This window comes from Phytoamicus setariae (genome assembly GCF_016722925.1).
Classification (GTDB): domain Bacteria; phylum Pseudomonadota; class Alphaproteobacteria; order Rhizobiales; family Rhizobiaceae; genus Rhizobium_E; species Rhizobium_E setariae.
Map to the genome: position 1 here is coordinate 113,693 of NZ_JAEQNC010000011.1, position 56,212 is coordinate 169,904.

Genomic DNA, 56,212 nt, shown 5'->3' on the forward strand with positions numbered 1-56,212 from the left:
CCTGCCACCAGCGTCACCGACACACTACAAATCGCGCGTCGAAAACATCCGATGGGGCCGAATTCGCTGGATGCGTTGTGCCGGCGCTACGGCATCGACAACTCCCACCGTCAGAAGCATGGCGCGCTTCTCGATTCCGAACTTCTCGCAGAAGTCTATATCGAGCTGATTGGTGGTCGCCAGACGGCACTCGGTCTCGGTGGCCCGGAAGCCGGCAATTCCCAGGTTCAGCGCTCTGATGAAGTGGTGGTCCTGCGTGCGCGCCCCACGCCGCTCGGTTCGCGGCTGAGGGTGGAGGAAGCAGAAGCGCATGCGGCGCTCGTTGCCAAGATGGGCGAAAAGGCGATCTGGGCGAAATACGGTCTACAGCAGGCGAAAGCCGAAAAGTAAAACGCCCGGCGAAGATCACCGGGCGTTCAGGTCATACAGGCAAATTGGCCCTTAGTTGTTCGCGGCCACGCGAGCCTTAGCCTGTTCTTCGGCCATGCGCTGCTGGAACATCTGGGCAAAATCGATCGGGTCGATCATCAGCGGCGGGAAGCCACCGTTGCGGGTCGCGTCGGCAACGATCTGACGGGCGAATGGGAACAGCAGACGCGGGCATTCGATGAACAGAACCGGCAGCATGTGTTCCTGGGCAAAGCCCTGAACGCGGAACAGGCCACCATAGGAAAGTTCGGCATGGAAGACGACCTTGTCGCCATCCTTGGCGGACGCATCAAGTGTCAGCACCACATCGAAATCCGTTTCGGACATCGGGTTTGCATTGACGTTGACGGAGATGTTGATCGCCGGAGCCTTGTCGCGCGACTGCAAGGTGCGCGGCGCGCCGGGATTCTCGAAGGAAAAATCCTTCACATACTGGGCGAGAATATTGATCGCGGGCTGACGATCAGCGGCTTCGTTGCCGGCACCGTTTTCATTCGACATTTGGATAATCCTCACTACCTCTTGGCGGATGTCGGTCTTGGCCGATGCGCCGCTCGGAACTTCTTCATATCAGGGCTTTCTCGATCCGGCCGGTCCGGTGTCGCCAGCGCCGGAAATCAATCGATACGGAGCAGCTGCGCCTGACCCTGGATCCGATCGGCATTGAAGGTTCGCGCATGTCGCGAAGCAGGAATGTCGATAGGCCCCAAGGGCTCAGCCATCTAGCACTTCGGAGCAGTGCTTACAACCCTTGGCGATATGGCTTCAGTCGGGCTTGTCCAATCGCGGTCCATTCGATGGCGCATCGTCCTCGCGGCGATAATCCTCGGGCGAAAGATCCACATAGTCATCCGGCCGACGACGTCCGCGACGGTGGCCACCATAGTAGGTCGTGACGCGCATGTTGCGGCTGGCATATATCCAGATCATACGCCTGAGTGGCGGCACCAACAACAGCAGGCCGATGATATCTGTGATAAATCCGGGTACGATGAGCAACAGCGCCGCAATGGCGATCATGAAGCCATCGGCAAGACCCTGTTCCGGAGGCTGGCCGCTGCGAATTTCCCGGTTGATCTTGCGAAACGCGCTGAGGCCCTGGTAGCGGAGGACCGATACGCCGACGATTGCCGACAGCACGACGAGCCCGATCGTCCTGAGAACGCCGATCGACTGGCCAACATAGATGAAGGCTGCGATCTCTGCGATGGGCAGTGCCAGAAAGCCGAGCACTGGAATTATGGATCGCATGTCGATTCCCTCTGATGCGCTATTTGAATGATTTTCAAATCACGACTATATGGGAAGCGAAGCAGAAAAGTTAAGACCTCAAGTCAAGGCAGGCAAATGGGCACTGACAGTATTATCACCTTGTTCTTCCTCATCGTGGCGGCGTTGATCTTCCTCAACCTTCGCAGCGTGCTCGGAAGAAGGACCGGTAACGAAAAGCCGCCCTATGATCCATTCTCTCAGAACGACGCTGGCCGGGCAGCCCAGCCTTCAGACGACGGCAAGGTGATTACGCTGCCGCGGCGCACGCCGGTCGATACCGAAAATCGCTATGAGGAAATCGACGGTTTCGCACCGGTGGGCTCGGAGCTCAACGGCGCGCTGCGTCGGATCTTCGATGCGGACCCGACCTTCAGCCCGCGCCAATTCGTTGAAGGTGCCGGCGCCGCCTATGAAATGGTGGTCATGGCGTTTGCCGAAGGCGACAGGAAGACACTGAAGAATCTGTTGTCCAATGAGGTTTTTGAGGGCTTCGATTCAGCCATCAGCGCACGCGAGAAGGCAGGGGAGCTGGTGAAATCGACCTTCGTCGGCATCGAGAAATCGGAAATGACGGCGGGGAGCCTCGAAGGAAGCGAAGTCAGCGTCACTATGAACATCGTCAGCCAGCTTATCTCCGCGACCTACAATGCCGCTGGCGAGATTGTCGAGGGCAATGCCGACACGGTCGCCGAAGTGAAGGATACCTGGACATTCGCGCGCGACATCCGCTCGCGAGATCCGAACTGGAAATTGGTATCCACCCAATCCGAAGGCTGAGGCCGCATGGACTACGAGCTTAAAGAAGTGTCGTTCGACGCTCTTCCGGGCTGGAGGGATGAAGATCCTTCCAGCCTTTTCAGTCCAATGGGCCGATGCCTTTGGCATATGCGCAACGTCAAGCCCTACAAGACCGGCTCGCTTGGCATCGCCTCGCAAGCGCTGGAGGCGGTATTTTCGCAATCGGTTGAGGCAACGCCCGCGTCGCCAGCCGCCGCGCGACGGTTTTTCGAACAGTATTTCCAGCCATTCCTGATCCGCAGAAAAGATGGAGCGAGTGGTTTCGTCACCGCATTTTATGAACCGGAAGTCGAAGTCTCCGATACAGCGGACGACATTTGGCGCTACCCCTTCTATCTGCGGCCCGATGATCTTGTCGATCTCGACGTCTCCAACCGGCCGGAAGCTCTGGACGCGACCTATGCATTTGGCCAACAGACCGAAAGCGGCGTCCGGCCCTACCCGGACCGGAGGGCGATCGATGAGGGCGCCCTTGCCGGCCGAGGCCTTGAAATCGCCTGGGCAAGATCGAGGGTCGATGTATTCTTCGCTCATGTCCAGGGCGCGGCGCGGCTTAGATTTCGGGATGGCGCGCTCAGGCGTATAACCTATTCGGCCAAGGCCGGTCACCCCTTTACGGGTATCGGCAGACACCTTGCTGATATTGGCGAAATTCCGCTGGCCCAAGTGTCCATGGCGTCGATCCGGCAATGGCTTGCGGATCATCCTCAGCGCCAGGATGAGATCCTCTGGCAGAACCGATCCTACATTTTCTTTCGCGAGGCGCCGGTGGAAGACATTCACCTGGGCCCCGTGGCGGCAGCCAAGGTGCCGCTCGAGGCTATGCGCTCGATCGCGGTAGACAGGCAGATTCATACATTCTCGTCGCTGTTCTATATCGACAGCCCGAGTCTGACGCATTTGACCGATGGCGTACCCTTCCAGCGGTTGATGATGGCGTTGGATACGGGAACTGCTATCGTTGGACCCGCCCGTGGCGATCTCTTTACCGGATCCGGCGATGCGGCGGGCGTGCTCGCCGGCAATGTCAAGAACGACGCGGACTTCTACATCCTGGTCCCCAAGAGCGTCGCGGCGGAGTATCGCTGATGCGTGGCGGCAAGAGGCTCACTGACGAAGATCGCATCCTCTGGGGCAAGGTGGCGCGCAGCACGCGAGCCTTGCCGGGCCGGATGGAAGATATCGAGGCCTTCGAGATCGAATTGCTCGAAGGGCGCGAGGAGGTCGCTGCAGCTATGCCCGCCGCTGCGATCCAGCCGGAACAGGTGCGAAAACCGGAAAAGAAGCCGCCGGGACAGCACCAGCCGCTTGAACGCCCCGTCAAGCGTAAACTGTCCAAAGGCAGGTTGCAGCTCGAGGCACGCATCGACCTGCATGGAATGTTTCAGTCGGAGGCCCATTCGCTGCTACTGGGCTTCATCGTCAGGGCTTATGAGCGTGGTTTGCGCCATGTTCTTGTCATCACCGGCAAGGGCTCATCATTGGGCAGTGACGGCGCCCTGAAGCGGGCGGTACCGATGTGGTTCGGCAAGCCCGAGTTCCGGCACATGATTTCGTCCTATGAGACTTCGGCGCAGAACCATGGGGGCGAAGGCGCCCTGTATGTCAGGCTCGCCAAGCGGGGAGATCGGCCATGACGCCTTTCGGCGTGACGGTGCGACGAATCCGGAAGGAACGTGGACTGACGCAGAAGGCCATGGCGAAAGCACTGGGCGTGTCGCCCGCCTATCTATCGGCGCTGGAGAATGGTAAGAAGGGCAGGCCGGGTTTCGATTTCCTGCAACGGGCTGCCGGCTATCTGAATATCATATGGGACGAGGCCGACGATTTCTTTCGCGTTGCGTCGATTTCGCACCCCCGCGTGGTGGTGGATACGTCGGGGCTTGCACCCGAATATACGGCTTTCGCCAACCGGCTTTCGCAGGACATTCGTCAGCTTCGTCCGGAGACGGTCCGCGAAATGATGCAATTGTTGAACGCCGCCGCAAATACCCGGGAAAATGGGCGTTAGAACCCCGTTTTCCGCCGCAATCGTCGGCCTATAGTTTGGCGTTTAGGGCAAAAACTCTATAGTCAAAGACACCTCACGCGAAGTGATTCGCGGGGCTCGCAAGGCCCACGGGAGCACGTTTGAAAAGAGAAAGTTTCCATGACGGGATCATCTGAAGAAGAAGTCCAGAACGGCACCGAATACGGTGCCGACAGCATCAAGGTCCTCAAGGGACTCGATGCCGTCCGCAAGCGTCCGGGTATGTATATCGGCGACACGGATGATGGTTCGGGCCTGCATCACATGGTCTACGAAGTCGTCGACAACGCCATCGACGAGGCGCTCGGCGGTCATGCCGACCTTGTCACGGTGACGCTCAACGCGGATGGTTCTGTGACGGTGACCGACAACGGCCGTGGTATTCCCACAGGCATGCATGACGAAGGCGTGTCGGCTGCCGAGGTCATCATGACCCAGCTGCATGCCGGCGGCAAGTTCGACCAGAATTCCTACAAAGTTTCGGGTGGTCTGCACGGTGTCGGTGTTTCGGTTGTCAACGCGCTTTCGGTCAAATTGAAGCTCAAGATCCGCCAGAAGGGCAAGACCCATGAGATGAGCTTCACCCATGGCAATGCGGACGGACCCTTGATTGTCACCGGCGAATGCGGTGACGAGACGGGGACCGAGGTCACGTTCCTGCCGAGCCCGGAAACCTTCACCAAAATCGAATTCGACTATTCCACGCTCGAGCACCGGCTGCGGGAACTCGCATTCCTGAACTCCGGAGTGCGGATCGTGCTGACGGACAAGCGTCATTCCGACATTCGCCAGGATGAGTTGCTTTACGATGGCGGCCTTGAAGCCTACGTCGCTTATCTCGACCGGGCCAAGAAGCCGCTGGTCGACAAGCCGATCGCAATCCGCAGCGAAAAGGACGGCATCACCGTCGAGGTCGCGATGTGGTGGAACGACAGCTACCACGAGAACATGCTCTGCTTCACCAACAATATCCCGCAGCGCGATGGGGGCACCCACCTTGCCGGCTTCCGCGCAGCCCTGACCCGCCAGATCACCGGTTACGCCGATAGTTCGGGCATCCTCAAGAAGGAGAAGGTCGGCCTGACGGGTGATGACTGCCGCGAAGGTCTGACGGCCGTCCTATCGGTAAAGGTGCCGGATCCGAAATTCTCGTCGCAAACCAAGGACAAGTTGGTATCATCAGAAGTGCGGCCAGTGGTGGAGAATCTTGTCAACGAGGCACTCAACCAGTGGCTTGAGGAGCATCCAGGCGAGTCCAAGATTCTGGTCGGCAAGGTGGTCGAAGCCGCCGCTGCCCGTGAAGCGGCTCGCAAGGCCCGCGAACTGACCCGCCGTAAGGGCGCACTGGATATCGCCTCGCTGCCGGGCAAGCTGGCCGACTGCTCGGAGCGAGACCCGTCTAAATCCGAAGTTTTCCTCGTCGAAGGGGACTCGGCTGGCGGCTCCGCCAAGCAGGGCCGTTCGCGTGAAAACCAGGCGATCCTGCCGCTGCGAGGCAAGATCCTCAACGTTGAGCGCGCCCGCTTCGACAAGATGCTGTCGAGCCAGGAAATCGGCACCCTGATCACAGCGCTCGGCGCCGGCATTGGCAAGGACGAATTCAACGCCGACAAGCTGCGTTACCACAAGATCATCATCATGACGGACGCCGACGTCGACGGCGCCCATATCCGCACTCTGCTGCTGACTTTCTTTTTCCGCCAGATGCCGGAACTGATCGAACGCGGCCACATCTACATTGCCCAGCCCCCGCTCTATAAGGTCAGCCGCGGCAAGTCCTCGACCTACCTCAAGGACGAGAAAGCATTCGAGGAGTATCTGATCGATACGGGTCTTGAGGACGTGACGCTGACGCTCGGTTCGGGCGAGATGCGCGCCGGCCGGGACCTGCGCGAGATCGTCAATGATGCGCTCCGGCTTCGGACGCTGGTTGGCGGCCTGCATTCGCGCTACAGCCGTGCCCTTATCGAACAGGCAGCCATCGCTGGCGGGCTGAATGCCGAGTTGATGAGCAACCGCGAACGTGCTGATGCTGTTATCACCGAAATCTCGCGCCGGCTCGATATGATTGCCGAAGAGACGGAACGTGGCTGGAGCGGCTCGATCAGCGATGAAGGCAATCTTCGCTTCGAGCGCATGGTGCGGGGCGTCAAGGAATCGCTGCTGATCGACATGGCCCTTATCGGTTCGTCCGATGCCCGCCACATCGACCAGATGGCCGAGCGTCTCCACGAGATCTACTCCGTGCCGCCGACGCTGATCCGCAAGGAAGGCAGAACCGAAATTTCCGGACCGAGCGCCCTGCTTGATGCGATTTTCGGCCTCGGCAAGCGTGGCCTGTCGATGCAGCGTTATAAGGGCCTTGGCGAAATGAACGCCGAGCAGCTGTGGGAAACCACGCTCGACCCCAATGTTCGGTCACTGTTGCAGGTGCGCGTCAACGATGCGACAGACGCCGATGGGTTGTTCTCGCGCCTGATGGGCGACGAGGTCGAACCGCGCCGCGAGTTTATTCAGGACAACGCCCTGAGCGTCGCCAATCTCGACATCTGACTTTTGCAGATGACAAACAGAAACGCCGGGCTTTGCCCGGCGTTTTCGTTTGGATTCACGTGAAACACTTTCTTAAGATTTGAACTCGCCCTTGAAGACGATCTCTGCAAGCGGCTTGCGCTGGCTCTGGATTTCACGCGGCTGGTATTTTTCCGGAAGCTCTTCCCTGGGTGCCAGCCGGCCGACCGCTATCATGCATTCGACCGTGTAAAGCTCGCTGGAGATGCCCAAGCCTTCCTGAATGAGGTCGATGTGGATGCCGGCCATTGGATGGGCGATGTAGCCCAGACGGGATGCCTGAAGCGTAAAAGCCTGGGTCGCAGCGCCGGTATCGAAATCGTGCGTGCGATTGTATTTCGGCTCGGAACCATCCGTCGGCATGGTGTGGTTTTTCGACACCACGACGACGATCGCCGAAGCATTCTGCGACCAGGCGCGATTGCTGTCGATCAGGAAGCCGAGATACTTGTCCCATTCAGCGCTGTCGCGCAACGCATAGCTGAAACGCCAGGGCTGATGATTGCTGGCAGACTGTGCCCAGCGGGCCGCCTCGAACATGGTCAGCAGGTCTTCCTCCGGCATCGCCTCAGGGCGAAATGATCGGGCGGACCAGCGCTCCAGATATACCGGATCGATGGGGAAGCCGGCCTTGCGGTTATTCTTCTCGAGCATTCTCTTGTCCTTGTCAGTCTTTTGGCGAGTCAGTTCTGCCGCTTCCATACAAACTCCAGCTCCTCGCGGAAAGCGAAGCGTTTCAGGTGGTCCGCAACGACCGTCTCCAGCCGCTCGAGATCCTCCGTCGTTCCGTCCTCAATGCGAATCTGCAATGCGTCCGGACTTGCGGTGAGCCATGTCTGGGCGCCGGAGGGGAAATCAATCCGGCCGTTCTGTGCGTCGAATTCGGCGGTCATTTTATGGGACCAGTGCTTGCATAGCTGCTGCAAGTACTTGCTGGCATGCTCGGTCGTCACCGTAGCGGATGTTTGGGCCAACTTCGTCTCCTTCTCTTGAACTCTGTTCAAGAGTTATTTGGTCAGAAATGGCAAATCCGCAAGCCCGTTTCTATCGACAAACTGTTCATCGTTTGCAGGCCTTGGCGGCTGTGGCCGTTAGCGCGGCAAGGCATCAATAAGCGTTTCGCGAGCGGAATTTAGATGCCGGCGGCATGCGCGCTCAATTTCCTGCGGATCGCGTGACCGCAGCGCGGCGATATAGTCGAGATGCTCGCGCAGTGCACGCTCGTTGCGGCTTCTGGCCTGGCTCTTGTTCCACTGGAAATGGTAGTGGAAGATAAACGCGATGACGTCATAGAAATCGATGACGAAGCGGTTGCCCGAGGCTTTGTGGACAAGCAGATGAAACTTTTCGTCCAGGGGCGAAAAGTCCTTGAAGCGACTATCAAGGTCGATGATCAGGTCGCGGTGTTCGTCTTCGATCAGATCGAGATCGGCCCAGGCTGGATGATTGACCGGGAGTTTGGCAAAGGCGGTTGCCGAGCGCAGTTCGAACATTTCGCGCACTTCGCATAGCTCCAGCGCGAAGTCGACAGTAAAACCCTTGAGTATCCAATGACTGTTCGGACGCTTTTCGATCAATCCGAAACGCGAAAACCGTATCAGGAATTCTCGTACGCTGGTGGCGCCGGCTCCGATTTCGCGTGCAAGCTCAGCCTCGTTGATTTGCATGCCCGGTTCGACATCGCCGGTCAGGATTCGCTGCATGAAGCTCTTTTCAATGATTTCATTGAGCGAATTGGTTTCTTCGTCCGGAAAATAGTCCTGATCGAGCGGGCGCCTCAGCACTAATTTCTGTCGCTTGTCCCAGGTAATCAGCCCTGTATCGCGCATGCGCGAGAGGATCGCTCGGACAGTCGTGCGGCTGATGCCGTATTTTTCACCGAGTTCCGGTTCGGAGGGCAGGCTGTCCTTTCCGCCGAGATCTTCCAGGCAGCGATTGTAGGCTTCCTTGAAAACCGTGTTCTGCCGCGCCATTCCAGGATCCCCTCCAGTCTGCATAGCGATCACCCAGCACTCGACCTCCTCGATAGCTGTGTGATAACTGTATATTGCAGGTAAAAAACAAAATCAAACGGCTTGCAATGGTTTGATTGGTTTTCTGACTCCCCCGCAATTCGCAAGCTGCAAACGAAGAACGCTGGAATCATCGGGGATGCAGGTGCTTGAACGCCTGCTATCGGAGTCAGAAATAGGAGCGCAGATCACGATTCCCTGATCGCTATGCTCATTTGTTACATAAAGTGAAAAATGCTAGAGTCGCATTTGCAGCAGGTTCCTTGTCCGTTAACGCGAAGCTGCTAATCTTGCACTGCATTGAACCGCTTGCAGCGCACACTATGTCGGTTACTACGACCACTGGTGCCTGAAATGGAATGGAAATTGAATGTTCTATCAGTTTTATGAATTCGGCCATGCTGCCATGGCTCCATGGCGGGCGACGGCCGAAAACATGCGTGTCGCCTATAGCAATCCATTCAATCCTCTTTCCTACACCGCTATGGGCCGATCCTTGGCGGCCGGCCTTGAGGTATTCGAGCGTGTGACCCGGCGCTACGGCAAGCCCGCTTTCGAACTTCCTCAGACGCAGATTGCCGGCGTCGATGTTTCAGTCCACGAAAAGGTGGTCTGGTCCAAATCCTTTTGCGATCTTCTGCATTTCGAACGTTGCCTTCCACCGCATCACGGCAACGATCCGAAGGTTCTGGTGGTCGCGCCCATGTCGGGCCATTACGCGACGCTCCTTCGCGGCACTGTGGAGGCGCTTCTCCCGGCAGCAGACGTCTATATCACCGACTGGAAGGATGCGCGCATGGTGCCGCTTTCCGAAGGCCGGTTCGATCTCGACGATTACATCGACTATGTCACAGAAATGATCCGTTTCCTCGGGCCCGATACCCATGTCGTGGCGGTCTGCCAGCCTTCGGTACCGGTTCTTGCCGCCGTCGCACTGATGGAGGAGGCGGAAGATCCCCTTGCGCCGGCCTCGATGACGCTGATGGGTGGACCGATCGATACCCGTATCAATCCGACCGCGGTCAACAGGTTGGCTGAAGAAAAGCCGCTGAAGTGGTTCGAAGACAACGTCGTCATGAATGTGCCCTGGCCTCAGCCGGGGGTGATGCGACCGGTTTACCCCGGCTTCCTGCAGCTCTCCGGGTTTATGTCGATGAACCTCGACCGGCATCTGGTCGCCCACAAGGAGTTCTTCATGCATCTTGTGAAGAACAATGGCGATTCCGCCGACAAGCATCGGGAATTCTATGACGAGTATCTCGCGGTGATGGATCTGACGGCGGAGTTCTATCTTCAGACCGTCGATACTGTATTCATCCACCATGCCCTTCCCAAGGGCGAGATGACCCATCGCGGCCACCTGGTCGACCCTTCGAAAATTCGCCGGACCGCACTTCTTACTGTCGAGGGTGAAAACGACGACATTTCCGGTGTCGGGCAGACCCAAGCCGCGCAGAGGCTGTGCGTCAACATTCCAGACAGCAACCGCATGCACTATGTGCAGCCGGATGTCGGCCACTATGGCGTATTCAACGGTTCGCGTTTCCGTAAGGAAATCGCTCCGCGCATCCTGGGCTTCATCAATGCCCATCGCAGCGGGAGCCGGGCGGAACAGACATCGGTCGTCCTGCCGCTCAGGAGGCCGGCTGCAAAGCGTCAAAAGCAAGTGGTGTAGTGGACGCTGGCAAATTTGTGGCGGGAGCTTTTCGCCCGCTTATTGCACTTTCGAAATATAAGATATGTTTCAGCGCCTTGTCCGATTTCAAGGCAGGATATCTTGAAGGCGGCCAATTCCTTCCCACATCGATTGTACTGGTTTGCAATGGGCAGACCGGGCTATCGCGAGGATAAGGAAACATGTACCGCACTGCTCTCATACGGCCTGACTGGACGCCGGCAACCATTGCCCTGATGGTGCTGGGTTTTGTCGTCTTCTGGCCGCTTGGACTGGCAATGCTTGCTTACATATTGTTCGGCGAGCGTCTGCAGGCGTTCAAGCGTGATGCCAATGAAAAGGTGGATGGATTTGCGAGATCGTGCCGTGGCGGGCGCTGGCGCAACCAGGGTTTTCATCATCAGTCTACCGGCAATTCGGCTTTCGATGACTGGCGCCGGGCGGAACTCGACCGGATCGAGGAAGAACGCCGCAAGCTCGATGAAATGCGCGCCGACTTCGACAGCTACATGCGCGAGCTTCGCAGGGCGCGCGACAAGGAGGAATTCGATCGCTTCATGCGTGAGCGCAACGCCCGCAAGACCGATCTTGATCCCCAGAACGGTTTTTCAGGATAATTTCCGCGAAATCGTGGACCGGCCGGCGTCAGCAAAACGCCGGCTTTTCTATTTCAGCACGAATCTGCTAGCTGTTGTTGATGCTTTCCCGTTTGACATTTCTCCAGAAGCCCCAGCGCCCGAGCGACCCCTCGACGCGCACCATCGATGTCGCGGGGCGTCCCATCTCGCTGACCATCAAGCCGGATAGCCGGGCGCGCCGTATGACCTTGCGGATCGAGCCGGGCGGCAAGGCGCTGAAGATGACGGTGCCGTTGGGGCTGCGCCAGCGTGAGATCGATGATTTCCTCGCCCGCCATGAAGGATGGCTCATGACGCGGCTAGCGCGCTTTCCGCGCAATGCCGGATTGGAGGAAGGCCGTTACGTGCAGCTGCGCGGCGTCGCGCACCGCATCGAACGGACCGGCAAGGCGAGGGGATTGACCGAAGCAATCGTGATCGACGGTGAGTCTGTGCTTCGCGTCGGGGGCAGTGAAGAGCATCTCGGCCGACGCCTGCGGGATTATTTGAAAGCTGAGGCGCGCAAGGATCTCGAATATTCGGCACGAACACATGCTGCTACAATAGGCCGGCGCATCAATGCCATCACGCTCAAGGATACAAAGAGCCGTTGGGGATCGTGTTCGCATGATGGGAATCTCAGCTTTTCATGGCGGATCATCATGGCGCCGCCCTATGTCATCGACTATCTCGCGGCGCACGAAGTCTCCCATCTCGAGCAGATGAACCATTCGGATGCCTTCTGGACGCTCTGCGAGCGGCTGTGCCCAAAGACGCTGGAAGCCAAGCACTGGCTGAAGCGCAACGGCGCCATGCTGCATGTCCATGATTTCGGCTGATCGGATCGGTTCGGTGGACGTTTAATCGTCGCAATCTTGGCGCAAAGAGGGCTCGACTCTGACGGCTTTTCATGCGACTTGGGCGAGATGCAACTCGATGTCAAAATCTGCGGACTGAAGACCGAGCAGGCGGTTGATCACGCCCTGTCGCTTGGTGCGACGCATGTCGGCTTTATCTTTTTTGCCAAGAGCCCTCGCCATATCGAGCCTGTTGATGCCGGCCGGCTGGCGGACCGGGTGCGCGGCAAGGCCAAGATCGTATCGGTCTCTGTTGACGCCGACAACGACGAACTCGATGAGATCATCGACCTCATCCGCCCTGACATGCTTCAATTGCACGGCAAGGAGAGCCCGGACCGCGTTTTGAACGTCAAGGCCGTCACCGGACTGCCTGTCATCAAAGCGTTTTCGATCTCGGAGGCAAACGACCTCAAGCGCATCGAGGCTTACGACGGTATCGCCGACAGGCTGCTTTTCGACGCCAAGGCGCCCAAGAATTCGGAGCTTCCTGGTGGCAATGGCGTCAGCTTCGACTGGCGGCTGCTAGGCGCGCTTGACGCGCATGTCGATTACATGCTTTCCGGTGGTCTCAACAAGGACAATGTCGGTGAGGCGATTGCGATAGCGCATCCCGGCGGGATCGATGTGTCCTCCGGCGTCGAGTCGAGCCCTGGCGTCAAGGATCTGAAGTTAATGGACGAATTTTTCGCCGCCGTGCGTCGCGCAATGCAGGCGGCCTGAGGGAGAGCCAAGTGAACGAAGCCGCAAAACCCAATTCCTTCCGCGCCGGACCGGACGAAGACGGCCGTTTCGGCATATTTGGGGGGCGCTTCGTTGCCGAGACCCTGATGCCGCTTATCCTCGAGCTGCAGGCGGAGTGGGACAAGGCCAAGACCGATCCGGAATTCCAGGCTGAGCTCAAGAGCCTTGGCGCGCATTATATCGGCCGGCCGAGCCCGCTCTATTTCGCCGAGCGCCTGACCGAGCATCTGGGCGGCGCAAAGATCTATTTCAAGCGCGAAGAGCTCAATCACACCGGTTCGCACAAGATCAACAATTGCATCGGCCAGATCCTGCTGGCCAAGCGCATGGGCAAGACCCGCATCATCGCTGAAACCGGCGCTGGCCAGCATGGCGTTGCTTCGGCAACTGTCGCTGCCCGCTTCGGTTTTCCATGCGTCGTCTATATGGGCGCGACCGATGTCGAGCGTCAGGCTCCGAATGTCTTCCGCATGAAGCTGCTGGGAGCCGAGGTCAAGCCGGTAACTGCCGGTCATGGCACGCTCAAGGACGCCATGAACGAGGCGTTGCGCGACTGGGTGACCAATGTCGATGACACCTACTACCTGATCGGTACCGCAGCAGGCCCGCATCCCTATCCCGAACTGGTCCGCGACTTCCAGTCCGTTATCGGCACCGAAGCCAAGGAGCAGTTGATGGAGGCGGAAGGCAGGTTGCCGGATATGGTGATCGCCGCCGTCGGCGGTGGCTCCAACGCCATCGGCATTTTCCATCCTTTCCTTGACGATGCGAGTGTCAGGATTGTCGGCGTGGAAGCCGGCGGACGAGGTCTGCAGGGCGTCGAGCATTGCGCGTCGATCACGGCCGGCTCACCGGGCGTGCTGCATGGCAACCGAACCTATCTTCTCCAGGATGGAGACGGCCAGATCCTCGAAGGACATTCGATATCGGCTGGTCTGGACTATCCTGGCATCGGTCCGGAACACGCTTGGCTCCACGATATCGGCCGTGCCGAATACGTGCCGATCATGGACGATGAAGCGCTCGAGGCCTTCCAGCTTCTGACCAGGCTCGAAGGGATCATCCCGGCGCTGGAGCCCAGCCATGCGATTGCCGAAGTCATCAAGCGTGCGCCGAAGATGGGCAAGGACGAGATCATCCTGATGAACCTCTCCGGGCGAGGTGACAAGGATATCTTCACGGTCGGCAAGATTCTGGGAATGGGGCTCTGATATGACCAAGCGTATGGACCAAAAGTTTGCCGATCTCAAAGCGGAAGGCCGCCCGGCGCTGGTGACATATTTCATGGCCGGCGACCCGGACTATGATACGTCGCTGGAAATCATGAAGGCACTGCCGCTTGCCGGTGCTGACGTCATTGAACTCGGCGCACCGTTTTCGGATCCGATGGCCGATGGTCCGGCAATCCAGTTGGCGGGACAGCGGGCCTTGAAGGCGGGGCAGACGCTCGCCAAGACGCTGCAGATGGCCCGCGATTTCCGCAAGACCGATAACACGACGCCGCTCGTGCTGATGGGCTATTACAATCCGATCTATGTCTATGGTGTCGAGCGGTTCCTGGACGAAGCGCTGGAAGCCGGCCTCGATGGCCTGATCGTCGTCGATCTGCCGGCCGAGATGGATGATGAACTGTGCATCCCGGCGCTGAAGCGTGACATCAATTTCATTCGTCTGGCCACGCCGACGACGGATGAACGCCGCCTGCCGAAGGTTCTCACCAACACCTCCGGTTTCGTCTACTACGTCTCGATGACCGGTATTACGGGCTCTGCTTTGCCCGATCCGTCGAAAATCTCGGCTGCGGTCGAGCGCATCAAGAGCCATACGGCACTGCCGGTCTGCGTCGGTTTTGGTGTCAAGACTGCCGAACATGCGCGACGGATCGGCGCTTCCGCCGATGGCGTGGTGGTCGGTACGGCGATCGTCAACCAGGTCGCAACTTCGCTTGACAGCGAAGGCAAGGCATCGCCAGACACCGTCCAGGCTGTCGCGACCTTCGTGCGTGGTCTTTCCTCCGGCGTCCATGCTGCTCGTCTTGCGGCTGCCGAATAACAACGCCATATGAGAGCAATGGATCTGATCCCGTCAGGGCGTCCGTTGCTTTAGTCCTGAAAAGGAGTTCAATGATATGAACTGGATTACCAATTTCGTCCGCCCGAAGATCAATTCGATGCTCGGACGCCCACAGGTCGATACGCCCGACAATCTCTGGATCAAGTGCCCCGAAACCGGCGAGATGGTGTTCCACAAGGAGCTGGAAGCCAATCAGTGGGTCATTCCGGGCTCCGGCTATCACATGAAGATGCCGGCCAGGGAACGTCTGAACCATCTGTTCGACGGCAGCCAGTTCGAACTCCTGCCGCAGCCAAAGGTCGCGCAGGATCCCCTGCGTTTCCGCGATTCCAAGAAATATGCCGATCGTCTCAAGGACGGCCGTGCCAAGACCGGCCTTGAGGACACGATTCTCGCCGGTGTGGGCAAGGTGCGCGGCGTCAAGATGGTGGGCATCGTCCACGAATTCGCCTTCATGGGCGGCTCACTTGGCCTTGCCGCAGGCGAAGCCATCATCAAGGCGTTCGAGCGCGCGATCGCTGAGAAATGCCCGCTGGTGATCTTCCCGGCATCGGGTGGCGCGCGCATGCAGGAAGGCATCCTGTCGCTGATGCAGCTACCGCGCACCACGGTGGCGGTGGAAATGCTCAAGGAAGCCGGTCTTCCCTATTTCGTCGTGCTCACCAACCCTACTACCGGCGGCGTCACTGCATCCTATGCTATGCTGGGCGATATCCACATGGCTGAACCGGGTGCGGAAATCTGCTTTGCCGGCAAGCGCGTCATCGAACAGACGATCCGCGAAAAGCTGCCGGATGGCTTCCAGACATCGGAATACTTGCTGGAGCATGGCATGGTGGACATGGTGATCAACCGTCATGACATTCCCGACACGCTTGCACGGCTGTGCCGGATGATGATGGGCTTGCCCGAACCTCTGGCTGTCGCAGCCTGATCCCAAGGGACCGAGCGATCATGAGCGATCTTCCTGAAAGCCGCGCCGAGCGCGAAATCGACCGGCTTCTCGGTCTCTATCCCCGCGGCTTCGACCTGTCGCTCGACCGCATTGCGCGTCTGCTTGAGGATCTCGGCAGGCCGCAGGATCGCCTGCCGCCGGTCATTCATGTCGCGGGCACCAACGGCAAAGGGTCTGCGACTGCGTTTTCGCGGGCCCTGCTGGAATCCGCAGGGCTGTCGGCGCATGTCCACACGTCGCCGCATCTTGTGCGCTGGCACGAGCGCTATCGCATCGGTGTTGCCGGCGGAACCGGCCGCCTGGTGTCCGACGAGGCGCTGCTAGACGCAGTGCTGCGCGTCGAAAAGGCCAACGCGGAACAGAACATCACGGTGTTCGAACTCCTGACGGCGGTCATCTTCCTGTTGTTTTCCGAAAACCCGGCCGACGCGGCAATCATCGAGGTGGGGCTTGGCGGCATGTATGACGCCACCAATGTCTTCGCCAATCCGGCGGCTTCACTGATCATGCCGGTGGCGCTCGATCACCAATCCTGGCTCGGCAACACGATCGAGGAAATCGCCGCTGCCAAGGCCGGCATCATCAAGCCGGGCCGGCCGGTTGTCATCGGGCGGCAGGACGAGCCGGCGGCACTTGAAGTGCTGGTCGATACCGCTGAGCGGCTGAAAAGCCCGCTCTCCATCTATGGACAAGACTATATGGCCTACGAAGAGGGCGGCCGCCTTGTCTATCAGGATGAGGACGGACTCATGGATCTGCCGCTGCCGGCGCTTCCCGGTCGTCACCAGTTTGCCAACGCGGCGGCTGCGATCCGGGCGGTTAAGTCAGCCGGCTTTTCAATGACCGAGGAAATCGTTGCCCGGGCAATGAAATCGGTATCCTGGCCGGCGCGGCTCCAGCGTCTGAGGACGGGAAAGCTCGTGCCATTGGCGCCGGAGGGATCAGAAATCTGGCTCGATGGCGGTCACAACCCGCATGGAGGCCGTGCGGTTGCCGAATCCATGGTCGCCTTCGAGGAGCGTGACCCGCGTCCGCTTTATCTCGTGACCGGCATGATCAACACCAAGGATCCGAAGGGCTATTTCGAGGCATTTGAAGGCATCGCCCGCGAAGTGCTGACGGTTGGTATACGCAATTCCGATGCGGGACTCGATCCTGTGGCGCTTGCCAGCGATGCCGCAGATGCGGGATTGGTGGCCGAGCCGGTAACCTCGACCGAGGAAGCGCTGCGGCGGATCGCCAGCTTCCATCGTCCGGGCGACAGACCGCCGCGTATTCTGATCGGCGGCTCGCTGTATTTCGCCGGCACCGTGCTGGAAGACAACGGAACGCTGCCGGAATAATCAAAGCCCAACAAAAAGCCTGGCTCTAGACCGGGCTTTTTTATACTTATAACGTTCCACGTGAATCAGGCGGCGCCGGAAATCCAGGCGTTCAGTGCCGTCTTCGGGGCAGCGCCCACCTTGATGTCGGCGACCTGGCCGTTCTTGAAGATCGCCAGTGTCGGGATCGAGCGGACGCCGAACTGCGCGGCGAGTTCCGGGTTTTCATCGATGTTGAGCTTGGCAACCTTGACTTTTCCGGCCAGTTCCGCGGAAATTTCCTCGAGTGCAGGCGCAATCATCTTGCACGGGCCGCACCATTCCGCCCAGAAATCGACTACGACCGGTTCGGCGGAATTGAGGACTTCGTTCTGGAAGTTGCTGGCGTCAACTTTCACGGTTGCCATCGATACTCTCCTTGTCAGTGGCGCGGCGCGCCGAAAATCTCACTTGCAGGCTATGTGTGGCTTTCCCTGCCGGTTTTCAATGGGGTAAATCATTTGCCGGAAAGTGCAAGCAGGGCTTTTTCAAGTTCCACATCCGTAAGAGAATAAAGATCCGGCCCTTCGGTGTAGAGCAGCAGGCAATGGATATCTTTGCCCGGATAAATAGGTTTTAAAACTTCGCGGTAGAGCGCGAGCTGCGCCCGATGGGCAAAGGGGATGGCCTCGCGGGCGGCAGGCGCTACGAGATTTGTCTTGTAGTCGAGGATGAAAACCTCATTGCCGCTGACACCCATGCGGTCGATGCGCCCGGAAACCGCATGACTCCGTTCGCCGAGCCGGATGGTGCCCATGATCGACACTTCAGCCTCCGAACCCTGCGCATGAAGGCCGGCAAATTCGGGATCGGCGAGGATGCCCAGCACCGATTCGGCGAGCGCGCGCCTGTCTTGTTCCGGCCAGCGCGGCACGGATCGCAGGAGATAGCGGTCTGCAGCGGCGCGCCTTTCGGCAGCGGGGAAGACGGTCAGCGATTGCAGCAGGCGGTGGATGATCTTGCCGCGGATTTGCGCCATCGCCGCTTTCGGATGTTCTGCGAAAAGGACGGAGCCGACGATCCGGTCACCGTCTTCTTCGTCGATCACCACGTGCACGCCGGAAGGCGCGAGCGGACGTGGTAGCGGAACTGGCGGCGGAAGCGGCGAGAAAAGCGCACCCGGCAGCGTAGCCTTGGGTTCCTGTTCCTCTCCGATGGCATCGACAGGTTCGGCGGCGCTCTCGGCGTTGTGGCGCCATTTCATCCCCTGCCACTCCAGACCGCCGGCGCGGAACGTCGCCGGCTGACAGCGCTCACCGTCTGCGGCCAGGGATCCGGCGGTGATCTTGGCCCAGGTGCCGTCGATCTCGCGCTTCTTGCGATAACTGCAGAGAATGAGCCGATCCGACGCACGCGTCATGCCGACATAAAGCAGCCGGCGATATTCCTCTTCGGCGGCGGCCTCCAGCCGGAGATCGTCGGTATGTATGGCGGGGTTCTGGAATTCCTTCGACGGGCACCAGACCGGCAGCGCCAATGGCAGCCTGTCGTTCTCGATTAGCCGCAGTTTCGGCAACAGGTTCTTGTCGAAGGGCTTGCCGCCGCCGTCGACGAGAAAGACCACCGGGGCTTCAAGCCCCTTGGAGGCATGCACCGTCATGATGCGGACCTCCTCGCGCCCCTTGTCCTGCTCGCGCTTGATTTCGGGCGAATCCCGCTCCAGCGTGGCGATGAACGAGGCAAGGCCGGGCAATCCCGCCTGCTCGTGATCCAGCGCGAAATTGAGGAATTCGTCAAGCACATCGCTGACTTCGGATCCAAAACGGGCGAGGAACTTTCGCCGTCCGCCGTCTCGGCCGAGCAGCAGCGCATAGAAATCATGCACCCGATGCTGGCGCGCAAGCATCCGCCAACGCTGGAGCGTGGCGTGCACGTCACGCCACTTCTGGTGCTCGATTGCCAGTCCGCTCAGCCGTTGCCAGACGCTTTCGCCGTTCTCCCGCGGCCGGCAGATCTCGAACAGTGCATCTTCGTCGAGATCAAGCAGCGGTGACTTGATCAGGGCCGCTAGCGACAAATCGTCCTCGGCGAGCAAAGCAAGCTTGCCGAGCGCCATCAGGTCCTGGATCGCGATATGGCTCGCCAGCACCAGCCTGTCGGTGCCGGCGACCGGAACCCGCCCGGCCTTCTTGAGTTCGCGGGACAGCGCAGCGGCGAATGCATCGCGTTTGCGCACCAGAACGAGGATGTCTCCCGGCCTTATCGACCGGACCCCTTTGCGGGTCACGATCGCATGTTTGCCGACCAGTTCGTGGATCGCCGCAGCCATGCGTTTGGCCAACTCACTGGCTGCGGATCGCTCCGGAAGCCTGTCGAACGGCGCGAGCCAGTCCTCGTCGTCCTCGTCGGTGCTTTCCTCGGCAATGGTTTCCCAGATATCGACCGATCCCGGATGACCCAGCCGATGCGAGACATGGGCGACTGGCTCGTTATCTGCCGATAGCCCCCGTGCATTGTCGGGATTGTCGAACACCTGGTCGACCGCCGACAGAACATCCTCGGTCGACCGGAATGAAAGTCTCAGATTGACGGGCAGGAATTCACGTCCGCCCGCTTCGGCACGCGCCGCATTCACCCGCCGTTCGTTGGCAAAGCGCTCCGGTCGTGCGCCTTGAAACGAATAGATCGACTGTTTCTCGTCGCCGACGGCAAATATTGTGCGATTGATGATGCGTGCGCTTTCCCCGGAGAAAAACTCGTCGGTCAACGAGCGGATGATCTCCCATTGTGCGGGGCTGGTATCCTGTGCCTCGTCTACGAGGATGTGGTCAATTCCCTGATCGAGCTTGTAATGGACCCAGGGACCGATGCCTTCCTTCTTCAGCAGGGCCTCGGTGCGCGAGATGAAGTCCTCGAAATCGAGAAAGCCCCGTTCCTTCTTCAGCGTTTCGTAGCCGGCAATCAAATGCTCGGCCAGCGTCAGCGCCGACACAGTGAGTTCGAACATCCGGAAGGTCTTGTATTCCATCCAGAGGTCATGAATGAACGTTCGGCAGTTTCCGATCGCTTCGCACAGATTGGCGTCCGCCTTGCGCATCGCAGCCGAGAAAATGCTGACATCCGCATATGGCGTCTCGCTGAGGGTGAGGAAAGCCAGCCTGAGCAGTTCGAGGCGTTTGAGCGGATCTTCCTCGCGATTGGCCAGGCCGAGCCGATAGGCGGTTTCCTGCGTCTTGACCCCACCCTTGGAATTGGCCAGAGCGACATAGTCCAGGATCGCCCCAGAATTGACCTCAGGAAGCGGCCAGGCCTTGCTGGCGATGTCTTCAAGGTCGGCACCGGGTGGGATACCGAGCAAGCTGGCCAGCGTTTCGCGATATCCGCCCTTGCGTGCCGCATAGTCGAAGAACCTGCCGATTGCGCTTCGCTGGCGAATGATATCGCCGAGCAGCCGGTCAAGCCCGCTTTCGTCGGCCGTGCCGAGTACCTCGTGGAATGCCTTGGCAAGGCTGTCGTTCTGCTCGGCTTGCGTCGCGCTCAGGAGATTGCGGCGTGCTTCGGACAGCAGGCTCGCGGCGGCCTTGTCGTCGAGCACGCTGAAATGGCCAGCGACATTGGCTTCTAGCGGAAACTGGTGCAGCAGTGCCTCGCAGAACGCGTGAATGGTCTGGATTTTCAATCCGCCCGGCGTTTCGAGCGCGCGGGCAAACAGTTTGCGTGCTTCCGACAGCTTCAGCCGGCTCGGGACCTCGCCCTCCATTGCGGCAATCTCGGTCGACAGTGCGTCGTCATCGAGCGACGTCCAGTGCGAAAGCCGTTCAAACACGCGGTTCGACATTTCCGAGGCGGCGGCCTTGGTGTAGGTGAGACAGAGAATCGCCGATGGGCGCGTACCGGCAAGCATCAGCCGGATGACACGCTGCGTGAGCACATGCGTCTTGCCGGATCCGGCATTGGCAGACACCCAGACTGAGCGGTTCGGACCGGATGCGAGATTCTGCAGCCGTGTTGTTTCGCTGATCACCGCATCGGCGACCGCAAGCAGGGCCTCATTCATCGTCCGTCTCCCCGCCTGCATCGGCGTTGGACCATTCCACCACCCGGGCGAGATGATCGTAGTCTCCGCCATAATCGCGATCTCGGAACGGCGCGACCCGCGACTTGTAACCGGCGCGACCGGAACCCAGCGCCGTTGTCAACTTAATAAGCTGGCTAAGGGAATCCAGTGCCAGCGCGTCGGCGGTCTTCATGTCTTCCGGCTTGGTTCGTGTCGATTTGTCGTTGTTGACGGTCTCGACCTTGAAATTGCGGCCGGGGCGCAGCCTGATATACATCAGATTGTCGGTGTCGTAGGCTTTCAGGTCCTTGAAGCCGCCTGCCTTGAGCACTGCAGCTTCGAGAGAAAGCTGAGGGTCGAGCAGGGACCTTGCTTCCTTGGTTGAGGGCGACAACCCGGTCTTGTAGTCGATGATGTCGGCGCGCCCGTCCTTGCGGATGTCGATCCGGTCGGCCCGGCCCGTGAGCGTCAGCCCACCATCGAGCGCAAGGCTGGCGCCGATTTCGACATGCGTGTCCCGAATTTCGGGTCGCCTTGCTGCTTCGTGCGCGAGAAATTCGCGTGCGGTATCGAGAAAGCGTGGCCGCCAGACGGCATCGATATGCGCTGGAAGTGCTGCCTCGTCGAACACCTGGTTGGTGATGTTGCTGATTGTGTCAAAAGCACCTTGAGCACGTGGATCGTTGCCGGTCCGAACGAATGCCTCGACGATCGCATGATAGATATTGCCGCGTTCCAGCGCACCCGGATCCTCGTTATATGCCGCTACGGTATCGAGCTTCAGGACCTTTTGTGCATAGATGGAATAGGGGTCGCGCCGCAGTTTTCCAGCTTCGGAGAAGGAAAACCGCTTCGGTTGGCTATCGGCGGGTGGTCGCGGTTCAGGGCGGGGAGAGAATTCCTGACTTGCGCCCTCGTCCACCAGTCCCGCAAGGTTGCGGTAGTAGTCACCGTTGGCCTTGATGGTTTTTGTGACGGTGTCGCCGGCGGCCGACAGCAGGCGCTGGAGAAAGCGCGATGCGACGGACGGTGCGCCGCCTTGCCTGACCGCGCGGGTCAGGACCAACTTGAGGGTCCCCAGCCCCATGACAAAATCGTGAGCGGCCTGGCCAATCCGTCGCTCCGGTGGCTCGAGCCCGATTTCCGTCTTCATTACCCGGGAAAGGAATGGGTTGTTGGCGGTCTGTGCTGGCCACACCGACTCGTTCATGCCACCGAGAATCAGGGTGTCGACCTGTTGCAGGCGTGCCTCCAGCGTCCCCCAGATGAAAACCCGGGGATGGCCCAACGCCTTGGGCTTGACGCCGATCCCGGAAATAAGTGCTGCCACCACGTCGATCCATTGGGGGCCGGAGGCTTCCAGCGCCTCGCCGGCCTCGATCATCTCGCGCAGCAACCCGGCCAATGCGGTGCCGGCTTCATCTGACCAGAGCGCCTCCAGGCTGCCGCGGTCATCGCGCGTAAACGCTTCGAGTGCACGACCGGTGGCGTCTGCCCAGTCGCTGACGGGGTGGCTAGCACGAAGCGCGGCGCTCTCGTCGCGTACAAGCATGGCAGCGAGCGGTTCGACGGCAGCCTCGATGCGTCGGCCGAGTTCGAGCAGCGCCGGCTCCACACTGTCGGCCAGCAGTGACAGCTGCCACTGCCGGGGATAGCGGTTTTTGCGAAGTTCGCCGAAGGCGAGGGTGACAAGCGGGGTCAGCGCGGCCGGATTGGCTAGCGCGGTGCCGCCGCGCAGAACCAGCAGCTCCAGCTTGCTGACCAGATCCTCAGCCGTTTCCTGGGAATAGCCGAGCCGGACGAACGGATGCTTGAGAAGGCTCGCCAGCGCCACGGGATCGCCCGGCCGCAAGGTTGCCTCCAGCAGCAGCTGGACCAGCCCGCCATGCAGCGACGACGCCAATGGGGTGCCGGATGAATCGTCGGCTTCGATGCCGAATCTGGCTAACTCGGCGGCAACGCGTCGGGCGAGATTTCGGTCGGGAGTGACGAGTGCGGCCTGGGTCGAAACGTCGTCGTCGCGTCCGCCGAGTGCCAGCTTGATGGCAACCGCAATCGCAAGTGCTTCCTCGCGCTCGTTTGCCGCTTCGACAAGCGCCATCGACGCGAAGGCGGCATCGATGCCTGTTTGACCCGCGTTTTCCCGCCATTGCTGATGGTTGACATCGGCGTCCGCGGGGGTGAAGGCGACAGAAACGGCGCGTGCGCGCATGTGCAAATCTGCTGGCTCGTCCGCAAGCGAGACGACATCGTCGCGCAGGACCTGCAGACGCTGCAGCAGGTGAAAGAGGCCGTATTGAGGGTGGCTTCGGCTGGCCGGGTCGGTGCTTTTGCGGCCGGTGTCCATTACCGCCCCCGCCAATTGCCAGTGAGCCTCGCTCATGTCGAAATCGAGCCCGGGCAACACCACCGCACCACACGGCCGGCTGCGGATCGCTGCGATCAGGTCGGCGGTGGCTGGAATAGAGCCGGTCGAACCGGCAACGATGATCGGCTGATCAGTGGAGATCGTAGCAATACGACGTGCTTCTGCCCGTATTGCTTCATTTCGGTGCAGTCCCGGCGAGGACCGATGCAGCTCTGCCAGACGCTCCGGCCAATAGGCGCTGGCGATCTTGAGAAATTCGCCGGTCAGCTGCCACCAGAGCGCCCGGTCGCCAAGGTCGATTTTCCTGAGGCCCTCCCAGCCGGCATCCTCTGTTTCCACCGCATCGATCAGTTCGGCGAGGCTGCGTGCCAGCCAGATCGCATCGGCGGGGCTCGCGGGGGCGACGAGCGGCGAATCGTTATGAATATTGCGCAGCATGGCCGGCAACTGGTTGCGCCAGACGAGGATCAGCCGCGCCAGCTCGCAAAGCTGGGCAATCGGCGTAATTGGTGGCAGCCTGTCGAGATCGGCATCGTCAAGGGCGTCGAAATAGCCGGCATCGTCGTCGGTTTCGCCAAGCGGGCGGATGACCGGCAGGATCGCCGAGCGGCCGCCCATCAGATCGACGAATTCGGACCGCAGAACGCGTGCGGCGCGGCGGGTCGGTACATAGATGGTGGCGCGCGCGAGACTGAGCGGATCGGCGCGATCGAGCCGGAAACCGTCCACCAGGCGACCTTCCGCCAGCGCCTGCGCCAGAACCTTGAGGAACGGCGCGCCCGGTGGAATCGAGAAGACGCGCGAGCCGGCCATGTCAGGCATCCACCTGGTGCGTGCGAACGGCTTCTTCGGCTGCGCTAATCGCTTCCGGCGTGCCTGCAGTGACCCAGTGGCCCTCGAGCATCATGCCATACAGCCTGCCGGCAGTGATCGCGCGGTCGAAATAGAGATTGAGATTGAAGGGCCCGTCCGGGGCATCGTCAAGAAGCGCGCTGTGCATGATGAACGCGCCGGCATAGACGACGCCAGGATCAGTGCCCGGCTTGTAGCGCGTGAGCCTGCCGTCTTTAGCCATGGAGAAATCGATCTTGCCGTCGTGGCCGGTCGTTTGACCGATGTCGACGCACAGCATCGCCATGTCCATTTTCTGTGCGTCGAAGAATCCGGCTAATTTGGTGAGGTTTGAAGCTTCATGCGCCGGCTCACCGACCCAAAACAGATCGGCGTTCATCACGAAAACCGGCCCCGTCGGCAGCAACCGTACGCCCTTGGCAAGACCACCGCCGGAATTGAGCAGGCCGGCGCGTTCGTCGGATATGACGATTTCCATGCCCGTGTAGTGGGCGAGGTGGTCGATCATCTGCTGGGCGAGATAGTGTATGTTGACCACGGCTCGCTTGCAGCCTGCCTCTTTCAGCGTATCAAGCGCGTAGTCGATCAGCGGCTTGCCAGCGATCTGCACCAGTGGCTTCGGGATCGTGTCGGTGATCGGCCGCATGCGGGTGCCAAGCCCCGCCGCCAGCACCATCGCATTTTCAATGTTCATTGGCTCACACTTCAGGTGATTCGGCGACTGCGATTCCAGCCTTCTTACACCATTCGCGCAAGGGGGCAGTGGCGGAATGCTCGAAAGCCATGCCGAGATGCCACAGCGTTCGCGGCATATGCTTCATGTAGCTCTGCATATGGTCGCGCTGCCAGAGGCGAACCCAGAGGCCGTTCAGCCGGCAGGACCGCTGCGCCGTCATGATAGCATAGGACTTGAAGAAGCCTTCGCGGTCGAATTCGCCGGCCGCCTCGCGTGCGGCGACGTAGATATCGACCAGCCTCTCCATCAGGGGACGCTCGACCGTCACCCGCGCATCGCGGGTGATGGAGACCACGTCGTAGGCAGACGGGCCTATGATCGCATCCTGGAAATCGATGATCCCGACACGGTTGAAACCCTGACGTTCGGCCATCCACATGATGTTCGGCGAATGGTAATCGCGCAGCACCAGGTTTTTTTCGGCGCTCTGCAATTCGTCGATGAGATGATCCCAGATTTCCAGATAGTCGCGCTTTTCCGCCTCGCTGGCCTGCTCGCCGTTGCGCCGCCAGGGCAGGTGCCAGTCGAGCAGAACTTCCGCTTCGAATTTCAGCGTATCACGGTCGAAATGCGGAATCGTATGGAAAGTATCCGCCGTGATCGGCAGCCTTGCCGGCGCGTCATGTCGGTGGAAGTCGGCAAGGCAGCGTATCGATTCCTCGTAGCGTTCGGCAATCGGTTTTCCATTGGCATCGAGCACGCCCTCGGATCCGAGATCTTCGATCAGCAGGATTCCCTGATCGATGTCGGTCTCGTAGATCGCCGGAGCCGAAAGCTGCATGTCCCGGAGATATTTGCCGACCGCGATGAAGGGCTGGACATTTTCAGCCAGGTGAACGAGCTGGGAATATGGCTTGCCGTCGCGAATCGGTGGTCCGTTGGAGCGTGCCGGCGAATCCATCAGGACAAAGGGCTTGCCGTCCGCAGTGCGGATCCGCTCGTAGGCCCGGAATGAGGAGTCACCAATCAGAAACCGGCGTTGGGCTCCGGCATAGCCGCGACTGTCGAGAAAATCCCGCATCGACCGCACGCGGGTCAAGCGATCGGAAAAGCGGGGAATCGATGATTCGATCTCCACACGCCGCCCGCTGCCCTCATGGGCGATGGCAATGCGGATCGCGTCCTTCGGCAACAGGCAACCCGCGCGGTCCGGCCACTCTATCAGCGCCACGCCATGCTGAAGGACTTCCTCAAGGCCGAGTTCCGCAAGTTCGCTTTCGTCACCGAGCCTGTAGAGGTCGAAATGGCTCACGGGAATGCGCAACTCGTAGCTCTGCACCAGCGTAAAGGTCGGGCTGGGAACTTCCAGCACATCGTCATTGGCAATCGCCCGGATCATTGCCCGCGATAGCGCCGATTTGCCCGCGCCGAGATCGCCCGACAATGCCAGGCAATCGCCAGGCCGGACGGTGAGTGCAAGATCTTCGCCTAGGGCACGCGTGGCGTCGTCATCGGGCAGAAAGAAGGAAAAGTGCTTCATCCGGCAGAACGCTCCGACAAGTCAGAAATAGCAGCGTCGGCGCAGGGAATGCGGCAGGTTATCCGTGTCCCGAGCCCTGGCGCCGTATCGACCGAGATCGTGCCACGGTGAAGGTTGACGAAGCTCTTGACGATGGCAAGCCCGAGGCCGGGGCCTGACTTGCGTCCGCCCTTGCCGTCAGATTCAAAGCGATCGAAGATCTTGTCAAGGGTTTCCAGGGTCATACCCGGGCCTTCGTCGGAGACGGTGAAGACAAACTCCGCGTCTTCACGCCAGCATTTGAGCCCGATGGCCGAACCTTCCGGCGCGAAGTTGGCCGCGTTGGTGAGCAGCTTGATGAAAATCTGTTTGAGGCGCTGGTGGTCGGCCTGTACAGAACCCAGATCGTGATCGGCAATTATTTTCAGCGTGACGTGATTTTCCTGCAGCCGATGGGCGATTTGCAGAGCTACCTCGTCGAGAAGGTCGTTGATCGGCACTGCAGCGTACTGCAGTTCCATGATGCCGGCATCGACAGTCGCGAGATCGAGGATATCATTGACCAGCGTCAGCAACAGTGATGACGAATTGGAAATGTGATCGAGATACTCCGCCTGACGATCGGTCAGCCGGTCCATGCCTGGCGTTCGCAGCAAGTCGGTAAAGCCGATGATGTTGGTCAACGGCGAACGAAGTTCATAAGAGACGTGCTGGACAAAATCGTTCTTCAACTCGTCGGCCTTGTGCAAGGCATCGTTCTTGTCCTTCAGCGCCCGTTCGGCGCGTGCGCTGTCGGTCACGTTGACGAAGGTTAGCATTGTCTGGGCATTGGGCAGCGGGATTACCGCATAGTCGAGCACGAGACCGGTCTTGAGTTCCAATTTGCCCGATGTCTGGGTTCGTTCGTCGTTGAAGCTGGTGATGATCCGGGTAAAGGTCTTCCAGCCGTCAGCCTGTTCGTATGACGGCATGCAGGCAGTCTCTATGGCCCGGATATGGGTTCCCGGTGCGGCTTCGTCCGCGGTGACGCCCCAGAGCGCCCGGAACGCAGGATTGGAAAGAGTGATTTTGCCGTCCGGCGTGAACACAGCCACCCCTTCGGCGAGATGATCAATCGTTTCGCCCTGTACCTTCAGCAGTGTGTTGTAGCGGGTCTCGAGATCGACCTGCTCGGTCAGGTTTTCGAAAAACCAAGTCGCGCCGCCCTGCGGACGAGCGGTGGCAAAGACGCGTAGCGTCTGGCCGTTCGGCAGATGCCAGAGATTGGTATGTGGCTCGATCGAGCGATAGACCGAGAGGATGTTTTCCTTCCAGGTCTTCCAGTTGAGCTGTTCGGGAAGCCGGCTCGCGGCGCGCAGCCGGTCGAGCAGTTCGCCGTGGCCCGGCAGCGTTTCGAGGAAGGGTATGTCGAGGTCCCAAAGCTGCCGGAAGGCTTGATTGTAGTACTGCAGCTTCTGGCGTTCGTCGAAGATGGCAACCGGTGTTGCGAGCAGATCGAGGGTTTCCGCGTGGCTTTTGATCGTCCGGCGTAGCTCGTCGCGTGCGGCTTCGGAACGCGAAACATCAATCGCGATGCCCGCCGAGCCGTTCAAAGTCTTGACGTCGACCACGTCATAGAATGTGCGGTTGCCGTTGATGACGGTGGAGATCTTGTCACGGAACGGATTGTCGGGCGTGGCGATCGCCTTGATTTTTTCGCGCGTAACCATTTCGAGCAGTTCACGCTTTTCCATCAGCGCCACATCCGGATTGCTTGCTCCGACAGCCTCTCCATAGGCTTCGTTGATCCAAGTCAGCTCGCCATCACCTGCGCGCTGCCAGCTGGGCATGTCGACAGCGTCAAGCAGGGTCTGGAACGTGCGAATGGAGGTTTGCAGCCGGTCACGCTCGATCTGCAGCTCGGCGAGTTCGGCGCGCAGGTTATTGAGCGCCACGAAGCGGACGAAGGCGCGACCGCCGGAAACCCGGCCCTGTGCCTCCAGAACTTCCTCGCGATGCGTCTCGACGACCATGTCGAAGAACGATGCATTACCGCGCAGCTTTTCGATTGCTCTTTCGAGCTCTGTCGCCGAACGGGGTTTGAGCCAACGGCCGAAGGCCAGGAACTCGCGGTCGCTGACTGGGGCGCCCGTTTCCAGCGGCAGTTGTCCGAGGAACTCCGGCTGTCCGGAAAGCCCGTCCCAGATGACGATGCGACGATTCTTGTCGGCAATCAGAGCCTCATAACGGGATATCTGGTTGCGGGCGTCCGAAAGCGCCGTTTGGATAGTGCGGTTCTCGGTTTCGATGGCGCTGCGCTTGCGAGCAAGGGCAAAGGCTGCGACGAGTGACACACAGATCAGTCCGGCTGCAGCCGAGAGACTCATGACATTAGCGCTCGAAAGCACGCGCGCTGCGCCGGCTTCGGCGGCCTGTGCGGCGACGGGTATCAGTGCGGTGGCGGAAAACAGCAGACGGCTGAGCACGGGAGCAAGACGTTTCCGTCTTGCGTCGGTATGGTGCTCCACATTTCCGCGTTCGGAATGTCGGTCCGCCGACCTTATCTCGTCCGTCTTCATCAAAGACCAGTCCCCGCAGTCTGTTCCGTCTCGCAATGTGCATGGTGCCCGTTAGGACACCGGGTTCTGCAAGAGAACCATCCATGCTTGCCGCCAATTTTCACGCAATGCGACAAGAGGGCCTCAAATCATTGAGGAAACCCATGATCCGCCGCCGGCGCGCAAGTGCTGCCCGCCTGTTGTCACCGTATCACAGATCGCCCCTTTGCCCTGGGCCCCGCTCAACGGCGTTCGAATCATGTTAAAAAACAATACAATGTAGAACTTTCTTCGCAAAGAGATTTGGGCAAAAAAGAAGCCACGCCCCTGTTTGAGGCGTGGCATACCAGATCTTGTATGTTGGTTACCTAAATATTAATAGCGGTAGTGCTCGGCCTTGAAAGGCCCCGATTTTTCGACCGAAATATAGTCGGCTTGCTCGTCGGAAAGTTCCGTGAGGCTTACGCCAAGCTTTTCAAGGTGTAGGCGAGCGACCTTCTCGTCGAGGTGTTTCGGCAGAACGTAGACCTCGTTGGTGTATTCGCCCTTGTTGTTGAACAGTTCGATCTGACCCAGAACCTGGTTGGTGAACGAGGCGCTCATCACGAACGAAGGGTGGCCAGTGGCGTTGCCAAGGTTGAGCAGGCGGCCTTCCGAGAGCAGGATCATCCGGTTGCCTTTCGGGAACTCGATCATGTCGACCTGCGGCTTGATGTTGTTCCACTTCAGGTTCCGAAGTGCAGACACCTGGATTTCGTTGTCGAAGTGGCCGATGTTGCCGACGATTGCCATGTCCTTCATCTCGCGCATATGGTCGATGCGGATGACGTCCTTGTTGCCGGTCGCTGTGATGAAGATGTCGGCGGTCTTGACGACGTCTTCGAGCTTGACGACTTCATAGCCATCCATGGCAGCCTGCAATGCGCAGATCGGGTCGATTTCCGTGACCTTGACGCGGGCACCGGCACCCTGCAGCGAGGCTGCGGAGCCCTTGCCGACATCGCCGTAACCGCAGACGACGGCGACCTTGCCGGCCATCATCACGTCGGTGCCGCGGCGGATACCGTCAACCAGCGATTCCTTGCAGCCATACTTGTTGTCGAACTTCGACTTGGTGACGGAGTCGTTGACGTTGATGGCGGGGAAGGGCAGAAGGCCCTTTTCCTGCAGCTGGTAGAGGCGGTGCACGCCGGTGGTGGTTTCCTCGGTGACGCCCTTGATGGCGTCGCGCTGCTTGGTGAACCAGCCGGGGGACGCCTTCATGCGCTTCTTGATCTGGGCAAAGAGCACTTCCTCTTCTTCCGATCCGGGGTTCGAAAGTACGTTCTCGCCGGCTTCGGCGCGGGCGCCAAGCAGGATGTACATGGTGGCATCGCCGCCATCGTCGAGGATCATGTTGGAGAAGCCGCCATCGGTCCACTGGAAGATCTGGTCGGTGTAGGTCCAGTATTCCTCCAGCGTTTCACCCTTGACGGCAAACACGGGGATACCGGCGGCCGCAATGGCAGCAGCGGCATGATCCTGTGTCGAGAAGATGTTGCAGGAAGCCCAGCGGACTTCGGCGCCGAGCGCAACCAGCGTTTCGATCAGCACGCCGGTTTGAATGGTCATGTGCAGGGAGCCGGTGATGCGAGCGCCCTTGAGCGGCTTCTTTTCGCCGAATTCCGCGCGCGCAGCCATCAGGCCGGGCATTTCCGTTTCCGCGATCGTCAGTTCCTTGCGGCCGAAATCGGCAAGCGAGATGTCGGCGACGACATAGTCCTTGGCAGCGGTCATACTTTGGTCTCCAGATTGGATGTGCTCGGCAACAAATAATTGCCGGAATTCATTTCGCGGATTTTCCGCACGGTAATCGGTGTGCGAGAGCCTTTATCAGGCTTCGTCATCGAAGGCAACAATGATATAAAGAAATGCTTATGTGTTTATGGGCGTTGCGTGTCGCGCTACATTTCCTCGCCGAACCGATCGGCGATCAGCGCCTCGATGGTGTCAAGCGCTGCCTGGGCCTCGTTGCCCGCGGCGGTCACCATGATGGAGGAGCCCGGTCCTGCGGCCAGCATCATTAGGCCCATGATCGAGGTGCCGCCGACTGTCATGCCATCCTTGGAAACGCGGATATCGGCATCGAACGTTTCGACCGTCTGGACGAACTTTGCCGATGCACGCGCGTGCAGGCCGCGCTTGTTGATGATCAGGATTTCCCGTTCCAGTCCCGCGCCGTTCAAGAATCAGCCCCTTACTTGCCGCTCAGTACACGGCTTGCGACATAGATATACTTGCGGCCGGCTTCCGATGCCTCGACAAGCGCCTTCTGCATGTCGTTTTCGGCACGCACACCTGCAAGCTTGATCAGCATCGGCAGGTTCATGCCGGCGATGACCTCCGTGTTGCCGCGTGACATCACGGAAATCGACAGGTTCGACGGTGTGCCGCCAAACATGTCGGTGAGGATGATGACCCCGCTGCCGTCGTCGGTGCTTGCCACGGCATTCATGATATCCTGCCGTCGCAGATCCATGTCATCGTCAGGCCCGATGGATACTGTCTCGATCGCCTTTTGCGGACCCACAACGTGTTCCAGCGCGGAGCGGAATTCCTCCGCCAGCCGCCCATGTGTCACAAGCACCAGTCCGATCATTCTCGGTACAGCTCCTTACTCACTCGGATTCTCGTCCGGGCGCCGCTGTTAACGGAATTGAGGGGCCACGTCCACCGTCCGGGCGGCCATCATGGCAATGAAAGCCGGAAGTTCAAGTGCAAAATGGAAAATCGGAAGTGAATTGGCGTATTCTGGCATCCTAACGCCAAACCGGGAATCCGGGTATGAGCGCCTGGAGCAGAAGAAAGGGTTCGGGCGCCGCCCGATCGAGTTGATACAGCGGACAATCAACTCCGGCAAAAGGGCTCCAGCGCTGATTCTCCTGAGGAATTCGGGTGGAAGCGTCGGGGATTACGAGCTCCAGCGCCAAGCGCAATACAGCATTTTCTATCATGTCCAGCTGCCCGATGCCGCTACCGCGCAACTCGATCAGGCCACGGATCGTTGCCGGCGCACTGGCGATAATGCGGTCATTTGATGACTCTAGAATAACCTGATCATCGCTCACGAGTGTGGCAAAATGTCCCGCCCGCCGAGCAGCAGCAATCAGCCGCAGTGCCATCGATGATTTGCCGATCCCGGATGGCCCCAGCAGGATCAGGCCGGTTGTCCCGGCCACAAGCGCCGTCGCGTGGACGTTGAACGGCATCAGGATTGGCCTTTTTCAGGCAATGTCAGGATGAACCGGGCTCCGATTCGCTTGCCGCGAGCGTCGGTAATGTTTTCTGCTTGCAGCGTTCCGCCATGGGCTTCGGCGATCTGGCGGCTGATCGACAGGCCAAGACCGGAGTTCTGGCCGAACTCTTCGGTATCGGGGCGATCGGTATAGAAGCGTTCGAAAATGCGGTCGATGTTTTCGGCTTCGATCCCCGGACCGTTGTCCTCGATCTCAATAATACAGTTCCCCTGGTCTTTGCGCAGCCGAACGGCAACGATGCCGGTCTCGGCTGCCACGAAGGAACGGGCATTTTCGATTAGGTTTGTGATGATCTGCCCAAGCCGCGATTCGTGACCGACCACAGAGAAATCGCCTTTGCCTGCGCTTTTTCTGTCGACCTGGAATGTAACGGCGACGGTCTTGCCCCTGGACCGTACCTGGCTCGAAATTTCGACCAGGCTCTCCAGCAGCTTTTGCAGGTCGACCTTCTTGGCGTCGGATCGCGCCAGTTCGGCATCCAGACGCGAGGCGTCGGAAATGTCCGAGATCAGCCGGTCAAGCCGGCGAACATCGTGCTGGATGATATCGAGAAGCTTCTTCTTCGATTCTTCCGATCGCGCCAGCGGCAAGGTTTCCACCGCACTGCGAAGCGACGTCAGCGGGTTCTTGAGCTCATGGGAGACATCGGCGGCAAAGCTCTCGATGGCGGCAATTCGATCATAGAGTGCGTTGGTCATGCCCCGAATTGCGGTGGACAGGTTGCCGATTTCGTCCTGGCGGAACGAGAAGTCGGGGATTTCCTCGCGCGACTTGACACCACGCCGCACCCGGACGGCCGCCGCCGCCAGCCGCCGCAGTGGATTGGCGATGGTCGAGGACAGCAAAAGCGAGAGGATGACGTTGACCAGGGTGGCGACGCCGAACACGCGCATGATCGCAAGCCGCTCGCCATGCACGATCTGGTCGATATCACCTGCCTGGGTGGATAGAAGCAGCACGCCGACCACGGCGCGGAAGCGCTGCACGGGCACGGCGACAGACACGATCAACTCACCATTTTCGGTGACGCGGACAACGGCGCCGCGCACACCGGTCAGTGCGTTCTTGACTTCAGGGTATATGAGGCCATCGCCCCCTGGGCTTTCCTTATACAGAGGCAGGTTCGAGGGCTGCAGGATCCGGTTGAACCATGCGGCGAACCGTTCACTGAGCGACTTGGTTTCGGTGTTCACCGGCGGCAGGTCAAAGCGAAGCACTTGCCCGCGCGAATAGAGGAATCGGGAATCGAGAATGAGGTTGGCATCAGGATCGAAAATGCGCGCCCGCGTGTGCGTCGGCGAGATGAGCCGCCGCATCACCGGCGCGATCCTTTCGGGATCGATCGGGAATTCCAGGTCTTCGTCATTCGGTACCGGCGTAATCGATTGGCCGGCCTGCAGCTCCAGAAGTTTCTGCGGGTCGATGGTAATGGAGTTGGTATCGACCTGGGCGGAGGCCGAGACTGCCGCGGCGATGATTTCGCCCTGCGTCAGCAGGCTTTCGACCTTGGCATCGATCAGTCCTTCGCGGAACTGGTTCAGATACATGATGCCGCCGACCAGAACGACGAGCGCGACGAGATTGAAGAACAGGATCTGCCGCGTCAGGCTGGAAAACACCGCCTGGCCGAAGAAACGCCTGATATAGAGAAAAGGCCGCGAGACACGAGTCTTGCGTCGTCCGCGGGCTTTTGTTGCCGCAGGCCTGTCCTTGATGCTCTCCATGTCCGCAACGGTCATTCCGTGCTTGCCTTTGTCGTCACACGCCGCTGCGCTTCATCCTATCACAGAAGTCAGCTGCCCGGGCCTTCGCGGAAGCGGTAGCCGACACCATAGAGCGTTTCGATCATGTCGAAATCGTCGTCCGCCATCTTGAACTTCTTCCTGAGGCGCTTGATGTGGCTATCAATGGTGCGGTCGTCAACATAAACCTGTTCGTCATAGGCAGCATCCATGAGGGCGTCGCGGCTCTTGACGACGCCGGGGCGCAACGCCAGCGCATGAAGAATAAGGAATTCCGTGACCGTCAGTGTTACCGGCAGGCCTTTCCATGTGCAGGTATGGCGCTCCTGATCCATGACGAGCAGGCCCCGTTCGAGCGATTTGGTCTGCACAGTGCCGGGCTTGGCTGGTGCCGCCGTACCGCTGGCTGCCGCCTCGCGGTTTGCAACACGCCGCAGCACGGCCTTGACGCGCTCGACAAGCAGCCGTTGGGAAAACGGTTTGGTGATGAAGTCGTCGGCCCCCATCTTGAGGCCGAAGAGTTCGTCGATTTCTTCGTCCTTGGACGTCAGGAAGATAACTGGCAGGTCGGATTTTTGGCGCAGCCGGCGCAGCAACTCCATGCCATCCATGCGCGGCATCTTGATGTCGAAGATTGCAAGCTGCGGCGGCCGTTGCAGCAGACCATCCAGCGCCGATGCGCCGTCGGTATAGGTTTCCACCTTGTAGCCTTCGGCTTCCAATGCGATCGATACCGAAGTCAGAATGTTGCGGTCGTCATCGACCAGCGCGATTGTCTGCATAAGATTCTCCAGCCTGTTTACGGTCTGCCCGCATCGCGGCGCGCGATGGTCATGAGTATAAACGTGGAACAAATTGTGGCAAACCCCAAATCGGGCCGATTTTTATACTATGTCTGGCCGTTCCATTTTTCACAATAAAGTCAACGAAACCCGGCCCAGTTCAAACGATTTAAAAAATGTGACAAATATTTAAATCGATTAAATCATTGATACTATTAACTTAATTACGTTTCCTCCACTTGTGTTTTAGAAAAACCTATGTCTATTAACGACTATTCACGCTGTTCTCACTGGGAAAGGATTACGCCATGGAGGAGCTCGGAATGACGAACCCGGAAAACCGTCTGGAAGCTGCAGGTTTTGCTGGACTGGCTTCGGTTCGGTATAACTATTCCGAGGCAGAACTCTATGAAGACGCGATCCGCAACGGCGAAGCGACGCTGACGGCCCAAGGCGCGCTTCGTGCGCTGACCGGCCAGCACACCGGCCGTTCGCCGAAGGACAAGCACATCGTTCGGGACGAAAATACCGATGGCACGATCTGGTGGGACAACAACCGTCCGATGTCGCCGGAGCATTTCGCCGTGCTCAAAGCCGACATGCTGGCGCATGCCAAGGGCAAGTCGCTTTACGTGCAGGACCTGATTGGTGGTGCCGACAAGGACAATGCGCTTCCGACCCGTGTGGTCACCGAATTCGCCTGGCATTCGCTGTTTATTCGCAACCTGCTGATCCGGCCGGAGCGTTCGGAACTCGAAAGCTTCCAGCCGAAGCTTACGATCATCGATCTGCCTGATTTCAAGGCGGACCCCGAGCGTCACGGTACCCGTTCGGAGACCGTGATCGCCTGCGACTTCACCAACGGCATCGTGCTTATCGGTGGGACATCCTATGCCGGCGAGATGAAGAAGTCGGTGTTTACGGCGCTCAACTACCTGCTGCCGGCAAAGGGCGTCATGCCGATGCACTGCTCCGCCAATATGGGCAAGGAAGGCGACACCGCTGTGTTCTTCGGGCTTTCTGGCACCGGCAAGACCACGCTTTCGGCCGATCCAAACCGCACGCTGATCGGCGACGACGAGCACGGTTGGGGTGAGCACGGCGTCTTCAATTTCGAAGGCGGCTGCTATGCCAAGACCATCAAGCTGTCGCGCGAATCCGAACCGGAAATCTTCGACACCACTCAGCGGTTCGGTACTGTTCTGGAAAACGTGGTGCTGGACGGCAACCGCACGCCCGACTTCAACGACGGTTCGCTGACGGAAAACACCCGTGCCGCCTATCCGCTGCATTTCATTCCGAATGCCTCGGAAACCGGTCGCGGCAATCATCCCAAGACGATCATCATGCTGACCGCAGATGCCTTCGGCGTGATGCCGCCGATCGCGCGGCTGACGCCCGATCAGGCGATGTACCACTTCCTCAGCGGCTACACCGCCAAGGTCGCGGGTACCGAAAAGGGCGTGACCGAGCCGGAAGCGACGTTCTCGACCTGCTTCGGTGCGCCATTCATGCCCCGTCACCCGGCCGAGTACGGCAACTTGCTCAAGGCTCTGATTGCTGAGCACGGCGTGACCTGCTGGTTGGTGAATACCGGCTGGACCGGTGGCGCCTATGGTACTGGTTCGCGCATGCCGATCAAGGCGACCCGTGCGCTTCTCACCGCCGCGCTCAACGGATCGCTGAACAGCGCCGTGTTCCGCCGTGACGCCAACTTCGGCTTCGAAGTGCCGGTCGCCGTCGAAGGGGTTTCCACCAAGATCCTCGATCCACGTTCGACCTGGCTTGATGGCGCGGCCTACGATGGCCAGGCCCGCAAGCTGGTGGACATGTTCATCGCCAACTTCACCAAGTTCGAGCGGCATGTCGATGGTTCGGTACGCGATGCAGCACCGGGCGTCCGGCTGGCTGCCGAATAAGTCTGAGACCCTGATTCACGTGAAACCCGGCGGAACGTTTCGCCGGGTTTTCTGTTTTCTAGCGGCATTCATTTTCAAAACATTTCGGTATAAGCGTTGGTCAGGAGACTGACCCATGGCTGCGGATACGCTTTACATCGATGACAGGATTGCCATAGCGGGCTGGGAACTGACGGAGAATTTCGTTCTCGCGTCCGGTCCGGGCGGGCAGAATGTCAACAAGGTGGCTACCGCCGTCGAACTGCGGTTTGATCTCTTGAATTCGCCCTCGCTGCCCGAGAGGGTAAAGGCAAACGCCCGCGGCATCTTTGGACGCAAACTGTCCAAGGACGGCGTTGCCGTTATCTTTTCGGATCGCTTCCGCTCGCAGGACCGCAATCGGGAAGATGCGCGCGAAAAGCTGAAGGATCTGATCCTCGAAGCCAACAAGCCACCACCGCCGCCGCGCCGCAAGACCAAGCCGACAAAAGGCTCGATAGAGCGCCGGCTGAAGGCCAAGGCAGGGCGCGGCGACGTCAAGAAAATGCGTGGCAAGGTCGGAGACGAGTAAATGCTGGTCCTGCCCAAGGGTATTCGCCACATTCCAGGCTTTCTCGACCGTGACCGGCAGGAGGCTCTGGTCGATGAAATTCGCAAGGTCGTGGCTATTTCGCCTCTTTTTATCCCGGCCATGCCCCGCACCGGCAAGGAAATGTCGGTGCGCATGACCAATTGCGGGTCACTTGGCTGGGTGACCGATCAGGCGCGGGGCTACCGCTATCAGCCGACTCATCCGGTAACGGGCGAGCCGTGGCAGCCGATTCCGCCGATGCTCATCGATATCTGGAACGAAGTCTCCGGCTCGTCGCTGCAACCGGAAGCCTGCATGATCAACTACTATGACGCCGATGCACGGATGAGCCTGCACCAGGATCGCGACGAGCGCGAGTTTTCCGCGCCGGTCGTGTCCATCTCGCTCGGCGATGCGTGCCTTTTTCGTGTTGGTGGGCTCAAGCGGGAAGACAGGACGGTGTCGTTCCGCTTGGAAAGCGGCGATGCCGTGGTTATCGGCGGCGATAGCCGGCTTGCGTTTCACGGGGTGGACAAGATCTATCCAGGGACTTCGGCCTTGCTAAAGAGAGAAGGGCGTATAAATCTGACGCTACGGCGGGTGAATCCGGCGAACTAGCGATCAAAGCCGCCTGAGCGAAACCTTTTCGATCAGGTGGTTTTCGCCCTTTTGCAGGATGAGATCGGCGCGTGGGCGCGTCGGCAGGATGTTCTTGTGCAGGTTCTTCAGGTTGATGTTTGCCCACAGGCCCTCGGCAATCGCCAGCGCCGCCTGCTCGGAAATTGTCGCATAGCGGTGAAAGAACGATTCGGGGCTGCGGAAAGCTGTGTCGCGCAGGCGCATGAAGCGATCCACATACCAGCGGTGGATCAGCTTTTCGTCAGCGTCGATATAGATCGAGAAATCGAAGAAATCCGATACCATCGGCACGATGCGTCCATCGGCAGGCAGGTCGCGCGATTGCAGCACGTTGATGCCTTCGAAGATCAGGATGTCCGGTCGGTCGATGGTGCGGAACTGATCGGGCAGCACGTCATAGGTCAGATGCGAATACAGAGGCGCCGGCACGCGTGCCTGCCCGGCCTTTATGGCTGACAGGAATTTGAGCAGTGCCGACATATTGTAGCTTTCCGGAAAACCCTTCCGGTCCATCATGTTCTCTTTCTGCAGCCAGGCATTCGGCTGCAGGAATCCGTCGGTGGTGACAAGATCGACCTTCGGGCTCGAAGGCCAGCGCGACAGCAGCTCCTGCAGGATGCGTGCAGTGGTCGACTTGCCGACTGCGACAGAGCCGGCGATGCCGATGATGAACGGCGTCTTCTGGTCGTCCGATAGGCTGAGGAACTGCTTGCGCTGCTTGAAGAGGATTTGCGACGCTTCCACGTGCGCCGATAGCAGGCGCGACAGAGACAGGTAGATGCGCCTGACTTCGTCGAGGTCGATCGGGTCGTTCAGCGAGCGCAGGCGATGCACTTCATCGGCAGTCAGGGTCAGCGGTGTGTCGGCGCGGAATTTAGCCCATTCGTCGACCGTAAAGAAGCGAAACGGGGAATAGATGTCATCGACCAGATGGTCGAGGGGGGCAGTGGCCTCGGCAACACGCAGTTCACGGTTCATGATGGCACCCGTGCGGCTTTCTCGGCAACGCCCGACTGCGCGGTACGCCCTTCCAGCACCGCCATCACGTCAGCCAGCGGGATATCGGCAATCTTCAGCACCACTAGCAGGTGATAGAGGAGGTCTGCGGCCTCATCCGTCAGGTTCTTGCGATCGTTGGCGATTGCGGCGATCACTGTCTCGACGGCTTCCTCGCCGAGCTTCTTGGCGGCCTTGGCTTGTCCTGCAGCAAACAGCTTGGCGGTCCAGGATTCGTCTGGGGACGCCTGCGCGCGGCGGGCAACGATGATCTCGAGATCGGCAAGCGAAAATCCGCTCATCGGCCTACTCCTCTGTCTGTCTCGGCCTCAGATCTGATCGAGACGCATGGCAATCCCATGATCCGCCATGTAGCGCTTTGCCTGGCCGATCGTATAGGTTCCGAAGTGAAAAATCGAGGCCGCAAGCACCGCATTTGCATGGCCTTGGCGGATGCCGTCGACCAGATGATCAAGTGTGCCCACGCCGCCCGACGCGATGACCGGGACCGCAACGGCGTCGGCGATAGTGCGCGTCAGGGCGAGGTCGTAGCCGGTCTTCTGGCCGTCCTGGTCCATCGAGGTCAAAAGCAGCTCGCCCGCGCCGCGCTTGACCATCGCTTCGGCAAATTCGACCGCGTCGATGCCGGTCGGATTGCGGCCGCCATGGGTAAAGATCTCCCAGCGATCGGCTTCATCGGCTTTCGAGACTTTCTTGCAGTCGAGCGACACGACGATGCACTGGTCGCCGAACTTGTCGGCGGCCTCGGCTACGAAATCTGGATTTTTCACTGCTGCTGAATTGATCGACACCTTGTCGGCGCCGCAGAGCAGCAGCTTTCTGATGTCGGCGAGCGTGCGTACGCCGCCGCCCACGGTGACAGGCATGAAGCATTGTTCGGCCGTCCGTGCGACGACGTCGAAGATCGTCTCGCGATTGTCGGACGATGCGGTGATATCGAGAAAGCAGAGCTCGTCGGCGCCGGCGGCGTCATAAGCGATCGCCGCCTCGACCGGATCTCCGGCATCGACCAGGTTGACGAAGGACACGCCTTTGACGACGCGGCCGTCCTTGACGTCGAGGCAGGGGATTACGCGGGCTTTCAGGGTCATGGCTCGCCTCCGCTCTATGCGGCCTTCAAAATCTTCAGGGCCTCGGCAGGATCAATGCGCCCATCGTAGAGCGCCCGGCCGGAAATTGCACCTTCGAGGATCGCCGCATCCGGCTCCGCCAATCGGCGGATATCGTCGAGCGAGGCAAGTCCACCGGAGGCGATGACGGGAATCGAGACGGAGCGTGCCAGCTCCAGCGTCGAAGCCCAGTTGATGCCGGCCAGAATGCCGTCGCGGTCGATGTCGGTATAGATGATGGCGGCAACGCCCGCGCCCTCGAACCGCTTGGCGAGCTCGATCACGCCGAGTTCGGAGGCTTCCGCCCAACCTTCCACCGCAACCTTGCCGCCCTTGGCATCGATGCCCACCGCAACCTTGCCCGGAAAGAGTCTGCAAGCCTCGATCACCAGCGCCGGGTCGCGCACGGCGACCGTGCCCAGGATGACGCGGGACAGGCCCTTCGCCAGCCAGGACTCGATATGCGCAAGGGTGCGGATACCGCCACCGAGCTGCACCGGGTTCCTGGTCGCCTTCAGGATCGCCTCGACGGCTGTACCATTGACGCTCTCGCCGGCAAAGGCGCCATTCAGGTCAACCACGTGCAACCACTCGAAGCCCTGGTCCTCGAAGGCTTTCGCTTGCGCGGCAGGGTCGGGATTATAGACCGTGGCCTGCTCCATGTCGCCGAGCTTCAGCCGTACGCACTGGCCGTCCTTCAGGTCGATGGCGGGAAAGAGGATCATATCATGGTGTCCACTTCAGGAAATTTGCAATCAGTTTCAATCCGAGCGCCTGGCTCTTTTCCGGGTGGAACTGGGCGCCGGCCATGTTGTCGCGCGCCACGAAAGCGGTCAACGCCGCGCCATAGTCCGTGGTCGCCACGATATCGGATGGGTTTTGCGCAGCGAGATGATAGGAATGCACAAAATAGGCATGCAGGCCGTCGTCGCCGGTTGGAATTCCGTCGAAAAGCGCATGCGGGCGGTTGAGTGTCAGCGTATTCCAGCCGATCTGCGGGATCTTGAGCTCCGGATCGGCTGGCGTCATCAGCACCACGTCTCCGGCGATCCAGTCCAATCCCTCGGTCACGGTCTTTTCCAGGCCGCGGGATGACATCAGCTGCATGCCGACGCAGATACCGAGGAAAGGGCGGGCTTTGGTTTCCACTGTTTCGCGCAGGGCCGCCACCATGCCTGGCACGGCGTCGAGCCCCCGGCGGCAATCGGCATAGGCGCCAACACCCGGGAGCACGACGCGGTCGGCCGTGGCCACCCGCTCGGCCTTGTCGGTCAATTCGATCTCCGCATCGAGGCCGGTTTCACGTGCGGCACGCTCGAACGCCTTGATGGCGGACCGCAGGTTGCCCGAACCGTAGTCGATGATTGCCACGCGCATCAGCGGTCTCCGTTGGATCCAATGAGGCCGAGAGCGAGCGTCACCGGGGCTTTTCCGGCGCCATAGCCCTCCAGGCGCGGAATGTAGGGGCGGCTGAGTCGCGCCGCCTGCTCTGCGGTAAAATAGATTTCCTCGGCTTCGTCTAGATCGCTTGCCGCGATGTCGGCCTTGATATCCCAGCCCTTGCGTTCGAGCATCCTGGCGCGGACATAGTTGCCTTCAAGCGCGGTCCACAGGCTCAGAATGAAGCTGAAGGCGATGGGAAGACCCTCCAGATTCCATTGCTCGGCGGCGATTGCTACAACGAGATAGAAAATGGCTGCAAGGCCTGCGATCAACCACATTCTCATGAACAGTAGCCAAGGCAGGGGAAACAGGAATGCGAGCCACGAAAAGCCGTCCCGAATGAACAGGGTGTCCTTTTCGAGGTCTTTCGGCACGGGGGGCGTCAAAACATAGAAATTTGCCATGGAACGTCAGAGACTGCCCTTCGTTGACGGGATGCGGCCAGCCTGGCGCGGATCGATTTCGGTTGCCGTGCGCAGCACGCGGGCCACCGCCTTGAAGCATGTCTCTGAAATGTGGTGATTGTTGGCGCCATAAATATTCTGGATGTGCAGGGTGATGCCTGCATTCATGGCGAGTGCCTGGAAGAATTCGCGCACCAGTTCGGTGTCGAAGGTACCGATCTTCGGGGCGCTGAAGGCCACATTCCAGACGAGGAACGGCCGGCCCGACACGTCGATTGCGGCCCGCGTCATGGTTTCATCCATGGCAAGATCCAGGGAGGCATAACGGGTAATGCCGCGTCTGTCGCCAAGTGCCTTGGAGAGGGCCAGTCCGATCGCGATGCCGGTGTCTTCAACGGCGTGGTGGTCGTCCACATGCAGGTCGCCCTTGGTGTCGATTTCCATATCGATCAGCGAATGACGCGAAAGCTGCTCCAGCATATGGTCGAAGAAGCCGACGCCGGTCGAGATCTTCGAGGTGCCGGTACCGTCGATATTGACCGTCACCGAGACTGAGGTCTCGTTCGTCTTGCGCGACACGCTGCCGGTGCGTTTCAAGCCGTCATCTGCCATCCAAGTACCTGTCTTTTCTAGGGTCTGGACCTCAAGTCCGATTTCTCCGGCTCCTTATCAGGGTGAGCTTAAAGAATCCAGCTTTACCCCGGCAAAAATGCCCCGGGATTGTATTTCACTCGCTCTTCATTACATAAATCCGCAACGGCCGCTTCACGCGCGGCGACAAGGCAAGAGTTGAGACAGTTATGAGTGACGAAAATCCTTATGGAACCATGCATGCCACGACCATCATCACCGTTCGCAAGGATGGTCAGGTGGTGATGGCGGGCGACGGTCAGGTGTCGCTTGGCCAGACCGTCATGAAGGGCAATGCCCGCAAGGTGCGCCGGCTGGCGAAAGGCGAGGTGATCGCTGGTTTCGCAGGCGCGACCGCCGACGCTTTCACCTTGCTTGAGCGGCTTGAGGCCAAGCTCGAGCAGTATCCGGGCCAGTTGCAGCGCGCCTGCGTCGAACTTGCAAAGGACTGGCGAACCGACAAGTATCTGCGTCGCCTCGAGGCAATGATGCTGGTGGCCGACAAGTCGATCACGCTGGCCGTCACCGGCAACGGCGATGTGCTTGAGCCGGAACACGGCACGATAGCGATCGGCTCGGGTGGCAATTATGCCTATGCTGCGGCCAGGGCGCTGATGGACAGCGACAAGACGGCCGAGGATATCGCCCGCCGGGCAATGAAGATCGCCGGCGACATCTGTGTCTATACCAATCACAACGTCGTGGTCGAAACGCTGGATGCGGAGTAACGGTGTCTATGGCTTCAGGCCGCTGGAGCAGGCCGACCTGCCGCTGCTGAAGAGCTGGCTGTCGGCTCCGCACGTTCGCCAGTGGTGGGGTGATCCGGAGGGCGAGATTGCTGAAATGTCGGAATTCCTCGATGGATCCTCGGTCAGGCCATACATCGTGTCGCTGCTGGATAGGCCGATTGGCTATATCCAGTCCTATGATCCGCATCAGGAGTATGAGCATCCCTACCGGGATCAGCCCGCCGGCACGCTTGGTATCGACCAGTTCATCGGCGTGGCCGATCTGACCGGTCTCGGCCACGGGCCGGCAATGATCCGGGCCTTTTGCCGGATGCTAGTCGAGGCGGGTGCAAGCCGCGTCGTAACCGACCCGGACCCCGATAACCGCAATGCGATCCGTGCCTATCAAAAGGCCGGATTTGTCAAAGATGATATTCGCAACACTGAGTATGGCACCGTATTGATGATGCATGTCGATGCCAGATATGAAATGGAAAGAAGATGAGCACATTTACCCCGAGAGAAATCGTCTCCGAGCTCGACCGCTTCATTATCGGCCAGCGGGACGCCAAGCGCGCCGTCGCGATCGCGCTCCGCAACCGCTGGCGCCGCCAGCAGCTGACTGGCGATCTGCGCGACGAGGTGATGCCGAAGAACATCCTGATGATCGGGCCGACCGGCGTTGGCAAGACCGAGATATCGCGGCGCTTGGCGCGACTGGCCGGCGCGCCTTTCATCAAGGTCGAGGCGACCAAGTTCACCGAAGTCGGCTATGTCGGCCGCGACGTCGAGCAGATCATCCGTGATCTGGTCGAGGTCGGTATTACGCTGGTGCGTGAAAAGAAGCGCGCTGACGTCAACGCCAAGGCGCATCTGAATGCCGAGGAACGTGTGCTGGACGCCCTGGTCGGCGCGACAGCATCGCCGGCGACCCGTGATTCCTTCCGCAAGAAGCTCAGGGACAACGAACTGGACGACAAGGAAATCGACATCGAGGTCGCCGATACATCAAACCCTGCGGGCTTCGACATTCCGGGCATGGCCGGAGCCAATGTCGGTGTCTTCAACCTGTCCGATATCCTCGGCAAGGCGATGGGCGGACGTTCAAAGAAGGTCAAGACGACCGTCAAGGATTCCTACAAGCTGCTGATCGCCGATGAATCCGACAAGCTGATCGACAGCGAGCAGATCTCGCGCGAAGCGGTGTTGTCGGTGGAAAATGACGGCATCGTTTTCCTCGACGAGATCGACAAGATCGCCGCTCGTGACGGTGGCGTCGGCGCCGGCGTCTCCCGCGAAGGCGTCCAGCGCGACCTGTTGCCGCTCGTCGAAGGCACCACCGTTTCCACCAAATATGGCCCGGTAAAGACCGATCACATCCTGTTCATCGCTTCGGGAGCGTTCCATGTTTCCAAGCCATCGGACCTGCTGCCCGAACTGCAGGGTCGTCTGCCGATCCGTGTCGAGCTGCAGGCGCTGACCAAGGAGGATTTCCGCCGCATCCTGACGGAAACCGAGGCCAGCCTGATACGGCAGTACATTGCGCTGATGGCGACCGAGAATGTCACGCTGTCCTTTACCGAGGATGCGATCGATGCATTGGCCGATGTTGCCGTCAAGCTCAACTCGACGGTCGAGAATATCGGTGCGCGGCGCCTGCAGACGGTCATGGAGCGGGTGCTTGACGAAATGTCCTTTGAAGCGCCGGATCAGCCGAACCGGCAGGTGAACGTGGATGCCGCCTATGTGCAGACCCATGTCGGCGAGCTGGCCGCCAATACAGATCTGTCGCGTTACATTCTGTAAGGCCCCGTAAAGACTTATGGCGAAATCAGGGCCGGAAGCGATTCCGGCTCTTGATTTTGACACGATTGCAGGTCATTCGCTTGGGCTGGGCCCATTCCAGAACCAAGCGGATACCACCACCTTGCGCCGATTGCTGCTGCCACTGATCGCTCTTTTCAGTCTTACATTGATCTGGGCGACCGACGCCTCGGCTGTAACCCTAGTTCCGGAAGGCAATCGCCATGCCGAGCAGCCGAAAGTGCCGGGTGCCTCGCAACGCCGCACCAAGGCGGGCCGCACCACATTCGATGCGAAGTACGAAAAGGTCCGTGATCTGCTGGCCACGGACAGCCAGCTGATCTCCAAGATCAAGATGACGGCACGCGCCTATGGCATCGCACCAATCCATATGATCGGCGCCATCGTCGGTGAACATACCTATAATGTGGATGCCTACGACCGGCTGCAGAACTACTACATCAAGGCGGCATCCTATGCCGGCAACAGCTTCCGGTTCGCCTATGACGGCGAGAAGATCGATGATTTCATTGCCCGGCCCGAATTCGACAAGTGTGATGGCAAGAAGGGCTCATATGCGGCCTGGACCTGCCGCGAACGCGTCTGGGGCGAGAGTTTTCGCGGCAAGTCGGTCGATGGCCGGGATTACCCCGACAACCGCTTCTCGGCTGTGTTCTTCCAGCCGTTCTACGCCGGCCAGACGTTTGGGCTTGGCCAGATCAATCCTCTGACGGCACTTGAACTCTCCGATCTCGTCAACAAGGTATCGGGTTATCCGAAGATCAGTGAGAAAGACGCCAATGCGGTCTATGAGGCGATCATGGATCCTGACAAGTCGCTGGCCTATATGGCTGCGGCGATCAAGATGTCGATCGACGACTACGAACGTATTGCCGGCATGGACATTTCCAACAATCCCGGCCTCACCTCGACGCTTTACAATGTCGGCAATCCTTCGCAGCGCGCCTATGCATTGGCTGCCAGGAACAAGGCGCGTGCCGCCAATGGCGAGCCGCCACTGCTGCCGGAAGAAAACTATTACGGCTGGCTGATCAACGACAAGCTTGCCGAGCTGAAGGGCCTCTTATAGTCTTTGTTTTCGGGGGCAGAGGAAGATCAGCAATGGATATCCGCCCCGAACCTTTCGAACCACCAGCACCGATCCCGCGAACCGTTCCGCCGTCGCGGCTCGAAATAATCCGCGTGATGTTTCGCAATCCGCTGGAGCTTTGGGGCCAGCCGAGCTACACGCTTCCCTACCTTCAGGTGAAGTTCTTCGGCCAGTTGACGACCATTGCCAATCATCCCGGCCTTATCAAGCACGTGCTTGTCGACAATGCCTCCAACTACGCAATGCAGCCGATCCGCCAACTGGTGCTGAGACCCATTTTGCGCGATGGCCTGCTGACAGCCGAGGGCGACGTCTGGAAGCGTTCTCGCAAGGCCATGGCGCCGGTCTTCACGCCCCGGCATTCGCGCGGCTTCGCGAGCCAGATGTTTAGAAAGTCTGAGGAGTTTGCAGAGAGATATATTGAGCCGGCTAAGCGAGGCGACGAGGTCAACATCGCCACAGGCATGACGGAGCTGACTTATGAAATCCTGGCGGAGACATTGTTCTCCGGCGAGATTGCCACGGGCACCGATGGATTTGCCGACCGGGTCGATTCCTTGCTGCACAATATGGGTCGCATCGATCCGTTCGACCTGCTGCGTGCGCCCGCCTGGGTGCCGCGCATGACCCGCATTCCCGGCAGGAAGGCGCTGAGGGCGTTTCGCGGCATCGTCGCCGAGACCATGGATGCGCGCAAGGCCGCTATTCAGCGCAATGCGGCCGTGCCGGATGACTTCCTGACATTGCTGCTTCGTCTTGAGGGGCCTGATGGTCTGACACGCGATGAAATCGAGGACAATATCCTGACCTTCATCGGCGCCGGCCATGAAACCACCGCCCGCGCGCTGGCCTGGACGCTTTACTGCGTGGCGGAAAGCCCGCATTTCCGCAGCCTGATGGAAGACGAAATCGATCGCGTCATTGCCGACGGTGCCGATCCGGTCGACTGGCTGGATGCCATGCCGCATGTCCGGGCGGCTTTCGAGGAAGCGTTGCGTCTCTATCCTCCAGCGCCTTCGATCAACAGGGCGCCGCTGGAAGACGACGAATGGACCGACGAAAACGGCAGGACGATCCAGTTGCCGAAGGGCGAATCGGTGCTTGTCATGCCATGGACCCTGCATCGCCACACGCTGCTTTGGGACCGGCCGCGCCATTTCATTCCCGAACGCTTTCTACCGGGCAATCGCGAGACCATCGGGCGATTCCAGTACCTGCCGTTCGGTGCGGGCCCGCGCATCTGCATCGGCGCGACTTTTGCGTTGCAGGAGGCGGTCATCGCGCTTGCCGTGCTGATGAAACGCTTTCGCTTCGATGTGACCGAGAACACAAGGCCGTGGCCGGTGCAAAGGCTGACGACCCAGCCGCTCAACGGGATTGCGATGTCGGTGTCGGCGCGCTGAGCTTCGATTTCGGCTTGTCGATCTTCTTGATCCGCGCGCAAGTCGATTCGCCGACATTGTCGCATGGCCGGTAGGTGACGATCTCGCTGCCTGATCCGTCCGCCCAGACGACCTGGATCGTCAGCGTCTTTGCCTGATGCGGCTTCAGGTCGAGATAGATGTATTTGTTGGTGGGATCATCAGCCGGGATGTTGAACGGCTGTTGCGGATCGCAGGGACCAAGCGGAAAATGAAGGTCCAACGCATCAGAGTTTATTGAATAACGGACCTCGGAGAGCCGGCAGCGCATCGTCTGCAGGGCAGTGAAATAGATGAGCTGGCGGTTGCCGTAGTCGCGAAACTGCACCCAGCCGGGCTGGCGGTTGGCATCGAGCATTGCCTTGTAGATCGACATGTCGGGCAGCTCGGGCTTGTATTCGTCCTCATCGCCTTCCTGCGCCAGCGCAACGGTCGTGCCGGCCACAAGCAGGCTGGCGATCAGCCATCGGCTGGCGGCGTTCCCAATGCTCATCATTTCTTCCATTCCTGTTGCGTGTCGGTTTTTGCATGGATCTGGCGCATCCTCGTCTGGAAATCGGCCGTGAAATCCCATAAGTCGCCTGATAAACCCTATCGTCAAGCCGTGCCCCGGCTGGCAATGGGTCGTCAAAAGCTTTTCAATTGATGGTGTAACGGCGTGGCATCGCGATTTCTTCTCGGCATTGATACTGGTGGCACCTATACGGATGCGGTTCTCTTCAGCCCGGAGGAGGGCGTGAAGGCAAGAGCGAAATCGCTCACCACCCGCCACGATCTTTCCGAGGGCATCCGCAAGGCGGTCGAGAACGTGCTGGAAGAGACCGGTACCGATCCTTCATCGATTCGCCTCGCATCGCTGTCGACGACGCTTGCCACCAACGCGCTGGTCGAAGGCCAGGGCGGCCGCGTCGGCCTGGTCATGATCGGTTTTGGTCCTGAGGATCTCGAGCGGGACGGATTGAAGGCGGCGCTGGGAAGCGATCCCGTCGTCTTCGTTCCCGGCGGCCACAACGTCTATGGCCACGAAACGCCGCTCGATCTTGCACCCCTCGAGATCGAAATCGAGCACCTTGCCAATACCGTGACGGCATTTGCCGTGGCTGGCTATTTCGCCACCCGGAATCCCGATCACGAGTTGCGGGTGAAAAATTTCATTCGCGAAAAGACTCAGCTGCCTGTCACCTGCAGTCATGAATTGTCGTCAAAGCTCGGCGGCCCGCGCCGAGCTTTGACGACGCTGCTCAATGCACGTCTGGTATCGATGATCGACCGGCTGATCGGCTCGTCGGAGGATTTCCTCACCGCACATGGAATCAATGCGCCGTTGATGGTGGTGCGCGGGGATGGTGCGCTGATTTCGGCAGCGGAGGCACGGCTCAGGCCGATCGAGACCATTCTTTCCGGGCCTGCCGCGAGCCTTGTTGGTGCGCGCTTCCTCACCGGACTCGACAATGCAGTCGTCTCCGACATCGGCGGCACCACGACCGATGTCGCCATTCTTGATAATGGCCGGCCGCGGCTCGATGAGGAGGGCGCTGTGGTCGGCAGCTATCGCACCATGGTGCAGGCTGTTGCTATGCGCACCTACGGTCTGGGTGGCGATTCGGAAGTTCATGTGAATGCGCGGGGACTGGAGGCGTCGCTCATCCTCGGGCCCCGACGCATCCTGCCACTCAGCCTTGTTGCGCACCTGCATGGCACGGAAATCATCGAGGCGCTCGACCGACAACTAAAGGCCACGCATGCCGGCCGGCATGACGGGCGTTTTGCGATTCGCTCGGGTCTACCGGATCGGTTCGCCAGCGGTCTGTCGCCGCAGGACGAGGCGCTCTATCAGCGGATCGGGGAAAAACCGGTCGCACTCAACGATCTCCTGGTCACGTCGATGCAGAAGGCCTCGGTCGACCGGCTGGTTTCGCGCGGTCTGGTTCACATCGCCGGCGTCACTCCGTCGGATGCGATGCATGTGCTCGGCCGACAGAGCCAGTGGAATGTCGATGCGGCGCAGCTGGCGCTCGAGCTTGGCGCTCGCACCAAGGATGGCACTGGCAAGCCGATCGCCGCCACGGCTGAAGAATTCGCCGAGAAGATCGAAAGGCGCATGACTCGCCAGTCGTCCGAGGTGATTCTCGCCGCGGCGCTGAGCGAAGACGGCGTCGACGGCGTCAATCCGGGGCAATCCATTCCCGTCGAGAGGGCGCTGGCGAGGAAGCCGGGTGTCGTGCGGTTTGCGATCTCGCTGGATCGGCCGCTGATTGGGCTTGGTGCTTCGGCGCATGTCTACTATCCCGCCATCGCCTCTATGCTGAACGCCGAATCGGTGATTCCTCCCGACGCAGGAGTTGCCAATGCGATTGGCGCGGTTGCCGGCGAGATCAGCCAGACAGTCGTCGTTACCGTGACCTCTCCCGAGGACGGGGTGTTCGTCATTTCGGGTGGCGGCGGTACGGCGCGTATGGTCGGTGAGGCCCAGACGCTCGAAGTGGCGCGCAGGCGGGCGGTCGAAACCGCAATCCAGCATGCAATCGACAACGGAGCGGATGAGCCTGTGGTGCATGTGTCCGAAGTGATCGAGGCGCCGGAGATCGAAGGCAACCGCAAGCTGGTCGAAGCGCGTTTCACCGCGACGGCGACCGGAAGGCCGAAAATTACCTGAGATTGTTTCCAATTTGGAACAAATCCTGCCCCGGCAGACCGCATTGACTGGTTTGCGCCGATATCGCACTGTTCTTTCAGAATTTTAAGTTTGAAAGAAGGGTATCGCCATGACCATGGTGGAACAGTACGGGCTTCGGATCGACCAGCAGCTTCATGATTTCCTGCTCAATGAGGCGCTTCCCGGCACCGGTGTAAAGCCCGATCACTTCTTCCAGGAACTCTCCGAGATCATTCATGATCTCGCTCCAAAGAATCGCGCGCTGCTGCAGAAGCGCACGGCGATCCAGATGCAGCTCGATGACTGGTACAGGCAGAACGGCGCCCCCATCGACATGGCGCGTTATGAGGCGTTCCTGCGCGAGATCGGATATATTGTGCCGGAAGGCAGCCCTTTCTCCATCGGCACGGACAAGGTCGACCCGGAAATCGCCACCATCGCCGGCCCTCAGCTCGTCGTGCCGATCATGAACGCCCGCTATGCGCTCAACGCAGCCAACGCCCGCTGGGGTTCGCTCTATGATGCGCTTTATGGAACGGATGCGATCGCCGAGACAGATGGCGCCGAAAAAACCAGGGGTTATAATCCGGTGCGTGGCGCCAAGGTTGTCGCCTGGGCCAAGGCATTTCTCGATGAGGCTGCGCCGCTTGCCGGCGGCAGCTGGAGAGACGTCACCTCACTCGCTGTTTCCGATGGCATGCTGGCCATCACCAGTGGTATCGGCCTGACCGGCCTCAAGGATCCGGCCCAATTCGCTGGCTATCTCCGCAACGATCGCGGCGATCTTCAGATTCTTCTGCGCAACAATGGTCTGCTGATCGAAATTCTCATCGACCCGACTGGCGAGATCGGCAAATCCGATCCGGCCGGCATTTCGGACGTGTGGATCGAGGCGGCGATCACTGCGATCATGGATTGCGAGGATTCGATTGCCGCCGTTGATGCCGAAGACAAGGTTGTCGTCTACCGCAACTGGCTCGGCCTGATGAAGGGCGATCTGCAGGAGGATGTCACCAAGGGCGGCAAGACATTTGTCCGCAAGCTCAACCCCGACGTCGATTATCTCGGCCCTGACGGCAAGCCGTTTTCGGTCAAGTGCCGCTCGTTGATGCTGGTGCGCAATGTCGGCCACCTCATGACCAATCCGGCGATTATCGACAAGCACGGCAATGAGGTGCCGGAAGGCATAATGGACGCCTGCATCACGGCGCTGATTGCCTTGCATGACATCGGCCTAAACGGCCGGCGCAAGAATTCTGCAACCGGATCGATGTATGTCGTCAAGCCTAAGATGCATGGCCCCGAGGAAGTCGCGTTCGCCGCCGAGATCTTCAGGCGCGTCGAGCAGGCGCTGAAGATGCAGCCCAACACCATCAAGATGGGCATCATGGACGAGGAGCGCCGGACAACGGTCAATCTGAAGGAATGCATCCGCGCCGCGTCCGACCGGGTGGCGTTCATCAATACCGGTTTCCTCGATCGCACCGGCGACGAGATGCACACTTCGATGGAAGCAGGGCCGATGATCCGCAAGGGCGACATGAAGCAGTCCGCCTGGATCGCGGCCTACGAGAACTGGAATGTCGATACCGGCTTGGAATGCGGTCTTTCCGGGCGCGCACAGATCGGCAAAGGCATGTGGGCGATGCCGGACCTGATGGCCGCCATGCTTGAGCAGAAGATCGCCCATCCGAAGGCCGGCGCCAATACCGCCTGGGTTCCCTCGCCGACAGCCGCGACATTGCATGCGACCCATTATCACAAGGTCAATGTTGCTGCCGTCCAGCAAAGCCTGAAGAGCCGGCCGAAAGCGAAGCTCGCCGATATATTGAGTGTGCCGGTCGCCTCGCGGCCAAACTGGACGTCGGAAGAAATCCAGCACGAGATCGACAACAACTCACAGGGCATTCTCGGCTATGTGGTGCGCTGGATCGATCAGGGGGTCGGTTGCTCCAAGGTTCCCGATATCAACGATGTCGGCCTGATGGAGGATCGTGCCACGCTGCGCATTTCCGCCCAGCATATGGCCAATTGGCTGCACCACGGCGTGATCAGCGAGGATCAGGTGATCTCCACGATGAAGCGGATGGCTGAAATCGTCGATGGACAGAATGCCGATGATCCGCTTTACCGGCCGATGGCGCCGCACTTCGGCAATTCCATCGCCTTCCAGGCGGCGGTCGAACTGGTGATGAAAGGCCGCGTCCAGCCGAATGGCTACACCGAACCGGTTCTGCACCGCCGTAGGCAGGAACTGAAGGCGTCCATCAGCCGATAGAATCGATGCCGGGCTAGGCCGATCCGCGTGCGAAATCGGCCGCGACCTGTTCGATTGCTCGTCTCGACAGCGAGACGAGCGCCGGATTCGTGTTGATGTAGTAAGGAAGAGCAACAAGCGCGACCGACAACGCCCAGGCTCGCCCGCGAAGCCACGTCGCATCGTCGACCTGCAGCAGGGCGCGAAACAGGGGGCGGGTTTGCACCGTCAGCAAGGTCCAGGCGACCATCAGGTCGGTAGCAGGATCACCGACTGCCAGCCCGCCGAAATCGATCACGGCGCACAACTGGCCCTTGTTCGCGATCAGATTGCCCGGATGTATATCGCCATGAATCCACACCGGATTGCCCTGCCAGGCGGGTAGGGTCAAAGACTGAGTCCAGATAGCTTCGGGAATGCTGGTGTCGATGATGCCCTCGAGGTCTGCGATCGCGGTACGCGTCTGGTTATCGCGGGCGGTGAGTGCTACGCCCCGCCCGAAATTGTGGTTGCCGGGCAGCGGGCCATGACTGGAGTCTACGCTCTGCAGCGCCTTGATAAATTGGGCGAGGTCCCCGGCCGCCTGTGGCAGGTCAGAGAGCGGAGCTGCCGCGACATCCTGTCCCTCGATCCAGTTGCAGATGGTGAACACAAACGGGTAAGCCTCGGTCGCAGCCCCTCTTGCCAGCGGCATCGGCACGGCCAGTGGCAGATGTGGGGCCAGAACCGGCAGCCACCTGAGCTCCTTTGCTGCCTGATCAGCCGCGGCAGCAAAGCGCGGAAACCGCCCGACCAGCGTGTCCCCGAGTCTGAAGAGGGCGTTGTCGGTGCCCGCCGATGGCACGCGCCGAACAACCAATCCTGCCCATTGGGGAAATTGCGCTGACATCAGTTGCCCCGCAAGTAACTCGTCGATCAGAAGTTCGTCAGCATGCATGCGGCTCATGAAACGACCTCCGCTAAAGAACAAAAGCCGCTGGATCGCTCCAGCGGCTTTTTCACGTGAAACAAGAAACGTTCAGATTACGACGACGCGCGAGCTCTTGCCCGGACGGACGCGCGAATAGAGATCGATGATATCCTGGTTGATCAGACGGATGCAGCCGGACGATGCCGCGGTGCCGATCGAGCTCCAGTCCGGGGTGCCGTGCAGGCGGAACAGGGTGTCGCGGCCCTGGTCGTCGAAGAGATACATGGCGCGCGCGCCAAGCGGGTTCTTCAGGCCAGGTTCCTGGCCCTTTTCGACATATTTGGCGACTTCCGGCTTGCGCTCGGCCATTTCTGCCGGCGGATGCCAGGTCGGCCACTCCTGCTTCCAGGCTATGTAGGCTTCACCCTTCCAGGCAAATCCCTGCTTGCCGACGCCGATACCGTAACGCACAGCCTTGCCGCCGCCCAAAACGTAGTAGAGAAAACGATCCTTCGTGTCGACGATGATCGTTCCGCGCTTCTCATCAGTGTCGTAGGAGATAATCTGGCGATGGTACTTCTTGTCTACTTTGTTGATCGGAATTGCCGGCAGAGCAAAACCGGCATCCGTCACCTGACCATAGGAGTCGGTAAAGATCTCCGACGTTTCGATTGCGGCGGAATCCGATGACGGCGCGGACGTGGTGGAGCAGGAGGCAAGGCCCAGGCTGATAAGGAGGCCGAATGCCGTGATCGCGGAGCGGAGGCGCATCTGTTTCTCTTGACTTGGATTGTGGAAGTAGGATGGTTGTGCCCACCATCTCTCTTCTTGGTTTATTGCCACTATTCCCGTATTTGCAAGTACATGAGACGCCGTGGAATGAGGGCGCAACGGCAATTAGATTTTCCATTGCTTTTTTGCAACAATCGGCCCCGCATCAGCACGAGAATCACATGGGCATAGTATCTGTTCACGGCGACAACCCACTCAAGGACGGGCGCCAGTCCCAGCGGGCGCTGGCTATCCGCAGGGGGGTGCAGCGGCTGTTTCACGACATGCGTCATGCGACATTGCCGGAGTTGACGCTTTCAAATGGTCGTCGCGCCGATATCGTGACCCTGTCCGAGAGGGGCGAGATCTGGATTGTCGAGATCAAGTCTTCGATCGAGGATTTTCGCGTTGACAGGAAATGGCATGAATACCGCGCCTATTGTGACCGGCTGTTCTTTGCCACGCTCAACGATGTGCCGCAGGAAATCTTCCCGGAGGATTGCGGTTTCATCCTGTCGGATTCCTATGGCGCCGAGATCATCCGGGAGGCGCCGGAGCATAAACTCGCTCCGGCGACACGCAAGGCGTTGACGTTAGGGATTTCCCGCATTGCCGCGGCACGGCTCATGCATGCCGAATGGGCGTCCGAACGCCTCGGCCTCGCCAACCCTAATCAAGGCGACGACGACGTCCTGTGATTACTTCGGAGCCCGTTTTGCGAGAATCCGCTGCAGCGTCCGACGGTGCATGTTCAGCCGGCGGGCGGTCTCGGAGACGTTACGGTCGCACATTTCGTAGACGCGCTGGATATGCTCCCAGCGCACCCGGTCGGCCGACATCGGATTTTCCGGAGGTTCCACCTTCTCGCCGCTTCTGCGCGTTAGCGCCGCATACACTTCATCGGCATCGGCTGGCTTGGCGAGATAGTCGATGGCGCCGAGCTTGACCGCAGTCACAGCGGTGGCGATGTTGCCGTAGCCGGTCAGCACGATCACCTGGCTGTCGTCTCTTCTACTGCGGATCGTCTCGATAACGTCGAGGCCGCTGCCATCGGCAAGACGCAGGTCGACGACGGCGTATTTCGGCGGGCGTGCCTTTGCCTTGGCGACACCCTCCGCGACGGACTCTGCGGTTTCGACCTTGAAGCCGCGGCTTTCCATGGCGCGTGCCAGTCTCTTGAGAAACGGTGCATCATCCTCGACGATCAGCAGCGAACCGTCTGCACCGATAGCTTCAGATGAGTCGGATTTCTCTGCGGTCTCGTTCATGGTGCTGTCCTTGCCCTCATTCCTGATGCTTCAGGTCAATATAGGATGAATCTGTTCAACACCAATATGGAATCAGGTCGCAACCTCCATATCTGACCGTTTCCAGGTTATCGTTACGCAGGCACCCGACTTGTTTTCGAAAGCCAACTCGGCGCCGGAGCGTTCGAGCAGGGTTTTGGCGATGAAAAGGCCCAATCCCAGGCCACCGGCTTTCGGATGCCCGGTGCGCCGGGTGACATAGGGTTCGCCGATTCGCTGCAGAATGTCTGGGGCAAAACCTTCGCCATCATCCTCGATGACGATCTGCACGATGTCCTTGTTGTGGCGGACGCGAATCGCAACTTCGGACCTGGCATAGTCGACGGCGTTCTCGATAAGATTGCCGAGCCCGTAGACGATCCCCGCATTGCGACG

54 protein-coding genes (2 of these 54 cut by a window edge) are annotated in these 56,212 nt (G+C 59.7%); 25 read left to right on the forward strand and 29 right to left on the reverse strand.

Features of this window, described 5'->3' with window-relative positions; translation table 11 throughout:
• Nucleotides 1–390, forward strand: the 3' portion of a protein-coding gene (dnaQ, locus tag JJB09_RS19215; protein WP_201661938.1) for a DNA polymerase III subunit epsilon. 330 nt of this gene lie to the left of the window's left edge; the window shows 390 of its 720 coding nt (coding positions 331–720); its start codon lies off the left edge, out of view; the stop codon is at nt 388–390.
• A gap of 51 nt (nt 391–441) precedes the next feature.
• Here the strand turns inward: dnaQ and secB are convergent, their stop codons facing one another.
• Nucleotides 442–930 (reverse strand): protein-export chaperone SecB, encoded by a 489-nt coding sequence (gene secB / locus JJB09_RS19220; protein WP_201661941.1) that lies wholly within the window; start codon nt 928–930, stop codon nt 442–444.
• Nucleotides 931–1,194: 264 nt separating this feature from the next.
• On the reverse strand, nt 1,195–1,680 hold the full coding sequence (locus tag JJB09_RS19225; RefSeq protein ID WP_201661944.1) for an FxsA family protein: 486 nt from the start codon (nt 1,678–1,680) through the stop codon (nt 1,195–1,197).
• Between the two features lie 96 nt (nt 1,681–1,776).
• On the opposite strand from JJB09_RS19225, the gene JJB09_RS19230 reads away from it, so the two are divergent.
• The 5 genes from JJB09_RS19230 to gyrB all read left to right on the forward strand — a co-directional run bounded on the left by JJB09_RS19230 (nt 1,777) and on the right by gyrB (nt 7,081).
• Entirely contained in the window at nt 1,777–2,478 is a 702-nt protein-coding gene (locus JJB09_RS19230) for a Tim44/TimA family putative adaptor protein (protein ID WP_201661947.1), read from the forward strand.
• 6 nt (nt 2,479–2,484) lie between these two features.
• Nucleotides 2,485–3,588, forward strand: a complete 1,104-nt coding sequence (mltA, locus tag JJB09_RS19235) for a murein transglycosylase A (RefSeq protein ID WP_201661950.1) — start codon at nt 2,485–2,487, stop codon at nt 3,586–3,588.
• On the forward strand, nt 3,588–4,136 hold the full coding sequence (locus JJB09_RS19240) for a Smr/MutS family protein (RefSeq protein ID WP_201661953.1): 549 nt from the start codon (nt 3,588–3,590) through the stop codon (nt 4,134–4,136). The genes mltA and JJB09_RS19240 overlap by 1 nt, the downstream gene beginning before the upstream one ends.
• Nucleotides 4,133–4,510: a helix-turn-helix domain-containing protein gene (locus tag JJB09_RS19245; RefSeq protein WP_201661956.1), complete on the forward strand. Its 378-nt coding sequence runs from the start codon at nt 4,133–4,135 to the stop codon at nt 4,508–4,510. The genes JJB09_RS19240 and JJB09_RS19245 overlap by 4 nt, the downstream gene beginning before the upstream one ends.
• Before the next feature lie 138 nt (nt 4,511–4,648).
• Nucleotides 4,649–7,081, forward strand: coding sequence for a DNA topoisomerase (ATP-hydrolyzing) subunit B (gene gyrB / locus JJB09_RS19250; protein ID WP_201661958.1), 2,433 nt, complete (start codon nt 4,649–4,651; stop codon nt 7,079–7,081).
• 72 nt (nt 7,082–7,153) lie between these two features.
• On the opposite strand, the gene JJB09_RS19255 is transcribed toward gyrB, so the two are convergent.
• The 3 genes from JJB09_RS19255 to JJB09_RS19265 all read right to left on the reverse strand — a co-directional run bounded on the left by JJB09_RS19255 (nt 7,154) and on the right by JJB09_RS19265 (nt 9,072).
• Nucleotides 7,154–7,753: a nitroreductase family protein gene (locus JJB09_RS19255; RefSeq protein ID WP_201661960.1), complete on the reverse strand. Its 600-nt coding sequence runs from the start codon at nt 7,751–7,753 to the stop codon at nt 7,154–7,156.
• A 29-nt stretch (nt 7,754–7,782) separates the two neighbouring features.
• Entirely contained in the window at nt 7,783–8,073 is a 291-nt protein-coding gene (locus JJB09_RS19260) for a DUF2218 domain-containing protein (protein ID WP_201661962.1), read from the reverse strand.
• Nucleotides 8,074–8,190: 117 nt separating this feature from the next.
• Nucleotides 8,191–9,072 (reverse strand): GntR family transcriptional regulator, encoded by an 882-nt coding sequence (locus JJB09_RS19265; RefSeq protein ID WP_201661964.1) that lies wholly within the window; start codon nt 9,070–9,072, stop codon nt 8,191–8,193.
• Between the two features lie 409 nt (nt 9,073–9,481).
• On the opposite strand from JJB09_RS19265, the gene JJB09_RS19270 reads away from it, so the two are divergent.
• The 8 genes from JJB09_RS19270 (at nt 9,482) to JJB09_RS19305 (ending at nt 17,375) form a co-directional block, all read left to right on the forward strand.
• Nucleotides 9,482–10,786: a polyhydroxyalkanoate depolymerase gene (locus JJB09_RS19270; protein WP_201661966.1), complete on the forward strand. Its 1,305-nt coding sequence runs from the start codon at nt 9,482–9,484 to the stop codon at nt 10,784–10,786.
• A 182-nt stretch (nt 10,787–10,968) separates the two neighbouring features.
• On the forward strand, nt 10,969–11,403 hold the full coding sequence (locus JJB09_RS19275; RefSeq protein WP_201661968.1) for a DUF2852 domain-containing protein: 435 nt from the start codon (nt 10,969–10,971) through the stop codon (nt 11,401–11,403).
• Nucleotides 11,404–11,483: 80 nt separating this feature from the next.
• Nucleotides 11,484–12,242 carry a M48 family metallopeptidase gene (locus tag JJB09_RS19280; protein ID WP_201661971.1) on the forward strand — a complete coding sequence of 253 codons (759 nt, stop codon included), beginning with the start codon at nt 11,484–11,486 and terminating at the stop codon, nt 12,240–12,242.
• 87 nt (nt 12,243–12,329) lie between these two features.
• Entirely contained in the window at nt 12,330–12,983 is a 654-nt protein-coding gene (locus tag JJB09_RS19285) for a phosphoribosylanthranilate isomerase (RefSeq protein ID WP_201661973.1), read from the forward strand.
• 11 nt (nt 12,984–12,994) lie between these two features.
• Entirely contained in the window at nt 12,995–14,215 is a 1,221-nt protein-coding gene (gene trpB, locus JJB09_RS19290) for a tryptophan synthase subunit beta (RefSeq protein WP_201661976.1), read from the forward strand.
• A 1-nt stretch (nt 14,216) separates the two neighbouring features.
• Nucleotides 14,217–15,056: a tryptophan synthase subunit alpha gene (trpA, locus tag JJB09_RS19295; protein ID WP_201661988.1), complete on the forward strand. Its 840-nt coding sequence runs from the start codon at nt 14,217–14,219 to the stop codon at nt 15,054–15,056.
• A 76-nt stretch (nt 15,057–15,132) separates the two neighbouring features.
• A complete protein-coding gene (gene accD, locus JJB09_RS19300) occupies nt 15,133–16,011 on the forward strand; it encodes an acetyl-CoA carboxylase, carboxyltransferase subunit beta (protein ID WP_201661990.1) in 879 nt (292 codons plus the stop codon).
• Complete coding sequence (locus JJB09_RS19305; protein WP_425523742.1) at nt 16,008–17,375, forward strand: bifunctional folylpolyglutamate synthase/dihydrofolate synthase; 1,368 nt, start codon at nt 16,008–16,010, stop codon at nt 17,373–17,375. Before accD ends, JJB09_RS19305 begins: the two co-directional genes overlap by 4 nt.
• Before the next feature lie 65 nt (nt 17,376–17,440).
• Here JJB09_RS19305 and trxA read toward each other — a convergent pair whose 3' ends face one another.
• The 12 genes from trxA to JJB09_RS19365 form a co-directional block, all read right to left on the reverse strand.
• Entirely contained in the window at nt 17,441–17,761 is a 321-nt protein-coding gene (gene trxA / locus JJB09_RS19310; RefSeq protein WP_201661995.1) for a thioredoxin, read from the reverse strand.
• A gap of 89 nt (nt 17,762–17,850) precedes the next feature.
• Nucleotides 17,851–21,390 (reverse strand): double-strand break repair helicase AddA, encoded by a 3,540-nt coding sequence (addA, locus tag JJB09_RS19315; RefSeq protein ID WP_201661998.1) that lies wholly within the window; start codon nt 21,388–21,390, stop codon nt 17,851–17,853.
• Complete coding sequence (addB, locus tag JJB09_RS19320) at nt 21,383–24,571, reverse strand: double-strand break repair protein AddB (RefSeq protein ID WP_201662001.1); 3,189 nt, start codon at nt 24,569–24,571, stop codon at nt 21,383–21,385. Before addB ends, addA begins: the two co-directional genes overlap by 8 nt.
• A gap of 1 nt (nt 24,572) precedes the next feature.
• On the reverse strand, nt 24,573–25,304 hold the full coding sequence (locus JJB09_RS19325; protein ID WP_201662004.1) for a nucleotidyltransferase family protein: 732 nt from the start codon (nt 25,302–25,304) through the stop codon (nt 24,573–24,575).
• Nucleotides 25,305–25,308: 4 nt separating this feature from the next.
• Entirely contained in the window at nt 25,309–26,826 is a 1,518-nt protein-coding gene (gene tsaE / locus JJB09_RS19330; protein WP_201662020.1) for a tRNA (adenosine(37)-N6)-threonylcarbamoyltransferase complex ATPase subunit type 1 TsaE, read from the reverse strand.
• Nucleotides 26,823–29,363 carry a sensor histidine kinase gene (locus JJB09_RS19335; RefSeq protein WP_201662036.1) on the reverse strand — a complete coding sequence of 847 codons (2,541 nt, stop codon included), beginning with the start codon at nt 29,361–29,363 and terminating at the stop codon, nt 26,823–26,825. The genes tsaE and JJB09_RS19335 overlap by 4 nt, the downstream gene beginning before the upstream one ends.
• A 354-nt stretch (nt 29,364–29,717) precedes the next feature.
• On the reverse strand, nt 29,718–31,118 hold the full coding sequence (gene ahcY, locus JJB09_RS19340) for an adenosylhomocysteinase (protein ID WP_201662039.1): 1,401 nt from the start codon (nt 31,116–31,118) through the stop codon (nt 29,718–29,720).
• Between the two features lie 167 nt (nt 31,119–31,285).
• The gene (locus JJB09_RS19345) at nt 31,286–31,567 is read right to left on the reverse strand and encodes an HPr family phosphocarrier protein (protein ID WP_246748793.1); all 282 of its coding nucleotides are present in this window, start codon (nt 31,565–31,567) and stop codon (nt 31,286–31,288) included.
• 11 nt (nt 31,568–31,578) lie between these two features.
• A complete protein-coding gene (locus JJB09_RS19350) occupies nt 31,579–31,980 on the reverse strand; it encodes a PTS sugar transporter subunit IIA (RefSeq protein ID WP_201662042.1) in 402 nt (133 codons plus the stop codon).
• Nucleotides 31,981–32,140: 160 nt separating this feature from the next.
• Nucleotides 32,141–32,590, reverse strand: a complete 450-nt coding sequence (locus JJB09_RS19355; protein ID WP_201662045.1) for an HPr kinase/phosphorylase — start codon at nt 32,588–32,590, stop codon at nt 32,141–32,143.
• Complete coding sequence (locus tag JJB09_RS19360; RefSeq protein ID WP_281431845.1) at nt 32,590–34,377, reverse strand: sensor histidine kinase; 1,788 nt, start codon at nt 34,375–34,377, stop codon at nt 32,590–32,592. The genes JJB09_RS19355 and JJB09_RS19360 overlap by 1 nt, the downstream gene beginning before the upstream one ends.
• 53 nt (nt 34,378–34,430) lie before the next feature.
• Nucleotides 34,431–35,162: a response regulator transcription factor gene (locus JJB09_RS19365; RefSeq protein WP_201662048.1), complete on the reverse strand. Its 732-nt coding sequence runs from the start codon at nt 35,160–35,162 to the stop codon at nt 34,431–34,433.
• Between the two features lie 308 nt (nt 35,163–35,470).
• Between JJB09_RS19365 and JJB09_RS19370 the strand changes: the two genes are divergently transcribed.
• The 3 genes from JJB09_RS19370 (at nt 35,471) to JJB09_RS19380 (ending at nt 38,249) form a co-directional block, all read left to right on the forward strand.
• Nucleotides 35,471–37,081 (forward strand): phosphoenolpyruvate carboxykinase, encoded by a 1,611-nt coding sequence (locus JJB09_RS19370; RefSeq protein ID WP_201662051.1) that lies wholly within the window; start codon nt 35,471–35,473, stop codon nt 37,079–37,081.
• Between the two features lie 115 nt (nt 37,082–37,196).
• Entirely contained in the window at nt 37,197–37,631 is a 435-nt protein-coding gene (gene arfB / locus JJB09_RS19375) for an alternative ribosome rescue aminoacyl-tRNA hydrolase ArfB (RefSeq protein ID WP_201662054.1), read from the forward strand.
• Nucleotides 37,632–38,249 (forward strand): alpha-ketoglutarate-dependent dioxygenase AlkB family protein, encoded by a 618-nt coding sequence (locus tag JJB09_RS19380; protein WP_201662056.1) that lies wholly within the window; start codon nt 37,632–37,634, stop codon nt 38,247–38,249.
• Nucleotides 38,250–38,252: 3 nt separating this feature from the next.
• On the opposite strand, the gene coaA is transcribed toward JJB09_RS19380, so the two are convergent.
• Genes coaA through hisB form a run of 7 tightly spaced genes read right to left on the reverse strand, consistent with a single transcriptional unit; the run spans nt 38,253 to nt 42,855 of the window.
• Nucleotides 38,253–39,248 carry a type I pantothenate kinase gene (coaA, locus tag JJB09_RS19385; protein WP_201662059.1) on the reverse strand — a complete coding sequence of 332 codons (996 nt, stop codon included), beginning with the start codon at nt 39,246–39,248 and terminating at the stop codon, nt 38,253–38,255.
• Complete coding sequence (locus tag JJB09_RS19390; protein WP_201662062.1) at nt 39,245–39,568, reverse strand: phosphoribosyl-ATP diphosphatase; 324 nt, start codon at nt 39,566–39,568, stop codon at nt 39,245–39,247. Before JJB09_RS19390 ends, coaA begins: the two co-directional genes overlap by 4 nt.
• 27 nt (nt 39,569–39,595) lie before the next feature.
• Nucleotides 39,596–40,378, reverse strand: coding sequence for an imidazole glycerol phosphate synthase subunit HisF (gene hisF, locus JJB09_RS19395; protein WP_201662065.1), 783 nt, complete (start codon nt 40,376–40,378; stop codon nt 39,596–39,598).
• A 14-nt stretch (nt 40,379–40,392) separates the two neighbouring features.
• Complete coding sequence (gene hisA / locus JJB09_RS19400; protein WP_201662068.1) at nt 40,393–41,121, reverse strand: 1-(5-phosphoribosyl)-5-[(5-phosphoribosylamino)methylideneamino]imidazole-4-carboxamide isomerase; 729 nt, start codon at nt 41,119–41,121, stop codon at nt 40,393–40,395.
• A 1-nt stretch (nt 41,122) separates the two neighbouring features.
• The gene (gene hisH / locus JJB09_RS19405) at nt 41,123–41,773 is read right to left on the reverse strand and encodes an imidazole glycerol phosphate synthase subunit HisH (protein WP_201662071.1); all 651 of its coding nucleotides are present in this window, start codon (nt 41,771–41,773) and stop codon (nt 41,123–41,125) included.
• On the reverse strand, nt 41,773–42,243 hold the full coding sequence (locus JJB09_RS19410) for a DUF2628 domain-containing protein (RefSeq protein WP_201662074.1): 471 nt from the start codon (nt 42,241–42,243) through the stop codon (nt 41,773–41,775). Before JJB09_RS19410 ends, hisH begins: the two co-directional genes overlap by 1 nt.
• Before the next feature lie 6 nt (nt 42,244–42,249).
• Nucleotides 42,250–42,855 (reverse strand): imidazoleglycerol-phosphate dehydratase HisB, encoded by a 606-nt coding sequence (hisB, locus tag JJB09_RS19415; protein ID WP_201662077.1) that lies wholly within the window; start codon nt 42,853–42,855, stop codon nt 42,250–42,252.
• 188 nt (nt 42,856–43,043) lie between these two features.
• Here hisB and hslV point away from each other — a divergent pair, with 188 nt between their 5' ends.
• The 5 genes from hslV (at nt 43,044) to JJB09_RS19440 (ending at nt 47,918) form a co-directional block, all read left to right on the forward strand.
• Nucleotides 43,044–43,601 (forward strand): ATP-dependent protease subunit HslV, encoded by a 558-nt coding sequence (gene hslV, locus JJB09_RS19420; protein ID WP_201662080.1) that lies wholly within the window; start codon nt 43,044–43,046, stop codon nt 43,599–43,601.
• Nucleotides 43,591–44,106: a GNAT family N-acetyltransferase gene (locus JJB09_RS19425; protein ID WP_201662095.1), complete on the forward strand. Its 516-nt coding sequence runs from the start codon at nt 43,591–43,593 to the stop codon at nt 44,104–44,106. The genes hslV and JJB09_RS19425 overlap by 11 nt, the downstream gene beginning before the upstream one ends.
• The gene (gene hslU / locus JJB09_RS19430) at nt 44,103–45,407 is read left to right on the forward strand and encodes an ATP-dependent protease ATPase subunit HslU (protein WP_201662098.1); all 1,305 of its coding nucleotides are present in this window, start codon (nt 44,103–44,105) and stop codon (nt 45,405–45,407) included. Before JJB09_RS19425 ends, hslU begins: the two co-directional genes overlap by 4 nt.
• Before the next feature lie 121 nt (nt 45,408–45,528).
• Entirely contained in the window at nt 45,529–46,494 is a 966-nt protein-coding gene (locus tag JJB09_RS19435; protein ID WP_246748795.1) for a DUF1402 family protein, read from the forward strand.
• 32 nt (nt 46,495–46,526) lie between these two features.
• Nucleotides 46,527–47,918 carry a cytochrome P450 gene (locus JJB09_RS19440; protein WP_201662104.1) on the forward strand — a complete coding sequence of 464 codons (1,392 nt, stop codon included), beginning with the start codon at nt 46,527–46,529 and terminating at the stop codon, nt 47,916–47,918.
• Here the strand turns inward: JJB09_RS19440 and JJB09_RS19445 are convergent.
• Entirely contained in the window at nt 47,884–48,429 is a 546-nt protein-coding gene (locus tag JJB09_RS19445; protein ID WP_201662107.1) for a hypothetical protein, read from the reverse strand. The genes JJB09_RS19440 and JJB09_RS19445 overlap by 35 nt on opposite strands.
• A gap of 165 nt (nt 48,430–48,594) precedes the next feature.
• Between JJB09_RS19445 and JJB09_RS19450 the strand changes: the two genes are divergently transcribed.
• Nucleotides 48,595–50,592, forward strand: coding sequence for a hydantoinase/oxoprolinase N-terminal domain-containing protein (locus JJB09_RS19450; RefSeq protein WP_201662109.1), 1,998 nt, complete (start codon nt 48,595–48,597; stop codon nt 50,590–50,592).
• Between the two features lie 109 nt (nt 50,593–50,701).
• Nucleotides 50,702–52,870 (forward strand): malate synthase G, encoded by a 2,169-nt coding sequence (locus JJB09_RS19455; RefSeq protein ID WP_201662112.1) that lies wholly within the window; start codon nt 50,702–50,704, stop codon nt 52,868–52,870.
• A 13-nt stretch (nt 52,871–52,883) separates the two neighbouring features.
• Here JJB09_RS19455 and JJB09_RS19460 read toward each other — a convergent pair whose 3' ends face one another.
• Together JJB09_RS19460 and JJB09_RS19465 are read right to left on the reverse strand one after the other, a co-directional pair.
• Nucleotides 52,884–53,795: an aminoglycoside phosphotransferase family protein gene (locus JJB09_RS19460; protein WP_201662115.1), complete on the reverse strand. Its 912-nt coding sequence runs from the start codon at nt 53,793–53,795 to the stop codon at nt 52,884–52,886.
• A 72-nt stretch (nt 53,796–53,867) separates the two neighbouring features.
• Entirely contained in the window at nt 53,868–54,530 is a 663-nt protein-coding gene (locus tag JJB09_RS19465; RefSeq protein WP_201662118.1) for a L,D-transpeptidase, read from the reverse strand.
• A 182-nt stretch (nt 54,531–54,712) separates the two neighbouring features.
• Between JJB09_RS19465 and JJB09_RS19470 the strand changes: the two genes are divergently transcribed.
• Nucleotides 54,713–55,228, forward strand: coding sequence for an MmcB family DNA repair protein (locus tag JJB09_RS19470; protein WP_201662121.1), 516 nt, complete (start codon nt 54,713–54,715; stop codon nt 55,226–55,228).
• Here the strand turns inward: JJB09_RS19470 and JJB09_RS19475 are convergent, their stop codons facing one another.
• Together JJB09_RS19475 and JJB09_RS19480 are read right to left on the reverse strand one after the other, a co-directional pair.
• A complete protein-coding gene (locus JJB09_RS19475; RefSeq protein WP_201662128.1) occupies nt 55,229–55,798 on the reverse strand; it encodes an ActR/PrrA/RegA family redox response regulator transcription factor in 570 nt (189 codons plus the stop codon).
• A 72-nt stretch (nt 55,799–55,870) separates the two neighbouring features.
• Nucleotides 55,871–56,212: the 3' end of an ActS/PrrB/RegB family redox-sensitive histidine kinase gene (locus tag JJB09_RS19480; protein ID WP_201662137.1), read on the reverse strand. It continues 939 nt past the right edge of the window; the window shows 342 of its 1,281 coding nt (coding positions 940–1,281); its start codon lies off the right edge, out of view — the gene reads right to left on this strand; its stop codon occupies nt 55,871–55,873.

What these genes read in the sequence shown, in the direction of transcription:
- secB (WP_201661941.1), bottom strand. Translation starts at nt 930, where the DNA reads ATGTCGAATGAAAACGGTGCCGGCAACGAAGCCGCTGATCGTCAGCCC.
- JJB09_RS19225 (WP_201661944.1), bottom strand. Translation starts at nt 1,680, where the DNA reads ATGCGATCCATAATTCCAGTGCTCGGCTTTCTGGCACTGCCCATCGCA.
- JJB09_RS19230 (WP_201661947.1), top strand. Translation starts at nt 1,777, where the DNA reads ATGGGCACTGACAGTATTATCACCTTGTTCTTCCTCATCGTGGCGGCG.
- mltA (WP_201661950.1), top strand. Translation starts at nt 2,485, where the DNA reads ATGGACTACGAGCTTAAAGAAGTGTCGTTCGACGCTCTTCCGGGCTGG.
- JJB09_RS19240 (WP_201661953.1), top strand. Translation starts at nt 3,588, where the DNA reads ATGCGTGGCGGCAAGAGGCTCACTGACGAAGATCGCATCCTCTGGGGC.
- JJB09_RS19245 (WP_201661956.1), top strand. Translation starts at nt 4,133, where the DNA reads ATGACGCCTTTCGGCGTGACGGTGCGACGAATCCGGAAGGAACGTGGA.
- gyrB (WP_201661958.1), top strand. Translation starts at nt 4,649, where the DNA reads ATGACGGGATCATCTGAAGAAGAAGTCCAGAACGGCACCGAATACGGT.
- JJB09_RS19255 (WP_201661960.1), bottom strand. Translation starts at nt 7,753, where the DNA reads ATGCTCGAGAAGAATAACCGCAAGGCCGGCTTCCCCATCGATCCGGTA.
- JJB09_RS19265 (WP_201661964.1), bottom strand. Translation starts at nt 9,072, where the DNA reads ATGGCGCGGCAGAACACGGTTTTCAAGGAAGCCTACAATCGCTGCCTG.
- JJB09_RS19270 (WP_201661966.1), top strand. Translation starts at nt 9,482, where the DNA reads ATGTTCTATCAGTTTTATGAATTCGGCCATGCTGCCATGGCTCCATGG.
- JJB09_RS19275 (WP_201661968.1), top strand. Translation starts at nt 10,969, where the DNA reads ATGTACCGCACTGCTCTCATACGGCCTGACTGGACGCCGGCAACCATT.
- JJB09_RS19280 (WP_201661971.1), top strand. Translation starts at nt 11,484, where the DNA reads ATGCTTTCCCGTTTGACATTTCTCCAGAAGCCCCAGCGCCCGAGCGAC.
- JJB09_RS19285 (WP_201661973.1), top strand. Translation starts at nt 12,330, where the DNA reads ATGCAACTCGATGTCAAAATCTGCGGACTGAAGACCGAGCAGGCGGTT.
- trpA (WP_201661988.1), top strand. Translation starts at nt 14,217, where the DNA reads ATGACCAAGCGTATGGACCAAAAGTTTGCCGATCTCAAAGCGGAAGGC.
- accD (WP_201661990.1), top strand. Translation starts at nt 15,133, where the DNA reads ATGAACTGGATTACCAATTTCGTCCGCCCGAAGATCAATTCGATGCTC.
- trxA (WP_201661995.1), bottom strand. Translation starts at nt 17,761, where the DNA reads ATGGCAACCGTGAAAGTTGACGCCAGCAACTTCCAGAACGAAGTCCTC.
- addA (WP_201661998.1), bottom strand. Translation starts at nt 21,390, where the DNA reads ATGAATGAGGCCCTGCTTGCGGTCGCCGATGCGGTGATCAGCGAAACA.
- addB (WP_201662001.1), bottom strand. Translation starts at nt 24,571, where the DNA reads ATGGCCGGCTCGCGCGTCTTCTCGATTCCACCGGGCGCGCCGTTCCTC.
- JJB09_RS19325 (WP_201662004.1), bottom strand. Translation starts at nt 25,304, where the DNA reads ATGAACATTGAAAATGCGATGGTGCTGGCGGCGGGGCTTGGCACCCGC.
- tsaE (WP_201662020.1), bottom strand. Translation starts at nt 26,826, where the DNA reads ATGAAGCACTTTTCCTTCTTTCTGCCCGATGACGACGCCACGCGTGCC.
- JJB09_RS19335 (WP_201662036.1), bottom strand. Translation starts at nt 29,363, where the DNA reads ATGAAGACGGACGAGATAAGGTCGGCGGACCGACATTCCGAACGCGGA.
- ahcY (WP_201662039.1), bottom strand. Translation starts at nt 31,118, where the DNA reads ATGACCGCTGCCAAGGACTATGTCGTCGCCGACATCTCGCTTGCCGAT.
- JJB09_RS19350 (WP_201662042.1), bottom strand. Translation starts at nt 31,980, where the DNA reads ATGATCGGACTGGTGCTTGTGACACATGGGCGGCTGGCGGAGGAATTC.
- JJB09_RS19355 (WP_201662045.1), bottom strand. Translation starts at nt 32,590, where the DNA reads ATGCCGTTCAACGTCCACGCGACGGCGCTTGTGGCCGGGACAACCGGC.
- JJB09_RS19360 (WP_281431845.1), bottom strand. Translation starts at nt 34,377, where the DNA reads ATGACCGTTGCGGACATGGAGAGCATCAAGGACAGGCCTGCGGCAACA.
- JJB09_RS19365 (WP_201662048.1), bottom strand. Translation starts at nt 35,162, where the DNA reads ATGCAGACAATCGCGCTGGTCGATGACGACCGCAACATTCTGACTTCG.
- JJB09_RS19370 (WP_201662051.1), top strand. Translation starts at nt 35,471, where the DNA reads ATGGAGGAGCTCGGAATGACGAACCCGGAAAACCGTCTGGAAGCTGCA.
- arfB (WP_201662054.1), top strand. Translation starts at nt 37,197, where the DNA reads ATGGCTGCGGATACGCTTTACATCGATGACAGGATTGCCATAGCGGGC.
- JJB09_RS19380 (WP_201662056.1), top strand. Translation starts at nt 37,632, where the DNA reads ATGCTGGTCCTGCCCAAGGGTATTCGCCACATTCCAGGCTTTCTCGAC.
- coaA (WP_201662059.1), bottom strand. Translation starts at nt 39,248, where the DNA reads ATGAACCGTGAACTGCGTGTTGCCGAGGCCACTGCCCCCCTCGACCAT.
- JJB09_RS19390 (WP_201662062.1), bottom strand. Translation starts at nt 39,568, where the DNA reads ATGAGCGGATTTTCGCTTGCCGATCTCGAGATCATCGTTGCCCGCCGC.
- hisF (WP_201662065.1), bottom strand. Translation starts at nt 40,378, where the DNA reads ATGACCCTGAAAGCCCGCGTAATCCCCTGCCTCGACGTCAAGGACGGC.
- hisA (WP_201662068.1), bottom strand. Translation starts at nt 41,121, where the DNA reads ATGATCCTCTTTCCCGCCATCGACCTGAAGGACGGCCAGTGCGTACGG.
- hisH (WP_201662071.1), bottom strand. Translation starts at nt 41,773, where the DNA reads ATGCGCGTGGCAATCATCGACTACGGTTCGGGCAACCTGCGGTCCGCC.
- JJB09_RS19410 (WP_201662074.1), bottom strand. Translation starts at nt 42,243, where the DNA reads ATGGCAAATTTCTATGTTTTGACGCCCCCCGTGCCGAAAGACCTCGAA.
- hisB (WP_201662077.1), bottom strand. Translation starts at nt 42,855, where the DNA reads ATGGCAGATGACGGCTTGAAACGCACCGGCAGCGTGTCGCGCAAGACG.
- hslV (WP_201662080.1), top strand. Translation starts at nt 43,044, where the DNA reads ATGAGTGACGAAAATCCTTATGGAACCATGCATGCCACGACCATCATC.
- JJB09_RS19425 (WP_201662095.1), top strand. Translation starts at nt 43,591, where the DNA reads ATGCGGAGTAACGGTGTCTATGGCTTCAGGCCGCTGGAGCAGGCCGAC.
- hslU (WP_201662098.1), top strand. Translation starts at nt 44,103, where the DNA reads ATGAGCACATTTACCCCGAGAGAAATCGTCTCCGAGCTCGACCGCTTC.
- JJB09_RS19440 (WP_201662104.1), top strand. Translation starts at nt 46,527, where the DNA reads ATGGATATCCGCCCCGAACCTTTCGAACCACCAGCACCGATCCCGCGA.
- JJB09_RS19445 (WP_201662107.1), bottom strand. Translation starts at nt 48,429, where the DNA reads ATGAGCATTGGGAACGCCGCCAGCCGATGGCTGATCGCCAGCCTGCTT.
- JJB09_RS19455 (WP_201662112.1), top strand. Translation starts at nt 50,702, where the DNA reads ATGACCATGGTGGAACAGTACGGGCTTCGGATCGACCAGCAGCTTCAT.
- JJB09_RS19460 (WP_201662115.1), bottom strand. Translation starts at nt 53,795, where the DNA reads ATGAGCCGCATGCATGCTGACGAACTTCTGATCGACGAGTTACTTGCG.
- JJB09_RS19465 (WP_201662118.1), bottom strand. Translation starts at nt 54,530, where the DNA reads ATGCGCCTCCGCTCCGCGATCACGGCATTCGGCCTCCTTATCAGCCTG.
- JJB09_RS19470 (WP_201662121.1), top strand. Translation starts at nt 54,713, where the DNA reads ATGGGCATAGTATCTGTTCACGGCGACAACCCACTCAAGGACGGGCGC.
- JJB09_RS19475 (WP_201662128.1), bottom strand. Translation starts at nt 55,798, where the DNA reads ATGAACGAGACCGCAGAGAAATCCGACTCATCTGAAGCTATCGGTGCA.